A 57671-nucleotide genomic window follows, 5' to 3' on the forward strand; every position below is an offset into this window, starting at 1 on the left:
AACATCGCGTTCCCCGTCGAGGTGCGCTTCGCGCCCGGCGACGACGTGTGGATGTCGACCGCGAACGGTCGGGACAGCGCGTACATCGCGGTGCACCAGTACCACCGGCGCGATCACCGCGAGTACTTCGACGCCGTCGAGGCCATCGCGCGCGCCGTCGACGGCCGCCCGCACTGGGGCAAGATGCACGGCCGCACCGCAGAGGATCTGCGTCCCACGTACGCACGGTTCGACGACTTCTGCACGGTGCGCGACAAGCACGACCCGTCGCGCACGTTCGACAACGAGTACCTCCGCCAGGTTCTCGCCTGACACCCACCCGATCGACCGAATTACCGGTCGGCACATCGCTAGTCTGAGCGATGTGCCGACCGGACCGGAGCGACCGCGACTCGATCGTCGCGCCTTCCTGCGAGCGAGCGCCCTGGCCGTGGTTACCGGCGGGGCCACACTGGCGGCGGGTTGCGGGGACGGGCTGAAGGACCCGGGTGTTCCGCCACTGCCCGGAGGAAACGTCGTCCCCGACGACAAGTCGATCTGGCGGGTCGTGGGTGATCCACTCGTTTCCGCAACCGGTTCCGGCCCTGCGAACGGGCTACGCGTCGCCGTCACCGACCTCTTCGCGATCGAGGGACAACGCGTCGGCGCCGGCAACCCGGCCTGGCTGGGGCAGGCGACGACGGAGACCGCGACGGCCGACAGCGTGGCCCGCCTGCTCGCGCTGGGCGCCACCGTCACCGGGATCGCCCAGACCGTCGGCTTCGGCTTCGGCCACTCGGGCATCAACACGTCCTACGGGACGCCGCCCAACCCGGCTGCCTCGGGACGCGTTCCCGGCGGCGCGACCTCGGGAGCGTCCACCGCGGTCGCCCGCCGCACCGCGACCGTCGGACTGGGCCCGGACACGACGGGGTCGATCCGAATCCCCGCCGGATACCAGGGGCTGTACGGGTTCGGCCCCACGCACGGTGCGGTCTCGACGTCCGGATTGATGCCGCTCTCACGCACGTTCGACACCGTCGGCTGGGTGTGCGCCGACGCCGCCACGCTCACGGCCGTCGGCGATGCCCTCCTTCCGACCGCACCCGAGGTCCAGTTCGACGCGGCGGTCACCTCGCCGGGACTGCTCGCGATCGCCGACGCCGACGTCCAACCCGCGGTCCGCGCCGCACTCGCGCAGTGGAAGCGTTCGGGCCTGCCACCGCTCGCGGAGGAGGATCTCGACATCGCCGCACTGCCCGACTGGTACGACGCGGTCGTCGCGGTGCAGGGCTACGAGGCGTGGCAACAGTACGGCGGCTGGGTGTCCACCGCGACGGGTTCGGTCAGCGACGAGGCGCGAGTGAACTTCCTTGCCGCGTCCAAGGTTTCGCAGCCCACATACGAGCGGAGCCTGGCCGAGGTGCGCGCCGCCGCGCAGATCGTCCGCGAGTTCCTCGGTTCCCGGGTGCTGCTGCTGCCGACGACCGGATCGGCCGCGCCGTCGACCGCCGACGATCCCGGAAGCGTCCACCTCGCCGCCACGCTGCGCACCACCGGACTGCTGATCACGGCGGCGACGGTCGCCGGCCTGCCGGTGGCCACCGTCCCGGTGCGGTCCGACGGCGGCCTCCCGGTGGGGCTGTCGGTGATCGGCCCGGCCGGGCGGGACCGGGACGTGCTCGCACTGGTCGGCCGGATCGTCCGGGCCGGCGTCGCGGCCTGACGGCGCGGCGATACCGACGGCCGGCTATCAGCACATTTCTTCAACTGATTACACTCGATCCACTTACCTTCGGAGAGAGTGAGGCGACATGCGTGACGCAGTAATCGTCGAGGCAGTACGTACCCCCATCGGCAAGCGCAAGGGCTCGCTTGCGGACGTGCACGCAGTGGAGCTGTCCGCCCACGTGCTCCGCTCGATCGCCCAGCGCACCGGCATCGATCCCGCGATCGTCGACGACGTCTACTGGGGCAACGTCAACAGCGTCGGCATGCAGACCGGCAACATCGGCCGCATGGCCGTCCTCGGCGCCGGTTGGCCCGAGTCGGTTCCGGGCCTGACCGTCGACCGCCAGTGCGGCTCGTCGCAGCAGACCATCTCGATGGCCGCCGCGTCGGTCATCTCGGGCCAGGCCGACGTCATCGTCGCCGGTGGTGTCGAGATGATGACCGCGGTCCCGCTCGGCTCCTCGAACGTCCCGGGCACCGGCGATTCCGCCGGCCCCGCGCGTGAGCGCTACGCCACGCAGCTCGAGGCGCCCGGGTTCAACGGCCGCTTCAACCAGGGCGTCGGCTCCGAGCTGATCGCGCAGCAGTGGAACATCTCCCGCGCGCAGCTCGACGAGTACTCGGTGGCCTCGCACGAGCGTGCCGCCGCCGCCCAGGACGCGGGCGCCTTCGACGCCGAGATCGCGCCCTTCATGCTCGCCGACGGCACCGTGTTCTCCGCCGACGAGGGCATCCGCCGCGGCTCCACCACCGAGAAGCTCGGCCAGCTGAAGTCGCCGTTCCTCGAGGGTGGCGTCATCACCGCCGGCAGCGCATCGCAGATCTCCGACGGCGCCGCCGCGGTGCTCGTGATGACCTCGGAGAAGGCGAAGGCACTGGGCCTGACGCCGCTCGCCCGCATCCACACCGCCGTCGTCGCCGGCGACGACCCGGTCAAGATGCTGACCGGCCCGATCCCGGCGACCGCACTGGCGCTGAAGAAGTCGGGCCTGTCGATCGACGACATCGACGCATTCGAGGTCAACGAGGCGTTCGCCTCGGTGCCGATGGCGTGGCAGCTCGAGACCGGCGCGTCGATGGAGAAGATGAACCCGCTGGGCGGCGCGATCGCCCTCGGCCACCCGCTGGGCGGCTCGGGAGCGCGTCTGGCCGCGACGCTGGTGCACCACCTGCAGCGCACCGGCGGCCGCTACGGCCTGCAGACCATGTGTGAGGGCGGCGGCACCGCGAACGCCACCATCTACGAGCGCATCTGACGCACGTCACGAACGGCGAAGGCGGCCGGTCCCGTTCGGGGTCGGCCGCCTTCGGCGTTTCTCAGGTCCGGCGCGCGTGCAGGGCCAGCGCCGGGACGATGAGCAGCGAGATCAGCCCGCCGAGGATCGCCAACCAGCCGTAACTCGCGGCGCCGACGACCAAGCCCGACGTCAATCCGCCACCGGCGCCGGCGATCGCGATCGTGAGATCGACGGTGCCCTGGGTGCGAGCGCGGGTGGCGATCGGCAGCGCGTCGGTGATGATCGCCGTCCCACTGATCAGCCCGAAGTTCCAGCCCAGGCCGAGGAGCGCGAGGGCGACCGCGAGCGCGGCGGCCGACTCCCCCGGCGCCGTCGCGGCGGTGACACCGGCGGCGAGCATCGTCAGCGCGGCCGCGCCCGCGACCGGACGTGGTCCGAATCGGTCCGCGAGCCGTCCCGACAGCGGCGACGGCAGATACATCGCGGCGACGTGGATCGCGATGACCAGTCCCGCGGCGCCCGTGCCGTGACCGTGGTGCAGCATGTGGATCGGGGTCATGGTCATCACCGCGACCATGACGAGTTGAGTGAGGACCATGACCGTCGCGCCGAGGGTCACCGACGGGTTCCAGGTCCGGGCCGACGAGTCCACCTCCACGCCGAGCGAGGCGCCGGATTCGCCTCCCGTGGCATCGATGTCGCGGGCGAGTAGCAGCGGGTCCGGCCGCAGCATCGACCACAGCACCGTGCCCGCGGCCGCGTAGGCGACGGCTGCCAGGATGAACGGTCCTGCGAGCGCCGGGATTCCGAGGCCGTCGGCGACGCTGCCCATCACCGTCACCAGATTGGGGCCCACGACGGCACCGAGCGTCGTCGCGACGAGCACGGTACTCACGGCCCGGCCGCGATGTGCGGGCTCGGCCAGGTCGGCGCCCGCGTAACGCGCCTGCAGGTTGGTGGCCGTCCCGGCCCCGTAGACGAACAGCGAGATCAGCAGCAACACGACGCTGTCGACCGCGGCGGCGGCGACCACGCCGAGGCTGCCGAGCGCGCCCACCGCGTATCCCGCCGCGAGGCCGGGCCGCCGGCCGAGGCGCTGCGAGATCCGGCCGACGGTCACCGCGGCCGCCGCGGAACCGATCGTGAACAGCGCGCTGGGAACGCCCGCGAGTCCGGTGCCGCCCAGCATGTCCTGGGCCAGCAGCGCGCCGACCGTGATGCCGGCTGCGAGACCGGCACCGCTGAGGATCTGCGCGGTCACCAGGACGGCCAGCACCCTGCGCTGCGCACCCGCGACATCGGGCGTCGTCGTCACATTCTCCGAGGTCACGACACGAGATCCTAGCGAGGGCGGTCAGCGCAGATCTGCGACGGCGGCCTCCGCGTCGGTGACCCGCCGATCCGCGCGATCGACGGCGTCGCGCGCGGTGGCGAGCGCGTCGACGGCCGCAGCCTCGGATCTCGCCAGGAACTCCGCACGCTCCTCGAGGTGCGCGAGTTCGCGCTGTAGTTCCCTCCGGCGTTCCTCCCCCTCGGTCGCCTCCGAACGGATCCCCTCCAACTCGATTTCGGCCGCCGACAGCGCCTCGCGCGCGGCCTCCGCGTCCGCCCGAGCCTCGCGCACTTCGTCCCGCGCCCGTTCGCGTTCGCCTCCGCGGTCCGGAGCAGGAGATTCCGGGCGCTCCTCGACGGATTCGAGCCCGGGCGGACCGAACCCGCTGTAGCTGGCCGCCCCCAGGACTCGGCCCCGGCGCACCACCTCGGCCAACTCCGGATCCGCCATCGCCGCGTGCAAGGTCTGCGAAACCTCCCGCAGCGCAGTCTCGTTCAGTACGCGCCCACGATCACGCACGAGGGTCTGTGCCCGCGCCGTGAGCGAACGGACCAGCCGCTGCCGCTGGTCGGTGAGCGCGCGCAGGGTCTCGGCATCGAGGCGGCGCTGCGCCTTATGCAGTGCGTCGCCCAGAGACAGGACTGCATCGACCTCGTCCGGCAGTTCCCGCGCCAGGAGGTTGACGGCCCACCCGACGACGGTCGGCTTCTTCAAGCGGGCGATCGCGGTGGCCGCGTCGCGGTCCTTCTGCGCCTTCGCCTCCGAGACCCAGGCGGTCCGGGAAGCGACGAAACCGGATGGATCGAGCGCGTACAACTCGTCGGCCACTTCGTCGACATCCATCACCCGTCGATCCTGACACCGCGCCGCGCTGTCGACCAGGACCCGAAACACCCCACTCCACCTGCGGCAATTTATCTGCCATGCAAGACATAGATTTTGTAGTACCGTTGGGAGCGACAACATCGCTTCACCGGCGAAGAGTTCGTATCCGGCAACTCGGATGCGTGAATCTCACGGCGAAGGGGAACACCTGGAGAGGACGAAAGGACAGACGATGACGAACTTCACCGTTCCGGGACTGACCGCCGAACAGGGATCCAAGGTCGCCGACACTCTGCAGAACCGACTCAGCGCCTACAACGACCTGCATCTCACGCTCAAGCACATCCACTGGAACGTGGTGGGTCCGAACTTCATCGGCGTGCACGAGATGATCGATCCCCAGGTCGACCTGGTGCGCGGATACGCCGACGCGGTCGCGGAACGCATCGCGGCGCTCGGCGTTTCCCCCAAGGGCACGCCGGGCGCGATCGAGAAGGACCGCTCGTGGGACGACTACTCCGTCGGCCGCGACAGCGCGCAGGCCCACCTCGCGGCACTCGACCTGGTCTACACCGGCCTCATCGAGGACAACCGCGAGTCGATCAGCACCGTCGGCGAGATCGATCCGATCACCGAGGACATGCTGATCGGCCAGACCGCCGAACTCGAGAAGTTCCAGTGGTTCGTCCGCGCCCATCTCGAGAACTCGGGCGGGCACCTCGCGAACGAGGGCGAACCCACCGAGCAGAAGGCGGCCGCCGCCGTCCGCTGATCCACCCCACCGACACCGAGCTCCTCCAGGAAAGGACATCGCGATGACCGACAAGGGTGGACCCGCCGAAGCCGTCGAGGGCGTCGTCGAAGGCATCAAGGGCAAGGTGAAGGAAGTCGCCGGCGCGGTGACGGGGCAGGACTCGCTGCGCCGCGAGGGCGAAGCCCAGCAGGACAAGGCAGAGGCGCAGCGCGAGGTCGCGCAGAAGGAAGCCGAGGCCGAGAAGGCCCGCGCCGAGGCCGCCGCGCAGGAGGCGCGCCAGCGCGCCGAGCAGGAGTAGCCGCTCGAGCTCCGAAACCCGGTCCGGGCACCCGTCGGGGGCGCCCGGACCGCCCTCCATCTCGAAAGGACCGCCATGCTCTCTCTCGGAATCATCGGTTGGATCATCATCGGCGGTCTCGCCGGCTGGATCGGCAGCAAGATCATGAAGACCGACGAACAGATGGGCATCATCCTCAACGTCGTCGTCGGCATCGTCGGCGGTCTCATCGGCGGCTTCATTCTCAGCGCTTTCCTCGACGTCGAGGGCGGCGGGCTGATCTTCAGCTTCCTCACGTGCCTGTTCGGCGCGATCATCTTGCTGTTCCTGGTCAAGCTGGTCACCGGTCGACGCTGACGCCGCGATCGCAGAGGGCCCGGTCACCATCGGTGACCGGGCCCTCCTCCGTCCTCTGTCACAGCGCGAGCAGTTCGGCCTTGCGCGCGTCGCTCGCGAACGACGCCTCGATGGAGTTGCGGGCCAGTGTCTCCACCTCGGCATCGGTCAGCCCGATGCCGCTGCGCAGTTGCGCGAAGTTCTCCCCGACGTCCCCACCGAAGTAGGCGGGGTCGTCGGAGTTCACGGTGACACGCAGACCCGCCTGCAGCATCGTCCGGAGCGGGTGGTCCGCGATCGAATCCACTACGCGCAGGCGGACGTTCGAGAGCGGGCACACCGTCAGCGGGATCTCCTCGTCCACCAGGCGCGTCACGAGCGCCGGATCCTCGAGGCACCGCACGCCGTGGTCGATCCGCTCGGCACCGAGCAGGTCGAGCGCCTGCCAGATGTACTCGGGCGGACCCTCCTCGCCGGCGTGCGCCACCACGTGCAGCCCCTCGGCCCGGGCCCGAGCGAACACGTCCTCGAACAGCGTCGGCGGATAGCCGACCTCCGCCGAGTCCAGCCCGACACCCAGCAGGGGCGCCCGCAGACGGAGCAGTTCACCGAGCACCTCCTCGGCGTCGTGCACCGGCTGGTCGCGGAGGAACGCCGCGAGCAGACCGCTGCTCACCCCGAACTCGCGCTCGCTCGCATCGAGCGCGTCGAGGATTCCGTCGAGCACCTCCTGCAGCGGGACGCCGCGGGTGATGTGGGCCTGTGGATCGAAGAAGATCTCCACGTGCCGCACCCCCGCCGCCGCGGCGCGGCGCAGGTAGTCGCGGGTGAGGTCGGCGAAGTCCTCCGCGGTCCGCAGCACTGCCATGTTGGCGTAGTACAGATCGAGGAACGACTGCAGATCGGTGAACTCGTAGCGCGACTCGAGGTCGGCGAGCCCGCTGTACGGAAGATGCATGCGATTGCGCTCGGCCAGCGCGAAGATCAACTCCGGCCCCAGCGCACCCTCGATGTGCATGTGCAACTCCGCGAACGGTGTCGCGGCCATGATCGTCAGCGCCCCTTCCACACCGGTGCGCGCTTCTCCGCGAAGGCGGTGGCGCCCTCGCGCGCGTCCTCGGAACCGAAGACCGGCCCGATCACCTCGAACTGCCGGGCGAAGGCCTCGTCGGCCGCCCACTCCCCCGACCGGACGAGTACCTCCTTGGTCTTCGCGACCGCGAGCGGCCCGTTGGCCGTGATCCGGTCCGCCAGCGCGAGGGCGCCGGCCAGCGCACCGCCGGGTTCGGTCAGCGTGTTGACGAACCCGTACGCGGCGGCCTCCTCGGCGGTGAACGGGTCGCCGGTGAGCGCGTACTCCATCGCCTTCTGGTACGGAATTCGCTGGGGCAGACGCAACAACCCGCCCGCGCCCGCGGCCAGCCCGCGCTTGACCTCGGGGATACCGAAGCGGGCCTCCCGCGACGCCACCACCAGATCGGTCGCGAGTACCAGTTCGGTGCCGCCCGCGAGCGCGTAGCCCTCGACGGCGGAGATGATGGGTTTACGTGGCGGCGCCTCGGTGAAACCGAGCCCCTTGCCCGGCACCACTACGCTCTCACCCGCTACGAACGCCTTGAGATCCATACCGGCGCAGAAGTTTCCGCCCGCACCGGTGAGAATCGCCAGCGACAGGCCGTCGTCCTCGTCCAATTCGTCGACGGCCGCCGCCAGACCCCGGCTGACCGCTCCGTTGATCGCGTTGCGGGCCTCCGCGCGGTTGATCGTGATGACCAGCACCCGATCTCGGCGCTCGAGCAGAACCTCATCCGACATCGATGTTTCCCTTCTTCGTGGTACACGAACCTTCCAGCCACGAGCGCACCGACCGGCGATCGACACGTCCCGTCGATCCTCGCGGCAGGTGCTGCACGCTCGCGCACAGCCGCGGCGGCAGACGGTGCCCTAGCGGCCGGTCGAGGTATTCGCGGACCGCATCGAGGTCGAGGGCGATGCCCGTCGCCGGCACCAGCGCGACCCCGAGATCGGGCCCCCGCGGCGTCGATACACCTACCACGACGGCCTCCTCGACGCCCGGGAAGTCGAGCAGCACGTCCTCGATCTCGCGGCTGTAGACCACACCGCGCGGGATCTCGACGGCGTCCGCCGCGCGGCCGACGAACCGCACGTCACCGGCGCGGCCGATCCGCACGACGTCGCCCGTGTGCAGCCACCCACCCGCGATCGTGCGCGCGGTCGCCGCGGGGTCACCCCAGTACCCGCGCATCACGCTCGGCCCCCGGCACCACAGCTCGCCCACGCCTGCCTCGGGCGCCGAGACCGCGAACTCCATTCCCCCGTGCGGTGATTCGGGGCGATCGCAGCCCGAACCCATCCGCAGGACGAGGCCCGCACCACCGGTCTCCGTCATTCCCCACCCAGAGACGACGTCGGCGGCGGGAAACCGCTCACGCAACCGGTGCAGCGTGGACGCCGACAACAGTTCGTCGTCGAGGGCGAGGAACCGGAGCGCCGCGAGCTGCCCGGCGGTCGCGCGCACCACCTGCCGGCACAGCGGTGCGGGTGCCGAAAGCCGTTCGACTCCTTCGGCATCGAGGGTCCGCAGCAGACCGTCGGCATCGAACTCGGGCGCCAGCACGACCGTCCCGCCCGACACCAGCGTCGGGAGCAACTGCGCCACGCACGCCGCCGCGGAACTCAACGGCAACGCCACCGCATGCCGGGCACCGTCCGCCGCGCCGCCCCACGACCCGATCACCGCCGCTACGGTGGACAGGACGTTCTCGTGGCTCAGTTCGACGCCCTTGGGTGTCCCGGTCGTCCCGCCGGTGTAGAACAGCAGGGCCGAATCGCCGGGCGCCGCGCCGTCGTCGATGAACGGGGTTCCGCTCGGGAGTTCGCCGTCGAGCACCAGGAGGCTGCCGCTGTCCTCGAGAATGTGCCGGAGCTGCCCACCGTCGTGGCCGGGGTGCACCGGCACGGGCACACCTCCGGCGAGCAGCACTCCCAGGAACGCCTGCACCCACCGTGCCCCGTTCGGCATCCGGATCGCGACCCGGTCACCGATGCCGACACCCTGCTCGAGCAGACCGCCCGCGACCCGGGACGCCGACGTCCACAACTGCGTGTAACTGAGCCGCGGCCCGCCGCCGACCTCGACGACTGCCTCGCGGCCCGCGAACCGGTGCGCGGAGATGTCGAGCAGCTCGGTGAGGCACGGCGTGAGTCCCGTGTAGTGCAGCAGCCCGTCGGCGCGGCGCACCATGCGGTCGCCGAGCGCCGGGTCCGCCGCGGTCGGGTACTCGAGCAGCGACGCCATAGTCACCTCCACCGAGTCGGGTTGGCCCCGACTATATGACCCCCGTCACAGAAGTGCCGCGCGAACCACGCGGTCGGCGATCCGTCACCGCCCGGTGTACGTCGCGTGCCCGGGCCCGACGTCGAGGAAGCTACGCACCGCGCGCCGCAGATCGTCGGTGCCGAACAGTTCGCCCGACACCTCCGGGGTGACCGAGTCGGCGTGCGTGATGCCGCCCGACCGCCAGGCCGCGACGATTTGCTTGGTCGCGGCGTGCGCGCGGGTGGGGCCGTCGGCGAGCCGCGCGACCAGGGCCCGCGCCTCGGCGTCGACGTCCTCGTGGACGTAGTTGACGACGCCCCACGAGTGCAGGCTCGCCGCGTCGTACAGGTCGGCGGTCATCACCAGTTCGCGAGCCCGCCCCGACCCCGCCCGCTCCGCGAGTCGTTGCGGGCCGCCCATCGACGGGGTGAGGGCGACGACGGTCTCCACCAACCCGAACCTTGCCTTCGGCGAGGCGACGACGATGTCGCACGCCAGCGCGATCTCGAACGCCGCGGTGAGGGTGAGCCCGTGCGCCGCGAACACCACCGGGCACGGCAGCGCCTCGAGCGGGTGGCAGATCCGCGCGAACAGCGACTCCCACAGTTCCGCGCCCTGGTCCGGCGTCAGCCCGTCGAACACGTGGACGTCGACGCCGCCGGAGACCACCTTCCCCTCGGCACGCAGCAACACCGCCCGCGGCGGGTGCGCCGTGAGTTCGGCGATGTCGTCGACGACAGCGTCGAACATGGCCTGGTCGAAGAGATTCAGCGGTCCGTGATCGAGGGTGAGGACGGCGATCTCGGCGCCGGCGGCAGTGGTGATGCGTTCGAGGCGGGTGGGGCGGGAACCGGCCTGCTCGGATGACTCGGTCATCGCCCCAGCGTCGCACAAGCCGTCAGACTGCGGCACCCGTCGGCGACCGCAGGACGCTGCCCATCGCCCGGCCGAAGCCGTCCGGGTCACCGATCAACCAACCGTGACAGCCGGCGACGCGGTGCACCCGCGGCTCACGCAGCGCGGTGCGCAGGGACTCGAAACTCGCGCGGGGAATGAAGGTGTCGCCACTGCTCCACACCATCGTGGTGGGCAGGCCGCGATCGACGATCTGCGCGGCCTCGGTTTGCAGATCCGCGGACCGTGCCAGTTCCCCGATCCGCCACAGCGCGGCCGGATCCCGCACCGCGTTGCGCAGGCTCTCCCCCGCGATGGACGCGATCGCCGACGCCGGGGTCCCGGTCAGGACGGCGTCGGCGATCGCGGACGCTCCCCACCGCCACAGCGGCCGGTGCCGGATCTCGCGGACGGTGCCGCTCGGGGACCACGCACCGCCACCGACCGAGTTGACGAGCACCAGCTCCGACACCCGGTCGCCGAGGGTATGGGCGGACGCCAGCGCCACGCCGCCGCCGAACGAATGACCGACCACCGGGACCGGTTCGTCGATCCCGACCGCGTCGAGGAAGCGCGCGACCCAGTCCGCGTAGCCGGTGAAACCGTGGTCGGACGCCGGCAGAGCGCCGGTACCGCCGAAGCCCGGCAGCGCGGGCGCGTACACCCGCACCCCGGTGGCCGCCAGGCGCTCCAGGGCGCCCGCATAGGTGCGCGGCGCCAGCCCGAAACCGTGCAGGAACAGCACCGGCGCGCCCGAACCCGCGATCCCGTACGGAACGGTGCGCCCGTCGACGGGGACGTCGCGCCAACGAACTCCGCGACGAACCTCGGACACGGGTCCGGCGGACAGGTCGATCGAACGATGAACGGGCGGCTGGTGCTGCACGGCGAGTACCCCGACTTCCGGTATGCGTTGCATCACACGCTGCCGGGAACCCGGAAATCCCGGGACGGTCGATCTACCCGTTTCGGCTACCTGTTTTACGCTCAGGCAGGGTTCTGCTCCGCCACCCACGCCGCGATCTGGGTCCGTGATCCGAAGCCCAGCTTGGCGAGCACGCGCTCGACGTGCCCCTCCGCGGTCCGCTGCGAGATCACCAGGGTCTCGGCGATCTCTCGGTTCGTCATGCCCTTCGCCACGAGATCGGCAACCTGCTGCTCGCGCCGCGTGAGGGCCGGCGACTCCTCCGCCGGCACCACGATCCGCATCGGTGCCGTCGGCGCATCCATCTCTCGCCGGGTGAGACCGGAGGCGTCGCCCCGACCGAGCGCGTAGTCGACGGCATCGGTGAACTCGAGCGCCGCGCCGCGCGCGAGCGCGCCCTCGAAGGCACGGTCACCGAGGAGGCCGCGGCACTGTCGGCGGCACTCTTCGTGGAACCTCGACATGGTCGGTGTCAGCACGGCCGGCACCCCCATCGTCTGCCGGAGTGACTCCGCGGCACCCGAGAGGACTGTGGCCCGCTCACCGTCGCGCGCGTCGGCCGCCGCCCACGCCAGCGACTCGATGCAACCCGCGCCCGCGAAGCGGTCGTCGACCTGGACGGCGAGGCCCAAAGCTTCCGCGAGCCGTGCGCTCGAACGTTCGTGATCGCCCTGCCGCCACAGCGTCAACCCCAGCAGAAACATCGCCCGCGCTCGGTATTCCACCTCGCCACGCGCCCGCGTGATCGCGAGCACCTCCTCGTGGCATGCCACGGCGAGGCCGACATCGCTGTCCATTCCCGCCGCGAGCCCGAGCGCCTGCAACGCCCAGATCAGACGATGCGGATCGGGCAGGCTGCGGAGCTGCGGGACGGCCTGCTCGAACAGTCCGATCGCCTCCGCCAACTCGCCGCGGTACAGCGCCTGGCGGCCGCGGGCGTGCGCGACCAGGGCGTCGACGACCGGGTCGCCGACCTGTGCCGCGAGGTGACCGGCCTCGTCGACCAGTTCGGCGCCCGCCGTGAAGTCCTCCTGCATGCCCGCAAACTGGCTGGCCAGGCACAGTGCCGAGATCCGCGCGCGCCCCGGTCCGGAGTCCGACGCTGCGAGCGCCCTCGCGAACCAGAGCCGTCCCTCGCCGATCATCCCTCGACACAAACAGAACGGGTACAGCGCGTTCACCGTCCGAATCGCGCGCTCGCCCTCGCCGGGCTCGGCGAGGCTGAATTCGAGCGCGTCGCGCAGATTCCCCCACTCACGGGTGAGCCGGGCGATCGTCTCCGGCTGCCGGGGACCGATCCAGTGGGCTTCGGCGTGCTCGGCGAGCCCGAGGTACCAGTCCCGGTGCCGGGACCGGAACTGCCTGCATTCGCCCGCCTCGGCGAGCCGCTCCTGCCCGTAGTCCCGGAGCGTCTCGAGCATTCCGTAGCGCACGCTCGTCGACGTCTTCTCGACAGTGAGGATCGATTTGTCGACCAACGAGGCGACCAGGTCGAGCATGCCGCTCGCCCCCGGCTCGTCTGCGCAGATCCCCTCGACGGCGTCGAGTTCGAATCCGCCCGAGAACACCGCCAGCCGACTCCACAGTCGCTGTTCCTCCTGCGTGCACAGCTCGTAGCTCCAGTCGACGCTGAGCCGAAGGGTCTGCAGCCGGGTGGGTGCCACCCTGCTGCCCGCGGTGAGAATGCGGTACCGGTCCGTCAAGCGGTCGAGGATCTGCTCGAGCGAGAGTGCCCGCAGCCGGGCCGCCGCCAACTCGATCGGGAGCGGCAGCCCGTCGAGACGGTGGCAGATCCGCGCCACCGTCTCCCGATTGTCCTCGGTGACCGCGAAATCCGGGACGGCCGCACGGGCACGTTCCTCGAACATGGTCACCGACTCGTACCGCGGCAGCGCCTCGAGACTCGGCGGCTGGTCGGGGTCCGGAACCGGCAGCGGGGGAACCCGCAGGACGGCCTCGCCGCCGACGCCGAGCGACTCCCTGCTCGTCGCCATGATCCGAACCCTCGGACATTCCCGCAGCAGCTCGTCGACGAGCTTCGCGGCCGCGTCCAGAAGGTGCTCGCAGTTGTCGAGGACCAGGAGCACGTTCCGTCCGGCCAGGTGGTCGATCAGCAGGTGCGCCGGAGACTGGGCCGCCTGGTCGTGCAGCCCGAATACCGCCGCGACGGTGTCCGGCACCAGGCCCGGATCGTGCAGGTCCGCGAGTTCGACGAACCACACGCCGTCCGGGAAGTCCCGTCGCACGTCCTCCGCCACCCGCAGCGCGAGGCGGGTCTTGCCGACCCCACCGATCCCGATGAGCGTCACGAGCCGGGACTCGGCGAGCAACCGCTTGGCGCCGGTGACTTCGCGTCGCCGACCGACGAACGTCGTCAACGTGGAGGGCAGGTTTCCCAGTCTCTTGTTACCTGCGGTGGGCGACATGAGCACTCACGCTCCCTCGATCCGCTTGCTGATTCGACGGTACGCCGATCGACGCCGGATCAGCGTGCCCCGGGCACGCACTACCGTTGACCGCGTGGACGGCCATCAGATCGACATCATCCGGCTGGCGTGGGCACGGGAACTGGGCCTTCCCGACCGCGCTCTCAGCGACCCCGGCACCCGTCATGTGAGGGTCGACGAGACGACCGACCGGATCCGATTCGTGACGATCTCCGGCGCGAGCGCCCTCGTCGGCCCGGGCTGGGCAGTGGAACGGTCACAGCTGCACGACGACGACGAGCTGGTCCACGGGGGCGCGCTGCTCGCGCTCGCGAAGGACCATGCCGGGCGCTGTTCGGGCCCGGTGGAACTGGGCTGGGCGGCCGACTTCGGCAAGAGCATCGCGGTCGAGGAACCACTCGTCTCCCACGAACGCGAACACGTCGTCGCGCTCCAGGCTCTGTGCCCACCCGACGACGTCGCCGAGGCCGACCTCACCGGCAGGTCCACGTGGTACACGATCGTCGACGACGATCACCGGCCCCTCGCGTCCGCCGGCTACGTCGAATGGCAGGGCATCGTCGCCGACATGGGCGCGCTGACCGCACCGTTCGCGCGACGCCGGGGCCTGGGTGTGACGGCGGCGCAGCTGGCCACCAACGACGCCCTCGACGCCGGTCTGATCCCGCAGTGGCGCGCCCATCGGGACAACGTCGCGTCGCGCCGGCTGGCCGCCCGGCTGGGCTACGAGGAACTCGGAACCCACCTGTCGATCGCGGTGACGCCCAGTACCGTGTGAGAAGGATCGACACACGGAGCTGATGTGCGATGAGCAACGACGGCGGCGACCACACCGACCAGACGTCCGAGATGGGCGCCGATTTCGTGGAGCCCGGCAAGGAATTCACCCGCGACACCCGCTACATCACCACCCGGATCACCGCCGACGGCCGGGACGGGTATCCGGTGGAGCCCGGGCGGTACCGGCTGATCGTCGCGCGGGCGTGCCCGTGGGCCAACCGGGCGATCATCGTCCGGCGACTGCTGGGGCTGGAAGGCGTTCTGTCGATGGGCATCTGCGGTCCCACGCACGACGAACGCAGCTGGACGTTCGACCTCGATCCGGGCGGCGTCGATCCGGTGCTGCGGATCCCTCGACTGCAGGACGCCTACTTCGCCCGCTTCCCCGACTACCCGCGCGGCATCACCGTGCCGGCGATGGTGGAGATCGCCACCGGACAGGTGGTCACCAACGACTTCGCCCAGATCACGCTCGACCTGTCGACCGAGTGGAAGGAGTTCCACCGCGAGGGCGCCCCCGATCTGTATCCGGAGGACCTGCGCGCCGAGATCGACGAGGTCGCGGATCTGGTGTTCCACGACGTCAACAACGGCGTGTACCGCTGCGGTTTCGCCGGATCACAGGACGCCTACGACGCCGCCTACGACCGACTGTTCGACCGGCTCGACTGGCTGACCGAGCGCCTGTCGACGCAGCGCTTCCTGGTGGGCGACACCATCACCGAGGCCGACGTCCGGCTGTTTACGACACTCGCGCGCTTCGACGCGGTGTACCACGGTCATTTCAAGTGCAATCGCAGCAAGCTCTCGGAGATGCCGGTGCTGTGGAACTACGCGCGAGATCTGTTCCAGACGCCCGGATTCGGGGACACCATCGACTTCACCCAGATCAAGCAGCACTACTACGTCGTCCATCGCGACATCAATCCGACGCAGATCGTGCCGAAGGGCCCGGACCTGTCGCACTGGCTCGAACCCCACGGCAGGGAGTCGCTCGGCGGGCGCCCCTTCGGCAGCGGCACCGCACCGCACCCACCGCATCCGGAAGAGGTTGTGCCGCTGTCACATTGGGCTACCGCGCAGCGCGACTGACGCGGGTCACTCGCCGGTGTAGGTGCCGAAACTCCAGTACACGCCCTCCGGGTCGCGGCACGTGAATCCGCGCGAACCGTAGTCCTCGTCGCGCAGGCCGTCGACGACGGCGGCACCGGCGTCCACCGCCCGCAGGTAGAGCCCGTCCGGGTCGTCCGTCACCAGGTACACCGCACCGACACCCGTGGGCAGATCGGTGAGCACGGAATCCTCCCGCGGCGAGCCGAGCATCACACCGCCGCCACCCGGCCACGCCAGTTCGGCGTGATCGACCCGGTCGCCCTCGCCGTACACCGCCTTCTCCTCGAAACCGAACGCCTCGACGAGGAACACGATCGCCGCGCGGGCGTCCGCATACCGCAGAGCGGGCCAGACCCGTGTCGCGTCGGCCATGTCGACCACCTGCTTTCCGCTCGGCTTCACGGACCGGTCCAGCCTATCCGCGGGCCCGGCCCCTCGGCCGGGGAATTCGGCGGTCGCCTCGCCCGTTTCCATATAGTCGGTGACAAGTAACCGGACCGCCGACACCGGACACCGAGGTGAGGACCGACGATGCCCCAGAAGCAGAGCCGAGTGGAGTCGACGATCGTCTCCGTCCTGGACAACGCCAGCCGACTGCAGGCCCCCGCGGTTGCGAAGTACGTCGAACGCGTGCGCCGAGCCCACCCCGACGAGACGCCCGCCCAGATAGTCGAGCGCATGGAGAAGATGTTCCTCACCGCCGTCACCGGTAGCGGCAGCGCGGTCGGGGCGGCCGCCGCGGTACCCGCGGTGGGGACGGTCGCGTCGATCGCCGCGGTGGGCGCCGAGACCGCGTTCTTCATCGAGGCGTCCGCTCTGCTGACCCTCGCGATCGCGTCCGTGCACGGCATCTCCCCCGTCGACCACCAGCAGCGCCGCGCGCTCGTCCTGGCTGTGGCGCTGGGTGAGTCGGGGATGGAGATCGTCGAGCGGGCAACCGGGATCACCGCAACCAACTGGGCGAAGCTCGTGACCGGCCGCATCCCGAGCGGGACGATGAAGGCGATGAACAGTTCCCTGGTCCGCAAGTTCGTGACCAAGTACGCCGCCAAGCGCAGCGCGCTGATCCTCGGCAAGCTTCTGCCGGCCGGCGTCGGCGCGGTCATCGGCGGCGCCGGAAACCGCGCGATCGGCCGCGGCGTGATCGACAATGCACGGGAGGCGTTCGGCCCCGCCCCCGCGCTGTGGCACGACCGAACCGATCTGCGCGGCGCCGCCCGGCTGCACGTGGTCGAACCGTTCGACAGCGAGACCCACATCATCCGGCGCTGAGGCCGAGGGCCGGACCCGAGGAAAGGACGGGCGCCGTGCTCCCCCAGAATCCTGGCCCACCCCATGTCCTGGCCACCGGCGGCGGGGACCGCACCGTGGTGCTCGTCCACGGCTACTCCGATCACGGCGGCACGTGGCAGAAGGTGATCCCGACGCTCGCCGAGCGATACCGGGTCCTGGCGGTGGATCTGCCCGGTTTCGGGCGCAGCGCCGGCTACTGGCGCGAACCGCTCATCGACGGCTACATCGAAGCCCTCGCCGATCTCGTCGCCGACGCACCGGAGCGGGTCAGCGTGATCGGCAACTCGCTCGGGTCCGTGACGGCGCTGGCGTTCGCCTCCCGGCGTCCGGACCTCGTCGCCAACGTCGTGCTGTCGGACATGCCCGGTGTCACCGGGATCCCGCGATCGTGGACGCGTGGCACGCAGCTGCGGCTCGACCGGATCACCCGGCTACTCACCGCGCCACTGCCCGACCGCTACCTGCAGCAGATGATGGGCGCCGTCTACGCGGGCCTGGCGCTGCACCATCCCCTCCGAGCTGACGCCGCCGTCCGGGCCGGGTACATCGAGCACTACGCGACGCGGGAGCAGGTGGCGAACCTGCTCGCGATCGGCACCGTCGTCATCCGCGAGATCGCGCAACTCCCGATCCCCCGGATGCTCGACGAGCTGACCGTGCCGGCGCTGCTGCTCTGGGGCGAGAACGACCTGCTCACCCCCGCCCGGGCGGCCCGCCGGGTGGAGGTCACCGCCGACCGCACCGTCGCCGTCATCCCGAGTTGCGGGCATTGTCCGCAGTTGGACTGCCCCAGCGAGTTTCTCGCCGAGGTGCTGCCCTTTCTTGCCAAGTGACCCACCGTCCCGGTCGGTACAGTTGAACCATGCCCGGCCAGCTTCGAGTGACGTTCGCTCGACTGATGGCCCTGTGCGCGCTGACCCTCGGGGTGCTCGCGATGCACCACGTGACCACGGGGACGCTCGCGGAGCCGGCATCGACGAGCCACCACGGTCCGGGACATCCCGGCAGCCCCGCACCGTCGCCACCCGACGATTCCGGCCACGCGCCCGATCACGGCGCCTTCCATCTGTGCATCGCCGTGCTGGTAGCGGCCACCCTCACACTCGCGATCTGGCTGTTGTTGCGGACCGCTAGCGCCCAACGCGTTCGGCCCCGCCGCGCCACGGGCCCCGGTGGCCGCGCCGGACGCGGACCGCCTTTCGCGCCCACCACGTCGGCGTTCCTGTCGTCTCTGTGCATCCTGCGGGTGTGACAGGGCCACTGCGGCACGGCTTTCCGGCCGTCCCGGCCGCAGTCCGGACCCCGATCACCGAATACGTGAGGAACGAACGAATCATGAACACCAAGCGCATACTCGTCGCCGCCGGATCCGCTGCGGCGGTCGTCGCCCTCGTCGCCGGATGCACCAGCGACGACTCGAACGACACCGCGACCACCAGTGCCGCCACGAGCGCCTCGGCCACCGCGTCCGGCACCGCGGAACAGGGCGGCCCGCACAACCAGGCGGACGTCGAGTACGTCCAGATGATGATCCCGCACCACGAGCAGGCCGTCGAAATGGCCGAGCTCGTCCCGAGCCGCAGCGGGAACCCCGACATCGTCGCCTTGGCCGATCAGATCGAGAAGGCCCAGGGCCCCGAGATCGAACAGATGGAGGGCTGGCTGCAGGCGTGGGGTGTGCCGGAACCGAGCAAGGCCGAGCAGTCGCCCGGTGTCACCACCGGATCCGACCACGACGGCATGGACCACGACGGCATGGACCACGGAACCTCCGTTCCGATGACTCCCGGCGCGACCACGTCGTCCATGCCCGGCATGGAGGGCGGCGGCCACGGCATGATGACCGCCGACCAGATGCAGGCGCTGGAAAGCGCGAAGGGCGCCGAGTTCGACAAGATGTGGCTCGAGCTGATGATCGCGCACCATCAGGGCGCCGTCGCCAGTTCCGAGCAGATCCTGCAGACCGGTGAGAGCGAGCAGGTGCGTCAGCTGGCGCAGCAGATCGTGGCAAGCCAGCAGGCCGAGATCGCACAGATGGAAGCCCTGCTGAACAAGTAGGTCCGCGCCGCCCGGACCGTGGGGGCCCGGTCTCGTCGACCGAGGCCGGGCACTCACGGTCCGGACCGGTCGGTACCCTCGTCGGGATTCGATCGACTTCGATCGACACGAGGGGGGAATTCGTGAGTATGCAGTTCGGCCCGCCCGCCGCGATCGAAGCGCGCGGGCTCACCAAGCAGTTCAAGGCCGTTCGGGCGGTGTCGGACCTGAGTTTCACCGTCCCGCTCGGATCGATCACCGGATTCCTGGGCCCCAACGGTTCGGGGAAGACGACGACCCTCCGGATGCTGCTGGGCCTCATCCGTCCGACCGGCGGCGACTCACGGATCCTCGGGGTTCCGTTCCACACGATCGACGAGCCCGCGCGCGCCGTCGGCGTCGTCCTGGATTCTCGCGGCCTGCACCCCGGGCGCACGGCGCTCGACCATCTCCGGGTGTACGCGTCGGCGATCGGTGTACCGGACGGGCGCGCCGCGCAGGTGCTGCACCTCGTCGGTCTGACCGAGGCCGCCGACCGCAAGGCGGGCACCTTCTCGCTCGGCATGCGGCAACGACTGGCCCTCGCCACGGCCATGCTCGGCGATCCGCAGATCCTCGTCCTCGACGAACCGTCCAACGGCCTCGACCCCGAGGGCATCGCGTGGCTGCGCGACTTCCTGATCGGGTTCGCCCGCTCCGGACGCACCGTGCTGGCGTCCAGCCACCTGCTCCGCGAGGTGGAGCAGATGGTGGACCACGTCGTGATCGTCAGCCGCGGAACCCTCGTCCACCAGGGATCGATGGACGCGCTCCGGACGGCTCACCGGGCGCGGTTGTTGGTCTCGTGCTCGGATCCGGCCCGTCTCGCGACCGCGCTGGCCGCGACCGGCGTCGTCGACATCCAGCACCTCACCGACGGCCGCATCGCGATCGGCGGATCCGATCCCGCCGCGGTGGGCCGCGTCGCCGCCGGAGCGGACGTCACGGTGTTCGGCGCCGCCACCGAACACGTCGACCTCGAGCAGGTCTTCCTGGCCATGACGTCCGGGCAGTACGCCGCACCGGGGTCCGGGTTCGCACCTGGCTACGGACCGCCGCCACCCGGTTACGGCGCGCCTCCCGGCTACAGCGCCCCGCCCGGACAGCCGCAGGCGCAGGTACCGCCACCGATCCAGCCCTGGTTCGGTCCCACGAACGGAGGCGGACCGCGATGAACCGACTGCTGACCGCGGAGTTCCGCAAGATCACCACCCTCCGTCTCTGGTGGGCCCTCGGGCTGGCACCGCTGTTGATCGGCCTGCTGTCCGGCGCGATCGGTCTGCCGTTCGTGTCGGCGCTCGCGGAAGAGTCCGAGTCCGACGAGATCGGCACCGCCGTCGCCGCCATCGGCCTGTTCGTCGCGCTCGGTTCGGTGTTCCTGTTCGCGGCGCTGTTCGGCGCGCTCAACGCAGGCGCCGAGTACCGGCACAACACGTTCGCCGGCACGTTCCTCACCGCCCGGGGACGGGACCGCGTCGTCGCCGCGAAACTCGCCGCGACCGCCGCGGTCGGATTCCTGTACTGCCTGGCCATCGAAATCGTGAGCGTGCCGCTCATGCTCGCCTTCGCGCCCGACGAGTTCCGCGTCGACTCCACGATCCTCGGCGTGCTCCTGATCGGACTGCTCGCGTCCACGCTGTGGACGTTGCTCGGCGCCGGCCTGGCGCTGGCGACGGCGTCGTCGATCGGCAGTGCCATCGGCCTCGTGTCCTGGTACGTGCTCGGGGAGAGCATCGCGCGACTCGTGCTGTCCGGGCTCGGGCTCGACGCAGTCGGCCAGTGGCTGCCCGGATCTGTCACGTTCACCGCTTTCGTCTCGGTTGTCGACGACAGCAGCTCGCCCGGCTGGCCGCAGTGCCTCGTCGCATTGGCGCTGTGGGCGGCCGCGTCGTGCGGGCTCGGGTGGTGGGCCACCCGGCGTCGCGACATCACCTGACCGACACACCCCGATCGCCGGCCCCACCGCCTCGGACGGGGTAGTCGGAGCTGTCGGGGCACCGGACTACCGTTGACCGGGATGGCAACACAGGATGCGACACCGGTCACCGACGAACACCGCGGCTGGATACGACGACTCACGGCGGAGTGCTTCAGCCACCGGAGGACCGCCGTCGGCGCGCTCGCGGTGACGGTGGTGGCGGCGCTCATCGACATCGCGTTCCCGTTGCTCACGAAGGTCGCGGTCGATGCGGCGTCGGGTGGAGAATCCTCCGCCATCCGCGTCATCGCGGGCATCGCCGCGCTCATCGCGCTGCTGGGCTGCGTCCGGTTCGGCTGCCAGTACGGGCGGCGGATGCTGGCGGGACGACTGTCCCTCGACGTGCAGCACGACCTGCGGCTGGGCCTGCTCGGCTCGCTGCAACGGCTCGACGGGCGCGGCCAGGACCAGATCCGCACCGGCCAGGTGGTGTCGCGGTCGATCACCGACCTGCAGCTCGTCCAGGGCCTGCTCGCGATGGTGCCGATGTCGGTGGGCGTGGTGCTGCAGTTCGTCCTGGCGCTGGTGATCATGGCGTGGCTCTCACCGCTGCTGACCGTCGTCGCGCTCGTCGTGGTGCCCGCGGTCGCCCTCGTCGTCTATCTGGTGCGGCCCATGCTGTTCGCGGCGACGTGGTCGGCCCAGCAGCGCGCCGCCGACCTCGCGCAGCACGTCGAGGAGACGGTCACCGGCGTGCGGGTGGTCAAGGGCTTCGGGCAGGAATCCCGGGCCGTCGACCAGCTCGAAGACCTGGGACGGACGCTGTACGCCGAGCGTCTGCGCGCCGCCCGGATCAATGCGCGGTTCGCGCCGTCGATGGCGGCGATCCCCCAGCTCGGGCTCGTCGGCGTCGTGGCGCTGGGCGGCTACCTGGCCCTGCACGACCGGATCACCGTCGGCACGTTCCTCGCGTTCGCCGCGTACGTCGCCACCATGACGGCCGCCACCCGCACCCTGTCCCAGGTCGTGATCATGGCGCAGCTGTCACGGGCCGCGGTGGAGCGCGTGTACGAGGTGATCGACACCGAACCCGAGGTGTCCGATCCGCCGCACCCGATCGACCTCCCGGACGGCCCGCTCGGCGTCCGGCTCCGCGACGTCGGATTCGGGTTCGACGACGACCGCGCGGTCCTGTCCGGGCTCGATCTGACCATTTCCCCCGGCGAATCCGTCGCGGTCGTGGGACCGGCCGGATCCGGCAAGACCGCGCTGTCGCTGCTGCTCCCCCGCTTCTACTCACCGAGCTCCGGCAGCGTCGCGCTCACCGCCGACGGTCGAGAGTTCGACGTCGCCGACGTCCGCGCCGAGCAGCTCCGCGAGGCGGTCGGCCTGGTATTCGACGAACCGTTCCTGTTCTCCGACACCGTCGCGGCCAACATCGCGCTCGGCCGCCCCGATGCCAGCGCCGAGGAGATCCGGGTGGCCGCGGAACTCGCGCAGGCCGACGAGTTCATCACCGCGCTCGCGGACGGATACGACACCGTCGTAGGCGAGCGTGGGCTCACGCTCTCGGGCGGTCAGCGCCAGCGGGTCGCACTTGCCCGCGCGCTGCTCGTCGACCCGCGCGTCCTGATCCTCGACGACGCGACGTCCGCCGTCGACGCCACCACCGAGGCCGTCATCTTCGACGGCATCCGGTCCGGCCGGGACCGGACGACGCTGATCCTGGCGCACCGACGATCCACGCTCACCCTCGCGGACCGCGTCGCCGTCCTCGACGGGGGCCGGATCGTCGACATCGGCACCGTCGACGAACTCGACGAACGCTGTCCGCTGTTCCGCGCCCTGCTCGCGTCGCCGGACCCGTCCGACACCGCCGTCGACTCCGCACCCCTCGTCGTGGCACCCGACCCCACCGAGGCGCAGCTGTGGCCGGACGTCGAGGACGACGACAGCGAGCGCGCATCGGGCGACGGCAGCCCGGCCCGGCCGGGCCACGGGCACGGTGGCGGCGGGCACATGAGCGGCGCACTCGGCGGCGTGGCCGCGACGCCCGAGCTGCGGCGCGCCGTCGACGCGCTGCCCCCGGCCGACGAGGACCCCGAGACCGACACCCGTCGCCTCCGCCGCGACGATTCCGAGTTCCGGCTGAGCCGGCTGCTGCGCCCGGTGCGATGGATCCTCGCCGGCGTCGTCGCGTGCCTGGCCCTGGACTCGCTGATCGGGATCGTGTTCCCGGCGATCGTGCGCTACGCGATCGACCACGGCATCGTGCCGGGCGACTCGGGACCGCTGTGGGCGGCCGCGGCCGTCGGCACGGTACTGGCGCTGGTCGGCTGGCTCGTCGTCGCGATCCTCACGGTGATCACGGCCCGGGCCGGTGAGCGGGTGTTGTTCGGGCTGCGTGTGCGCAGCTATGCCCACCTCCAGCGGCTGGGCCTGGACTACTACGAGCGCGAGCTGTCCGGGCGGATCATGACCCGGATGACGACCGACGTCGACGCGCTGTCGTCGTTCATCCAGACGGGGCTGTCGACCGCAGTGGTGTCGCTGCTCACGCTCGTCGGGATCGCGGTCGCACTGCTCGTCACCGATGTCACCCTCGCCCTCGTGGCGTTGGCGGCGCTCGTGCCGCTGACGATCGCGACCGTCGTCTTCCGCAGTGTCTCCAGCACCGCGTACTCGGTGTCGCGGGAGCGGATCTCCGTGGTCAACGCCGAGTTCCAGGAGAACGTCGCAGGCCTGCGCGCCGCGCAGGCGTACCGCCGCGAGGAGTTCACCGCGCAGCGCTTCGCCGAACGCGCGGACAGCTACCGCCGCAGCCGCATGCGGTCGCAGCAGGCGATCTCGGTGTACTTCCCGTTCATCACACTGCTGTCCGACCTGGCGCTGGCCGCGGTGGTGTTCGTCGGCGCGCAGCGGGTGGCCGACGGGTCCGCGACCGCCGGCACTCTCGTCGCGTTCGTGCTGTACCTCGGGCTGCTGTTCGGTCCGATCCAGCAGTTGTCGCAGGTGTTCGACGGCTACCAGCAGGCCGACGTCGGCCTGCGCCGGATCGGAGATCTGCTCGCGACACCCAGTTCGATCGAGACCGCCGACGCCGAGCGGACCGTCCCCATCACCGGGCACCTGCGCGCCGACGTCTCGTTCGACGACGTCACGTTCCGCTACCAGGGCGCCGAGTCCGACGCCCTCAGCGACGTCTCGCTGCACATCCCGCCCGGCACCACCGTCGCGCTCGTCGGGCGGACCGGGGCCGGAAAGTCGACCGTCGTCAAACTGCTCGCCCGCTTCTACGACCCGACGACCGGTTCGGTCCGGGTCGACGACGAGGATCTGCGCCGCTACCCCCTGCACGACTACCGGCGCCGTCTCGGCGTGGTCCCGCAGGAGGCCCACCTGTTCACCGGCACCGTCGCGAGCAACATCGCGTACGGGCGGCCGGACGCGTCGCGCGCCGAGATCGAAGCCGCCGCGCGGGCGGTGGGCGCCCTGCCGACGATCGCGGCGCTGCGCGCGGGCATGAACCAACCGATCGGCGAACGCGGACAGGGGCTGTCCGCGGGACAGCGTCAGCTGATCGCGCTCGCCCGCGCCGAGATGGTGGATCCGGACCTGCTGCTGCTCGACGAGGCCACCGCGACCCTCGATCCGGCGACCGAACGACTCGTTCTCGAATCGAACCGCATGGTCACCCGGAAACGCACGTCAGTGGTCGTCGCGCACCGGCTCGCGACGGCCGCGCGCGCCGATCTGGTGGTGGTCGTCGACGGCGGCAGGATCGTCGAAAGCGGTGTTCACAGCACCCTTCGACATGCCGGTGGTCACTACTCCCGGCTCTGTGATGCGGCAGCGCGCGAACAGGGGAATAATTCGTCCGCGAGAACCGTCTTCGATGGTGACCCCATCGCAACAGTGTGAGACAGCCAACACGCGGCGGACCGGATGGCCGCGCCCGCCGCGCGGACGCTAGCCTCATGTGTATAGGCGCTCTGATCGGGTACCGAAGAAAGAAACGAGGCGAACACCTGCCGTGAGCAGCAGCTCTACTTCCCAGTTCGGACAGAACCAGTGGTTGGTTGACGAGATGTACCAACGCTTCCAGGATGATCCCTCATCCGTGGACGCGAGTTGGCACGAGTTTCTGACGGATTACTCGCCCGACGCGGCGAATGCCGCCGGGAACGGTGAGGCGCTCAACGGCGCCGGTGATGTCGCCACCAAGGCCGCGAACGGGGCCACCGCCCCGGCACCGGCAGCTGCAGCTCCCGCCGCACCGGCACCCGCTGCTGCTCCCCCGGCTGCACCGGCTCCCCCGGCACCCAAGCCCGCCGCCGCCCCGGCACCCAAGGCAGCAGCGCCGGCACCCAAGCCCGCCGCGGCTGCTCCCGCGGAGAAGTCCACGCAGGACGCCAACCAGGTCCTGCGCGGTGCGGCAGCCACCGTTGCCCGCAACATGTCCGCCTCGCTCAGCATCCCGACGGCCACCAGTGTTCGCGCCATTCCGGCCAAGTTGATGTTCGACAACCGCATCGTCATCAACAACCACCTCGCCCGTACCCGCGGCGGCAAGATCTCCTTCACGCACATCCTCGGTTACGCGATCGTGCAGGCGGTCAAGGCGTTCCCGAACATGAACCGGCACTTCGCCGAGATCGACGGCAAGCCGAACGTCGTCACCCCGGCGAGCACCAACCTGGGTCTGGCCATCGACCTGCCCGGCAAGAACGGCAGCCGCTCGCTGGTCGTCGCCGCCATCAAGGGCACGGAGTCGATGAACTTCGTGCAGTTCTACGGCGCCTACGAGGACATCGTCCGTCGTGCGCGCGACGGCAAGCTCACTGCCGAGGACTTCTCCGGTGTCACGATCTCGCTGACCAACCCGGGCGGCATCGGCACCGTGCACTCCGTGCCGCGTCTGATGTCGGGCCAGGGCGCCATCATCGGCGCCGGCGCGATGGAGTACCCGGCCGAGTTCCAGGGTGCGAGCGACGAGCGCATCGCGGAGATGGGCGTCGGCAAGCTGATGACGCTGACCTCCACCTACGATCACCGGATCATCCAGGGCGCCGAGTCCGGCGACTTCCTGCGCACGATCCACAACCTGCTGATCAGCGACGAGTTCTACGACGAGGTCTTCCACTCGCTGCACATTCCTTACGAGCCGGTCCGCTGGCGCAAGGACGTGGCGGAGGGCGCCGTCGACAAGAGCACCCGCGTGCTCGAGATGATCGCCGCATACCGCAACCGCGGCCACCTCATGGCCGACACGGATCCGCTGCAGTTCGTCAAGGACAAGTTCCGCAGCCATCCCGACCTGGACGTCACGAGCCACGGCCTGACGCTGTGGGACCTCGACCGCGAGTTCAACGTCGGCGGCTTCCACGGCAAGTCGCGGATGAAGCTCCGCGACGTCCTGTCGATCCTGCGTGACGCGTACGCCCGCCACATCGGCGTCGAGTACACCCACATCCTCGAGCCCGAGCAGCAGATGTGGCTGCAGGAGCGCGTCGAGGCCAAGCACGTCAAGCCGACGGTCGCGCAGCAGAAGTACATCCTGAGCAAGCTCAACGCCGCCGAGGCGTTCGAGACGTTCCTGCAGACCAAGTACGTCGGTCAGAAGCGCTTCTCGCTCGAGGGCGCCGAGTCCGTCATCCCGATGATGGACGCGATCATCGACCAGGCCGCCGAGCACAGCCTCGACGAGGTCGTCATCGGCATGCCGCACCGCGGTCGCCTGAACGTCCTGGCGAACATCGTCGGCAAGCCCTACTCGAAGATCTTCACCGAGTTCGAGGGCAACATGAACCCGGCGGCCGCGCACGGCTCCGGCGACGTGAAGTACCACCTGGGCGCCGAGGGCACCTACATCCAGATGTTCGGCGAGAACGACATCAAGGTGTCGCTCACCGCGAACCCGTCGCACCTCGAGGCGGTCGACCCGGTCCTCGAGGGCCTGGTCCGCGCGAAGCAGGACATCCTGGACAAGGGCCAGGACGGCTTCACCGTCATGCCGCTGATGCTGCACGGTGACGCGGCGTTCGCCGGCCAGGGTGTCGTGGCCGAGACCCTGAACCTGGCGCTGCTGCGCGGCTACCGCACCGGCGGCACCGTGCACGTGGTCGTCAACAACCAGGTCGGCTTCACCACCGCCCCGGAGCACTCGCGTTCGTCCGAGTACTGCACCGACGTCGCGAAGATGATCGGCGCGCCGATCTTCCACGTGAACGGCGACGACCCCGAGGCCTGTGTCTGGGTTGCCCAGCTGGCCGTCGACTTCCGCGAGAAGTTCGGCAAGGACGTCGTCATCGACCTCATCTGCTACCGCCGTCGCGGTCACAACGAGGGCGACGACCCGTCGATGACGCAGCCGGCGATGTACGACCTGATCGACACCAAGCGCAGCGTCCGCAAGAGCTACACCGAGGCCCTGATCGGCCGCGGCGACATCTCGCTCAAGGAGGCCGAGGACGCCCTGCGCGACTACCAGGGCCAGCTGGAGCGGGTGTTCAACGAGGTTCGCGAGCTCGAGAAGTTCAAGCCGGAACCGTCGGAGTCGGTCGAGCTCGACCAGACCCCGCCGGCCCGCCTGCAGACCTCGGTCGACGCCGCGACGCTCGCCCGCATCGGTGACGCGTTCGTCAACGTCCCCGAGGGCTTCACGGTGCACCCGCGCGTCAAGCCGGTCATCGAGAAGCGTCGCGAGATGTCCCGCGAGGGCCACATCGACTGGGCGTTCGCCGAGCTGCTCGCGTTCGGTTCGCTGGCCGAGCAGGGCGCCATGGTGCGCTTGGCCGGACAGGACTCGCGCCGCGGCACCTTCACGCAGCGTCACTCCGTGCTGATCGACCGCAAGAACGGCGACGAGTACAGCCCGATCGCCGACCTCGCAACGGCTGCCGACAACGGCGGCAAGTTCATGGTCTACGACTCGGCGCTCACCGAGTTCGCAGGTCTGGGCTTCGAGTACGGCTACTCGGTCGGCAACCCCGACGCCCTGGTGCTGTGGGAAGCGCAGTTCGGTGACTTCGTCAACGGCGCGCAGACCATCATCGACGAGTTCATCTCGTCCGGTGAGGCCAAGTGGGGCCAGCTGTCCGACGTCGTGCTGCTGCTGCCGCACGGCCACGAGGGCCAGGGCCCGGACCACACGTCGGGCCGCATCGAGCGGTTCCTGCAGCTGTGCGCCGAGGGCTCGATGACGGTGTCGATGCCGTCGACCCCGGCCAGCTACTTCCACCTGCTGCGTCGTCACCACCTGGACGGCATCCGCCGCCCGCTCGTGGTGTTCACGCCGAAGTCGATGCTGCGCAACAAGGCTGCCGTCAGCAACCTCGAGGACTTCACGACGGGCAAGTTCCGTTCGGTGTTCGAGGAGCCCTCGTACGAGACCCAGGGCGGCGACCGCACCAAGGTCAAGCGTGTGCTGCTGACCGCGGGCAAGATCTACTGGGAGCTGCTCGCCAAGAAGCAGAAGGAGAACCGCGACGACGTCGCGATCGTCCGCATCGAGCAGCTGTACCCGATCCCGCGCCGCCGCATCGCGGAGACGCTGGACCGCTACCCGAACGTCAACGAGTTCTTCTGGGTCCAGGAAGAGCCGGCGAACCAGGGTGCATGGCCGTTCCTCGGCCTGGCCCTGCCGGAACTGCTCCCCGAGCGTCTCGCGGGCATCAAGCGCGTCTCGCGTCGCGCGATGTCGGCACCGTCGTCCGGCTCGAGCAAGGTCCACGCCGTCGAGCAGCAGGAGATCATCGAGTCCGCGTTCTCGCCGACGAAGTGATGTCCCTGATCGGCTGAGAAGCTGACACACGACACCGGCCCGTCCACTCTTCGGAGTGGGCGGGCCGGTGTCGTTCTTTGCACTCCGCACCGAGCGCGATAAGTGCGCACAACGCGAGGCCGAGCCCCCGATTCCCGCGCTAAGTGCGCAAAACGCGAGACGGAGGGGGCCAGGGTCGCGATAAGTGCGCGAAACGCGGGGCGAGGTCAGCCGCCGAGCAGCGCCGCCGCCATGCCGGAGCTGAGTGCGACCGCGGGCAGCGCGGTGACGAGCAGTTCGATCAGTTCGTCGCGGGGGATCTCGGGCGCCCGCAGCCACGTGATGGTGGCTTCCTCGACGAACGCGATCCAGCCACGCACCGACAGCGCGATGCGGGCGTCGGGTTCGATTCCGAGCATCGGTAGCTGCTCGACGACGCGTCGGGCCATCTCGGCGCGGGTGCTCTCGAACACCTCCCGCATCGCGGGATCGCCGCTCGCGGTGCCCCGCAGCAGAGACACGTAGGTGTCGCGGTTCTCGGACACGTAGTCGACGTACGACGCCATGACGTCCCGCAGGATCTCGATCGGTGCGAGATCGAGGTTCGGCGCGGTGCGGGCGAGCATCTCCGCGCTCGTGTGGCGCACGATCGCGACGTGGAAGTCGTGCTTGGACGCGAAGTAGTGGAACAGCAGCCCGCGCGACACTCCGGCCTGGTCGGCGATGTCCTCGACGGAGATCTGTTCGAGCGGGCGGTCGGCCAGCATGCGGACGCCGAGGTCGATGAGCTGGGCGCGTCGCTCCTCCGGGCTCAGGCGTACACGTTTGACGGCATCCATGCAGCCACCTTACTGAATCGGAGTCAGTAGGCTATTGACTGCTGATCAACAAGCTCCTACGCTCCCCTATATGAGTCTTCCAGTCACAGATACTTCCGCCCGGGCCGCGTCCCCGCGCCAGGTCGACACCCTGATCATCGGCAGCGGCTTCGCGGGTCTGGGCGCTGCTATCAAGCTGGTCCAGGAGGGCAAGCACGACTTCCTGGTGCTCGAGCGCGGCAACGCCGTCGGCGGCACGTGGCGCGACAACACCTATCCCGGGGCAGCGTGCGACGTCCCGTCGCACCTGTACTCGTACTCGTTCGCGCTCAATCCCGAGTGGACGCGGTCGTTCTCGCCGCAGCCGGAGATCCAGAACTACATCTCGTCGGTGGCGCGTAAGTACAACGTGCTCGACAAGCACATCTTCGGATGCGAGGTGCAGTCGGCGCACTGGAACGACGAGGCCGCCCACTGGGAGGTGCAGACGTCGCAGGGCGACTTCGTCGCCAAGATCGTGGTCGCCGCCGTCGGCGCGCTGTGCGAGCCGTCGCTCCCGGACATCGCCGGCATCGAGGGTTTCGAGGGCGAGATCTTCCACTCGGCGCAGTGGAACCACGACGCCGACCTGACCGGCAAGCGGATCGCGGTGATCGGCACCGGGGCGTCGGCCATCCAGATCGTGCCGCAGCTCGCGGCGAAGGCCGCGCAGCTCGACGTCTATCAGCGCACCGCGCCGTGGATCCTGCCGCGCGCCGACCGCGAGTACACCAAGGCCGAGCACCTGGCATTCAAGTACGTCCCCGGCTTCCAGAAGCTGTGCCGCACCGGCATCTACTGGATGCGTGAGACGCAGGTCGTCGGCCTCGCGAAGGCCCCGATCTTCATGAAGCCTCTGCAGTTCACCGCGGAACGGCACCTGCGCCGCCAGATCAAGGACCGGGCGCTGCGCAAGAAGGTCACCCCGAACTTCCGGATCGGCTGCAAGCGCATGCTGATCTCCAACAACTACTACCCCGCGCTCGCGCAGTCGAACGTCGACGTCGTCACCGACGGCATCGCCGAGGTCCGCAAAGACTCGGTCGTCGATCGCACCGGCGTCGAGCGCAAGGTCGACGCGATCGTCGTCGCGACGGGATTCCACGTCACCGACTCCCCCACGTTCGCAGGCATTTTCGGCAAGGACGGGCGCTCGCTCGCGCAGACGTTCGACGAAGGCGGCCAGCAGGGCTACAAGGGTGCGGCGATCGCGAACTTCCCCAACATGTTCTTCCTGGTCGGCCCCAACACCGGGCTCGGCCACAGCTCGATGGTGTTCATGATCGAGTCGCAGCTCAACTACGTCGTCGACGCGATCAAGGTGATCGAGCGCTACGACATCGGAACCATCGAGGTGCGCAAGGACGCCCAGGACGCCTACAACCGCGACCTGCAGGCCAAGCTGACGAAGAGTGTGTGGAACAACGGCGGTTGCGCCAGTTGGTATCTCGACAAGCACGGCAACAACACGACGCTGTGGCCGGGCTTCACGTTCGAATTCCGCAACATGACCAAGCAGTTCGACCTCGGGGCCTACCGTAGCGTGACGACCGGCGATCTACCGGTGCCCGCGATGACGGCGCAGACGCCCGTCGCGGACCCGATCGAAACCGAACTGACCGATCTCGACGACGACAAGGTGGCGGCACAGTGAGCGAGTTCGCAGGAAAGGTCTGCGTCATCACCGGCGCGGGCTCGGGAATCGGCCGGGCCCTGGCCCTGAACCTGGCGGGACAGGGCGCGAAACTAGCCCTGTCCGATATGGATTCGGTGGGGCTGGCCGAGACGGTCCGGCAGGTGGAGGCGCTGGGCTCGGACGTCAAGTCCGATCACCTCGACGTCACGCAGCGGGAGGCGGTGCTCTCCTACGCCGACGCCGTGGTCGCCCACTTCGGCAAGGTGAACCAGGTCTACAACAACGCCGGCATCGCCTTCCATGGCGAGGTGGAGCGCTCGGAGTTCAAGGACATCGAGCGGATCATGGACGTCGACTTCTGGGGCGTCGTCAACGGCACCAAGGCGTTCCTGCCGCACGTCATCGCGTCGGGCGACGGGCACATCGTGAACGTCTCCAGCCTGTTCGGCCTGCTGTCCATTCCGGGGCAGAGCGCCTACAACGCAGCGAAGTTCGCGGTGCGCGGATTCACCGAGTCGCTCCGTCAGGAGATGCTGATCGCGAAGCACCCGGTGAAGGTCACGTGCGTCCATCCCGGCGGCATCAAGACCGCGATCGCCCGCAACGCCACGATGCCCGACGGCGACGACCAGGTGACGTTCGCGCAGTTCTTCGACAAGCGCCTCGCTCGCACGACGCCCGAGGACGCCGCGAAGACGATCACGAACGGTGTCCGCAAGGGCAAGGCACGGGTGCTGATCGGTGCGGACGCGAAGTTCCTCGATGCGTGGGTGCGGATCGTCGGCCCGAGCTATCAGTGGGTGGTCGCGACCGTGACGTCCCGCGTGATGCCGAAGTCCAGGTAGCGAAGGGATCCACGATGCGTTCGGTCCGCCTTCCCCTGCCCCTCGTCGAGGCGAGCGTCAAGCCGTTCTATCGACTCGCGCTCAACGCTCGTCTCCCGTTCCGGGTACAGCGGGCGCTGTTGGACCTCGCCGCACCGATCCAGACGCTGCCCGACGGGACGGTCGTCGAGAGGACCACTCTCGCCGGCCGTCCCGCGGAGCGGATAACCGTCGGAGCCACCGAGCGCCCGCACGCGGTGCTGTACCTGCACGGCGGGGCGTACACCATCGGATCGCTCGCGACACACCGATCCCTCGCGGCACACCTGGCACGCGAATCCGCCGGTGTCGTCTACACCCTCGACTACCGTCTGGCCCCCGAGCATCCGTTCCCGGCCGCCCTCGACGACGCTGTCGCGGCGTTCACCGAGCTGGTCACCGAACACGGATTCACCGCCGATCGCGTTGCAGTCGCCGGTGATTCGGCCGGCGGAGGCCTGGCGCTCGCGACGGCCCGCCGGCTGATCGACACCCACGGGCTGTCTCCGGCCGCGCTCGCGCTCATCTCGCCGTGGGTCGATCCGGGTTCGCGGGACGCACCGTTCGATCGCGACACGGTGGTGAACACCGCGTGGGCCTACGCCTCCGCCGACGCCTACCTGGGCGGTGGCGGTCCCGCCGATCCGGGTTATGCACCGCTGCACGGCGATCCGACGGGTCTACCGCCCGCCGCCGTACACGTGGGCACGGCCGAGGTCCTGTACCCGCAGATCGTCGAACTGGTGTCGCGCCTGCGTGCGGCGGGAAACAACCTCCACTACGTGGAGTACCCGCGCCTGTGGCACGTCGCCCACCTGCAGGCGTCGCTGCTCGGGGAGGCCGCCGACGCCGTCGCCGACCTCGGCGGATTCCTCCGCTCGGCGTTCGCGTCAGGCGTGCTCGCCGAGCCACTCCGCGGCAGCGTCGGCTGACGAGGTCTCGCCGTCGCGCACCCGCGCCGCCATCGCCGTCAGGTCACCAGTGCTCAACTGCAGGATCACGCTGAGGCTCCTGATGTCGTCGGCGGTCAGCACGCCACTGCGGAAGAGCGGCACCACGTTCTGAGCCGTGAACGCGCCCTCGTCGTCGGTGAGCACGACCAACTCGTCCTGCGCAACCACCGGATCGGCGGCGGTGGTCCCGCCGACCGGCGACGCTGCGGCTGCGAGTTCGCGTGCGCCCCCTGACGGCGATTCGACCGGCACGACGGCGGCGAACGTGCACCCGTACCGCGACTGCAACCGGTCGAGAACGCCCGCATCCGAAGCGAAGTCGTCGGACGCGTACAGCGTGAGCGTGGAGCACCGGTCGGCGAGGTCGGCGACCGAACTCGCTCCGAGCGCCTCGGCCTGCCCCTCGGTCAGCACGAGCGCGGACCGGTCGTCGGCAGGCGCGTACTCCGACACCGAAAGCCCCTCCGGCAGAGATCTGCTGAGCGCGTCGTACACCTCCTCGGCCTCGGTGACGTCCGCCGAGGAGTCGAACCGGTGCAGCAGTCGCCCGGTGTGCTCGGGCACGAGCGAGATCCGGTTGCCGTCGAGCGCGGCCAGGCGGTCGGCCTGGTCGCCCAGTCCGAGGACCAGTTCCGTGGACCTGCCGTTCGCGCCGAGCGCGCCCGCGTAGAGGCGGGCGACGAGTTCACTCTCGACCGTGTCGGCCGCACCGATCACCACCGCGGGAGCGGTGGGCCCGCCGGTGCGGCTGCTCGTGTCCACCCCGCACGCCGCGACCGCGGGAATCGCCGCCAGACCTGCCGCGAGACCTGCCGCAAGCCTGAGGATGCGCCCATTTCCTTTCGGTGCCACCGTGTCCCTCTCCGATCGACGTCTCGTGCGACCCCGGCATCTGTGGTGCCGTGCGTTTGTCGTACCTATCGTTACACTGAGTCCGCGCACCATCACGAGCGGTCGAGAGATCCGGCTTGTCGCCGCGCGACGACCGTACTCCGCCGATAACGGGGGCCGGCGTCACGCCGGATCCGATGGAAGGACGACATGAACGTTTCCCGGATTCGCCTGCGCCGCCGCCTCGGCACGGGGCTCATCGCCCTGCTCGCGCTGTCCCTTGCCGCCTGCGGTGGCGATCCACTCGACAGCGGCGGTTCCACCGGCGACAGCGACGCGATCGTCGTCGGGTCGGCGAACTTCCCGGAGTCGGAGACGGTCGCGTTCGTCTACGCCGAGGCGCTGCAGGCCAACGGGTTCGACGTACAGACCAAGATGAACATCGGCTCCCGCGAGGTGTACGTCCCGGCGCTGCGTGACGGGTCGCTCACGCTGATCCCGGACTACACCGGGAATCTGCTCGAGTACCTCGATCCCGCGTCGACGGCCTCCACCGCCGCGGAGATCGACGCCGCACTACCGGCCGCGCTGGCACCGGATCTCGCGATCACGACACCCGCACCGGCCGAGGACAAGGACGCCGTGGTCGTCACCCGGGAGACGGCCGAGAAGTGGAACCTGACGTCCATCGCCGACCTCGCGGCGCATTCCGCCGAGGTGACCTTCGCGGCGCCGGCCGAGTTCCAGGAGCGGTCGGTGGGACTGCCGGGCCTGCGCGAGAACTACGGCCTCGACATCGCGCCCGCCAACTTCGTGCCGATCGGTGACGGCGGCGGCCCGGCGACGGTGAAGGCGCTCACGTCCGGGCAGGTGACGGCCGCGAACATCTTCACCACCTCCCCCGCGATCGAGGCGAACGACCTGGTCGTTCTCACCGATCCGAAGAACAATTTCCCGGCCCAGAACGTCGTCCCGCTGATGCGGGCGTCGGCGAGGACCGACCAGGTGACCCGCATCCTCGATGCGGTCTCGGCCAAGCTCACCACCGAGGAACTCGTGGGCCTCAACGACGCGGTGTCCGGTAGCAGCAAGACCGAGCCGCAGGCCGCCGCGAAGGAGTGGATTGCACGTCAGGGCCTGGACACCCCCGTCTCGTGATCTCCTTCTCCGCTGTCTCCAAGCGTTTTCCGGACGGCACGGTCGCTGTCGACGGGCTCGACCTGAAGATCGACGCCGGATCGTTCACGGTCTTCGTCGGCCCGTCCGGCTGCGGAAAGACCACGTCGATGCGGATGATCAACCGGATGGTGGTGCCCACCGCGGGCACCGTGACCGTCGACGGACGCGACGTCGCGACCACCGATGCCGTCGAACTGCGGCGCTCGATCGGGTACGTCATCCAGGGCGGCGGGCTGCTGCCGCATCGCACCGTCGTCGACAACATCGCGACCGTTCCCGTGCTGCGGGGGCAGTCCCGCCGCGCGGCCCGGCGTGCCGCACTCGACGTGCTCGACCGGGTGGGGCTCGATCCGGTGCTGGCGGGCCGGTATCCGGCGCAGCTGTCGGGCGGCCAGCAGCAGCGGGTGGGCGTGGCGCGGGCACTCGCGGCCGATCCGCCGATCCTGCTGATGGACGAGCCGTTCAGCGCGGTCGACCCGGTGGTGCGGGCCGAGCTGCAGTCCGAGATGCAGCGCCTGCAGGCCGAACTGCGCAAGACCATCGTGTTCGTCACCCACGACATCGACGAGGCCGTCCGGCTCGGCGACCGGCTCGCGGTCTTCGGTCCGCACGGCCGGCTGCAACAGTACGATGCCCCGAACACCGTGCTGGCTTCTCCCGCAACTGATTTCGTCGCGGACTTCGTCGGCCGAGACCGTGGCTACCGCGGGTTGTCGTTCCGCAGCGCCGATTCGGTCCCGCTGCACGACGTCCGCCGCCTCCGCGAATCCGAGATCCCCGCCGCGACACTCGCGCCCGGGGACTGGGCCCTCGTCGTGACCGACTCCGGGCACCCGCAGGGCTGGATCGACGCGGCCGGTCTGGCTGCCGTCCGGACCGGCCGGCCCGTCGCGCAGGCGTCGGCGGCGGGCGGGTCGCTGTTCACGGTGGGCACCGATCTGCGGCAGGCGCTCGACGCGGCGATCTCGTCGCCGTCGGGGATCGGCGTGGCGGTCGATGCGTCGGGTGCGGTGGCCGGCGGCATCGATGCGGCCGACGTCGTGGCGCTGCTCGCCGAGCAGCGACGCACGGAGGATCGCCTCCGGAGCGGACGGTGACGGCGTGCGCTACCTGACCGAGAACTTCTCGTACGTACTCGAACTGACGCGCGAGCACCTGTATCTGGCCCTGCTCCCGCTGCTGCTGGGACTGGTGATCGCGATCCCCCTCGGCACGGCCGTCCGGGGCGTCCCGTGGCTGCGCCGCACGACGCTGGTGGTCGCGAGCATCGCGTTCACGATTCCCTCACTCGCGCTGTTCGTCACGGTCCCCACCGTCTTCGGGCTCGCGATCCTCGATCCGACCAACGTCGTGATCGCATTGACGATCTACTCGACGGCCCTCCTGGTCCGCGCCGTGCCGGAGGCGCTCGACGCGGTACCGGCCGACGTCGTGGACTCGGCGACCGCGATGGGCTTCACGCCGCTGCGGAGGGCGCTGACCGTCGAACTGCCACTGGCCCTTCCGGTCCTCGTCGCGAACATCCGCGTCGTCGCTGTCACCAACATCTCGCTCGTGTCGGTGGGCGCGCTCATCGGCGTCGGCGGACTCGGTGAACTGTTCACGAAGGGCTACCAGCGGGATTATCCCGAACAGATCGTCGCCGGCATCATCGCGATCGTCGCGCTCGCGCTGATCTTCGACGCCGCGCTGTATCTCCTCGGCCGGTACCTGACGCCGTGGCAGCGCGCCGGCACCCGCCGGGTCCGGTCACAGCGTGCGACCGTCACGCTGTCGGAGGGCCCGGCCTGATGTTCACGAGCGCCTGGGACTACCTCGTGGATCCCGCGAACTGGCAGGGCCCGACGGGCATCGGCGCCCGGATCCTCCAGCACCTCTGGTACAGCCTGCTCGCGGTCGCGGGAGCGGCGGTGGTCGCGGTGCCGATCGGGTTGGCGATCGGGCACTTCCGCCGCGGCGAGATCGTCGTCGTCGGTGTGGTGAACGCGCTGCGCTCGCTGCCCACGCTCGGCGTGCTCACGCTGCTGGTGCTACTGCTCGGGCTGGGGTTGATCCCGCCGATACTCGCGCTGGTGCTGCTCGGCATTCCGCCGTTACTGGCGGGCGCGTACGCGGGAGTCGCGAACGTGGACCGGCAAGTGGTCGACGCCGCCGAGGCAATGGGGATGACGCCGCTGCAGGTGCTGCTGCGCGTCGAGGTCCCCAACGCGCTGCCGCTGATTCTCGGCGGACTGCGCAGCGCGACACTGCAGGTGATCGCGACCGCGACGGTGGCCGCGTACGTCAATCTCGGCGGCCTCGGCCGCTACATCTTCGACGGCCTCGCGCTGCGCAGCTACGACCGTGTCCTCGTCGGCGCGATCCTCGTCGCCGCGCTCGCCTTGGTCGTCGACGCGATCCTCGCGGCCGCCGTGTGGGCGTCGGTGCCCGGCACCGGGCGCCTGCGCCGCCGGCTAGCGGTCACACCGTCGCGAGGAACTTCAGAATCAACGCGTTGACCTCACCGGGCTGTTCCAACTGCAGGAAGTGACCCGCGTCCGCGACGACGTGCGCCGCGCTTCCCGGCGGCAGCGCGGACGCCGCGGGCGCCGCGAGACGCGGATCGAGGCACCCGTCCCGGCCGCCGTGCAGGTAGAGCGCCGGGGTGATCGGGGGACGCATCTCCGCACCCACCCACCGTCGATAGCGGGCGGGAGGCCGAGGAAAGGGCCGAGCCATGTTGCGGTAGTAGCCGATCACCGCGCGCCGGTGCTCCTGATCAGCCATCGCCGCCGCCACGGCGGGCAGGTCTTCCGCGGCGTCGTACCCGGGTGACCAGTCCGACCACAGCCGCGGGACCACCCGGTCCGCCCACCGCTCGGGCAGGACCGGCAGTTGGTTGAACAGGATGTACCAACTGTTGCGGAGCTGCCGGGGCAGGGCCGGCAGCACCGCCGGAGTGCGCAGCGTCGGGATCGGCGGCACCGCGAGCGCCGCGACCGCGACGAACGGGTTGTCGGGATGCGCGGCAAGCGCGTTCGCGGTGACCGCACCCCAGTCGTGACCGATCAGCACCGCGTCGGCTCCCCCGCCCATGCGGGTGTGGATCGCCACGGCGTCGTCCATCAACGCCGCCACGTGCCCGCTGCGGTCGTCCGGCACCGCGGAAGGCGCGTAACCGCGCATAAACGGGGCAACCACCCGCCAGCCCGCGTCTGCGAGGACCGGACCGAGGTGCCGCCAGGTGTGGGCCGTGTCCGGGAAACCGTGCAGCAGGACCGCGAGCCGGCCCGTTTCCGGACCCCACGTCAATGCCCGCAGGCGGACCGCATCGAGGTCCAGGGTGATCTCATGCATGCGGACCATCCTGGACGAAACCAAACGAACACGGACCGGATCCGGCGACATGACCCACGCTGAGCAGAAAGGGGCCCCGCCGCAATTGCGACGGGGCCCCGCTCACGCGTTGCGGCGGGTCGTCAGGCGACGCCCTCGTCCTTGGCGGCCTGCGCGACGGCGGCGGCCACGGCCGGCGCGACCCGCGGGTCGAGCGGGCTCGGCACGATCTTGTCGACCGCGAGCTCGTCGCCGAGCACCGACAGGATGGCGTCCGCGGCAGCGAGCTTCATGCCCTCGGTGATCCGGCGCGCACCGGCGTCCAGGGCGCCCTTGAAGACACCCGGGAACGCGAGCACGTTGTTGATCTGGTTCGGGAAGTCGCTACGACCCGTCGCGACGATCGCCGCGTACTTGGCGGCGATGTCCGGGTGGATCTCCGGGTCCGGGTTCGACATCGCGAAGATGATCGACTCGGGCGCCATCGTCGCGATGATCTCCTCGGGCACCGTGCCCGCGGAGACACCCAGGAAAACGTCCGCGCCGTCGAGCGCCTCGACCAGGCCACCGCTGCGGCCGGCCGGGTTGGTGCGGGACGCGAGATCGGCCTTGATCTCGTTGAGGTCCTCGCGGTCGGAGGACACGATGCCCTTCGAGTCGAGGACGGTCACGTCGGCGATGCCCGCGGCGAGCAGGATGTTGGCGCACGCGACACCGGCGGCACCGGCACCGGAGATCACCACGCGCAGCGCGGTGATGTCACGGTCCTGGACCTTCGCGGCGCCACGCAGTGCGGCGAGCGCGACGATCGCGGTGCCGTGCTGGTCGTCGTGCATGACCGGGCAGTCGAGGGCCTCGATGACGCGGCGCTCGATCTCGAAGCAACGCGGCGCCGAGATGTCCTCGAGGTTCACTGCGCCGAAACTCGGGCGCAGTCGAACGAGCGTCTCGACGATCTCGTCGGGGTCCTTGGTGTCCAGAACCAGCGGGATCGAGTTGAGACCCGCGAAGTTCTTGAACAGCGCCGACTTGCCTTCCATGACGGGCAGCGACGCGCGGGGACCGATGTCACCGAGGCCGAGGACCGCGGAGCCGTCGCTCACGACCACGACGAGCCGGTTGGTCCACGTGTAGCGATCGGCCAGCGTCTCGTCGGCGTGGATTGCGCGGCTGACCTGCGCAACACCGGGCGTGTACGCGATCGACAGCGCGCGCTGGGAATCGAGCGGGGCGGTGGTCTCGACCGAGAGCTTGCCACCGATGTGGCCCGCGAAAATTTCCTCGTCGGTTATTTCGACCTTTGGCGTAACGGAAGCTTCAGACACAGGGGACACGATGACACTCCTCTTGAGGCCAGACTCACTCGGGTCCTGGTTACTGAGAAGTAACCGAATCGTGGAGGTGAAAACGATGCGGCACTTGACGAACACAGGATTGATCGGTTGCAGCTACCGGAACGCGCGATCGTTGCACTGCTAGCCGGAGCGTGATGGCGCCGGGCGGGGTGGGCCCTGGCACAAGTTCTGCCACCTGAAGAACTCCGAGAAGGGCGGTAGCACCCACGCGGAGTGCAATGATTTTGCACCATCGGAAGGCAGGAATCAAATCCGCCAGAACGGTCACTCCCTCACGGAAACCGACCTCTACCTGTGAGGATGTAAATCAGCGGGGCGCGCGGGTCAGGACCACCACTGGGTCCACAGCAACAGAGCGGTAATCACGAGAATCGCACCGGAGGCGAGGGCGGACGTCCCACCGCGGCGCCGATCCGAGAACACCTGCAGGCCGACGACGAGCACACTCGCGACGACGTGCGCGGCGATCGACTCCGCGCCGGGCCCGGGAAAGTCGCGATCCGATGCGAGGTACGCCGCGACGAGCACGACCACCGTCAGCACGACGACACCGCCGGCGACCACACCGGACAGTCCACGCAGCGTCCTCGCCACCCACGAATCACGCGGACGACGCCGGACGGACCCGAAGTCCTCGTACGTCATCGACCCGCTCCTCCGGTCGCGGGGAGGTCGACAGCGCCGGCGCCGGTGAGGACCGGGACGCCGCTCGCGCGCGCAACGATCTCCTCGTAAGCCTCCGGCGAGGTCGTGTGCTCGCCGAGGGCGATCGTCTTGTTCGTTCCGTGGTAGTCCGAGGACCCGGTGACGACGAGATCCAGTTCGGAGGCCAGCGAGCGCAGCAGGGCCGCGTCGGCCGCATTGTGGTCGGGGTGATCGACCTCGAGCCCGCCCAGCCCGTGCTCGGCGAGTTCACGGATATGACCGATATCGAGGAGCCGGCCCCGGGTGCGGGCCCGCGCGTGGGCGATCACGCTGACGCCGCCCGCATCGGCGACCATCTCGACGGCCCGCTCGAGCGGGGTGTCGGATTTGTGCACGTAGTAGGGGCTGCGCGTCGACAGCAGGTCGGTGAACGCGTCGCCGACGCTGTCCACAACTCCCGCACGGACGAGCGCCCGCGCCAGGTGCGGACGCCCGACGGCGGGCCCGGCGTCCGCCAGGATCGCGTCCGGATCGATCGGCAGTCCCGCGTCGGCCATCCGGATCGCCATCGCTCGCAGCCGGGTCACTCGCTCGTCGCGCAGTCGCTCACGCTCGACGGCGAACTCCCGCGACTCGGGGTCGAAGAGGTAGGCGAGCAGGTGCACCGCGACGGGGCGGCCGTCCTCGCCGCGGCCCTCGCACGACATCTCCATTCCGCGCACCAGCCGCAGCCCCGCCGGCAGGGCCGCCGCGGCTTCCTTCCACCCCGAAGTGGTGTCGTGATCGGTGATCGCGAGGACGTCCACGCCCGATGCCGCAGCCGCCTGCACCAACTCCGCCGGGGAGTCGGTGCCGTCCGAAGCGGTCGAGTGTGTGTGGAGATCGATGCGCACCGAACCAGTGTGTCAGGTTCGCCCCGGTGACGCCGCGCGCCCGCACCCGTTGCGATCGACACGAGCCGCTTTCGGTTGGCCCGCAATCGAATCGGACATCAGCGCGGCAATACCGGGGCCGTCACAGCGTGGCCGCGCCGCGATCCGGGTCGCGGACGTCGATACCGGCCTCCGCCCACGCCTCGCGCAGCGCGGCGGCGCCCTTCAACCGGACCCATGCCGCCTCGGTCCCGGTGAGGGGCACCACCTCGAGGAACTGCACGGGGTCGAGCGGTTCGGGCAGAACCAGATCCGGAATGTCGCTCTCGCCGAGCAGCACGGCCGTGAACGGCACGCCCTTCCACAGCGGTTCACCGAGGTCGATCAGTCCGTCCGGACGCAACACGACGCCCTCGACGGAGGGCGCGGCCGCGAGCACGGCCAGTGTCCGGTGCACGCCCGACGCGACGCCGGCGCCGCCGATCAGGCTCAGGACGAGTTCCGCGCGCGGTCCGCGCGTCGGGTCGGCGATCATGTCGCTCGGGTCACCCATCGGGTGCCGGGAGCAGCCCAGGCTGGCATACCGGACGGGCGCGTCGCCGTCGCCCGGGTAGCGCAGGACGTCCACGGGTTCGACACCCAGGAAGGTCACCGACGCCGCGGTGGGCTCGGGACCGCCGATGTGCTGGTCGAGATGGGAACGCACGGCCGAGACAACGCTGTCAGTCACACACCCATCTAACACCGGTGTTCGACACGCGCCGTCGACGCATCGAACGGCCCTGCGCGCGAGGTCTTTCGGACCCCTCTCCCGACCACAGGGAAGACGACTGTACTTTGCGGCGCCAACCCACTAGTTAAATGAGATAACCAATTTGCAATTTCTTCCGGCCGACGCACTCGACTGCGACGCACTCGATTCGACTCGGCTCGACTTCGCACGGATTCACCCAGGAGTTCTCTTGTCTCGCCCCGATAGCCCCGCGCCTCGCACCGGCGCACCCGGAACGCTTCTCACCGCGGCCCTCTGCTTCGTCATCCTCGTCGTGTCCGTCCAGCAGACCGTGGTCCTCCCCCTGTCCGGCGTCATCAGCCGCCAACTGGACATCGGCACCACCGCGGTCGGGTGGACGCTCACGTCCGGGTTCCTCGCGGCCGCAGTCATGACACCCATCGCCGGACGCATGGCCGATCTGCGCAGCAAGAAGACGGTGCTGCTCGCGGTGCTCGGCATCGTCCTCGCCGGATCGGTCGTCGCGGCCGTGACCGAATCGCTGCCGCTGCTGATCGTCGCCCGGATCCTGCAGGGCGTGTCGTTCGCGGCGTTCCCGGTGAGCCTGGCGATCGTGCGCGAGGAACTGGCCCCCGGCAAGCTCACGTCCGCGATGGGCCTGCTGTCCGGGACGCTCGGCTTCGGCGGTGCCGTCGGCATGGTCCTGACGGGACTCGTCGTGCCCGACGGCGCGGACTACCGCCATGCCTTCTGGCTCGCGACCGCCCTGACGGTGGTGGCGATCGTCCTGGTCGTCGCCGTCGTTCCCGCTCGCGAGAATCCGGTCAGCGGGCGCGTGGACTGGCTCGGCGCGGCGCTCCTCGGCATCGGACTGGTGCTGATCCTGTTGCCGCTCTCGGAGGGCAACACGTGGGGCTGGGCGTCGGCCCGCACGCTCGGCTGCGCGGTCGCGGGCGTCGTCGTGCTCGTGTCCTGGTTCGCCTTGGAGCGGCGCATCGCCCATCCGTTGGTGCCGACCGAGATGCTGACGCACCGCCCCGTTCTGTTCACCCACCTCGCCGGTCTGCTGGTGGGCGCCGGCATGTTCGTGAACATCACGACACTCACGTACTTCGTCCAGACGTCCCGGGAGAACACGGGATACGGGTTCGGCGCCAACCCGATGGAGTCCGGACTGGTCTACATCCTCCCGGGGGCGACGGTCGGAGTCGTCGCGTCGATCTGCTCGGGGGCCCTCATCACCCGCTTCGGCGCTCGCGCCGTCATGGCGGCGTCGGGGGTGCTGGGCATCCTCGGATTCGGCTCCCTCATCGTCGCGCACGACGCATCGTGGCAGGTCATCGCGGGTTCGATGGTGGCGTCGGCCTTCACCAGCCTGGCGTACGCCGCGATGCCGGCGCTCCTCGTCGCCGAGGTGAGCAGTGACAACACCGGAGTCGCGAACAGCGTCAACTCGATCGCACGCACCGCGGGCAGTTCCGTCGCGAGCGCGCTGCTGGCGACGCTGCTGGCGAGCCTCACGATCGGCGACACCGCGTTCGCCCGGGTCGACGCCTATCTGATCGCGTTCGGGTTCGGCGTGGTGTGCGCGATCGTGTCGACCGTGCTGGTCTACGTCGGCGGCGGCGGCCGACGCACCACGGACGTATGGGACGAGTCCGCTGCGCCGGATCAGAGTGCGAGCTTGGCCAGCATGTCGCGGGCCGACTCCGCCGTCTTGGGGTCGCACAGCACGTCGTAGCGGCCGGCCACCAACTGCATCGTCGACGAGAAGTCGCGCGTGCCACGGGCGGCCGCGTACGGAATGGTCGTCGAGATCAGGCCGAAGACGATGCCGCCGAAGATGCCCACGAGCAACGGCCCCAGGAAGTCGCCGGTGAAGATCCCGAGCAGCAGTCCGAAGAACACACCCAGCCAGGCACCCGAAACGATGCCGCCGCCAATCACTTTGGCCCAGGTGAGTCGTCCGAGCACCCGCTCGACCTGCATGAGGTCGACACCGACGATCGTGACGTCCTCGACCGAGAACTGTTGGTCCGACAGGTAGTCCACCGCGCGCTGTGCCTCGGCATAGGTGGGGTACGAACCGATCGGCCAGCCGGTCGGCGGCGTCGGCAATCCGCGCCCCTGGCGGTTCGGCTGCGAGAGTGGATTCGTCATCGTCTTCGTCTCTCCTGCTCGGCGGCGTGCGATATGTCCGGTTTCTACCGGTAGCCGGTCCTTGATATCAATTGTGCCCGCACCACCGGTCGGACGCCCCCTAGTCGGACGGCGGCGTGAACGACGACGTCCGGGCCATCCCCGCGGCACGCCCCTTCGCCGAGACGACCAAGGCCATCTTGCGACTCGCCTCGTCGATCATCTCGTCACCGAGCATCACGGCTCCGCGGGCGCCGCCCGCGGCCGAGGTGTGGAAGTCGTAGGCGTCGAGGATCAACTCGGCCTGGTCGAAGTCCTGCTGACGCGGGCTGAACACCTCGTTGGCTGCGTCGATCTGGGTGGGGTGCAGCACCCACTTGCCGTCGAAGCCGAGTGCCGCGGTGCGCTGGGCCGACCGCCGGAACGCCTCGACGTCGCGGATCGCGAGGTACGGACCGTCGATCGCCTGCAGGTCGTGTGCCCGGGCGGCCATCAGGATGCTCATGAGGATGTGGTGATAGGCGTCGCCGCGGTCGTAGCCGTCGGGCTGCTCGCCGACGACGAGGGTGCGCATGTTGATGCTGGCCATGAAGTCCGCGGGACCGAAGACGAGGGTCTGCACGCGCGGGCTCGCGGCCGCGATCGCATTGATGTTCGTCAGACCGATCGCATTCTCGATCTGCGGCTCGATCCCGATCCGCCCCACCTCGAGGCCGTTGGCCTTCTCGATCTGGGTGAGCAGGAGATCCAGCGCCTGAACGTGACTGGCGTCCGGCACCTTCGGCAGCAGCACCGCGTCGAGGTTGGCGCCCGCACCGCCGACGACGGTCGCGATGTCGGCGTGGGTCCACTCGGTGGTCCAGTCGTTGACCCGCACCACCTTGAGCTGGTCGCCCCACCCGTCCTCGTTGAGCGCATCCACGATCCGGCCCCGCGCCTCCGCCTTCGCGATCGGCGCCACCGCGTCCTCGAGATCGAGGAAGATCGCATCCGCCGGAAGCCCCTTCGCCTTGTCGATCATCTTGCGACTGGACCCCGGGACAGCGAGAACCGACCGACGCGGCCTGAAGCGAGAAGTCATGACCGGCGGCCTCCGAATTCAGTGGATATCCCAGCGAGGATTTAGCCTTTTCATCATGGCAGCTGTGAACAAGGTATTCGCAGCCAGGCTCGCCGGCCTGGTGGTTCTCGGACCCGACGGCGAGTCGATCGGGCGTGTGCGCGACGTCGTGCTGACGATCCGAATAGGCAGACAGCCGCCCCGAGTACTGGGCCTGGTCATCGAGATGTTCACGCGCAAACGCATTTTCGTTCCCATGCTCCGTGTCACGGCGATCGAGCCGGGTTCGGTCACGCTCCGGACCGGCAACGTGAGTCTGCGCCGGTTCGATCAGCGCCCGACCGAGGTGCTCGCGCTCGCCCAGGTCCTCGATTCGCACGTCACCATCGACGACTCGGAAGTCACCGATCTCATCGGAACCGACGTCGTCGTCGTCGATCTGGGCATCGAACTGACCCGCACCCGGGACTGGGTGGTCTCACGGGTCGCGGTCCGCGCGCACCGCGGCCGGTTGGGGCGCCGCTCGGCCATCCACGTCGTCGACTGGCAGCACGTGCACGGGCTGACGCCGACCGCGCTGTCGATGCCGGGACAGGGCGTCTCGCAGTTGCTGATGCAGTTCGAGGGCATGCGCCCCGCCGACGTCGCGCACGCGATGCGCGAACTTCCCGAGAAGCGCCGGCACGAGGTGGCTCTCGCGTTGGACGACGAGCGTCTCGCGGACGTCGTGCAGGAGTTGCCGGCCGACGACCAGACCGACCTGCTGCTGCACCTCGAGGTGGAACGCGCGGCGGACGTGCTCGAGGCGATGGATCCCGACGACGCCGCCGACCTGCTCGGCGAACTGCCCGAGACCGACGCCGAGTCGCTGCTGCAGTTGATGGATCCCGAGGACTCCGCGCCGGTCCGGCGACTGCTCGAGCACTCCCCCGACACCGCCGGCGGCCTCATGACCCCCGAACCGGTGGTGCTGACGCCGTCGACGACGGTGGCCGAGGCGCTCGCCCGCGCCCGCAACGCCGACCTCACACCGGCCCTCGCGAGCATGGTGTTCGTGGTGCGACCACCCACCGCGACGCCGACCGGCCGCTATCTCGGGTGCGTACACCTGCAACGGCTGCTACGGGAACCACCCGCGAGCCTGGTCGGCGGTGTCCTCGACGACGACCTGCCGCGCCTCGACCCGGAGGACTCTCTCGCGACCGTCACCCGATACTTCGCGACCTACAACCTGGTGTGCGCACCCGTCGTCGACGACGAGCGTCATCTGCTCGGCGCGGTGACCGTCGACGACGTCCTCGACCACCTCCTGCCCGCCGACTGGCGCGAGGAGGACCACGATCATGAGTGAACCGAGCGGACGCCAGCGCCTCGAAACGCCCCGCGGTACCCGGGGCCTGAGATTCCACATCGACGTCGAGGCCGTGGGCCGCGTCAGCGAGAACATCGCCCGCTTCCTCGGCACCGGCCGCTACCTGCTGATCCAGACGGTGATCGTGATCGTCTGGGTCCTCCTCAACGTCTTCGCCGTGACGCTGCAGTGGGACCCCTACCCCTTCATCCTGCTGAATCTGGCGTTCTCGACACAGGCCGCGTACGCCGCACCCCTGATCCTGCTGGCGCAGAACCGGCAGGAGAACCGCGACCGGGTGTCGCTCGAGGAGGACCGGGCCCGTGCCGAGCAGACCAAGGCCGACACCGAGTTCCTGGCCCGCGAACTCGCGGCCCTGCGTCTCGCCGTCGGCGAGGTCGCAACCCGCGACTACCTACGCCGCGAGCTCGACGACATCCGCCAGCTGCTGACGGAACTCGGCGAGCGTGAGTCGGGACCGGTCGACGACGAGCCGAAACAGCCCGGTCCCAAGCCTCGCTCCCGCAAGTAGCGACCCACACCTCCTTTGCCGGACGATCCGAGCACTCGGCCCGGTTCTCCGACACGACCGGTCACCGATATGTAACGTGTGTCACATCGATCGAGATCTACCGGACGGCGGCGCTCGGTCGTGCAACGCGAGTGGATGCGGGTTTCCCGCAAGGAGGGGTCTGAAGAGTGCGTGTGCGTGGAATCCTCGGTACGTCGTCCCTCGTCCTCGCCGGAGTCGTGACCGCAGCGGCATCGCTCGGTGGCGTTTTCGACACCTCGCCCCCGGAGGCCGCCTCCGTGGCCACCGCCGCGTCGTCCTCGGTCGCGACCACCACCGAGGCGCCCGAGGCGCAGGCCGCGCTGGTCCCGACCGTCGGCCTCGTCCCCGCCGCGCCCCGACCGGAACGCCAACTACGCACCGCCAGGCCCGCACCGACTCCGGTGCTCCCCGACGCGACGGCGCTGCTGGCGGGTTCCGCGCCCAGATCCGTGCCGGTCCCGGTCGTCGTCGGACCCCTCGGCATCCCGGAGATCGTGCTCAACGCCTATCGCTCCGCGGAACTGGCGATGGCGGGTGCACAGCCGGGTTGCGGCCTGCAGTGGAACCTCCTCGCCGGCATCGGCAAGATCGAGTCGGGACACGCGGGCGGCGGCCAGACCGATGCCGCGGGCACCACCGTGACACCGATCCTCGGCCCCACGCTCAACGGCCACCTGGCCGGGAACGAGATCATCACCGACACCGACCGCGGCGCGCTCGACGGCGACCCGGTGCACGATCGCGCGGTGGGCCCGATGCAGTTCATCCCGAGCACGTGGGTGCGTTACGCGTCCGACGGCAACGGTGACGGCGTCGCCGACCCCAACAACGTCTTCGACGCGGCCCTGTCGTCCGCGCGGTACCTGTGCGCGGGCGGGCTGAACCTGAACGACCCGTCCCAGCTGACGCGCGCCGTGCTCCGCTACAACAACTCGTCGACGTACATGGCGAACGTGCTGTCGTGGTCGGCCGCGTACCGGACCGGTGGCACGCCCGCGCCCGCCGTTCCGGTCGCCCCGGCCCCGCCCGAGCGGTCCCCGGACACCGAGGCGGTCGCCGAGGCCGCGCCGTCACCCTCCGCTGCGACGCCGACCCCGGCCGCACCGCCGGCCGACCACGCCGCCGACCAGGCCACGGCGCCGGTTCCCGCACCCATGCCGCTGCCCACCATCCCCGGCCTGCCGCCACTGCCCTGCCTGGTCTTCTGCCCACCACCGGCACCGGCTCCGGCACCGGGACCGGCCGCATAGGCGGCGCCCCCGACAAGTCCGGCATCGCGCCGCCTAACATGGGGGGCATGGCAGCCCTGACCGAGACCGCCGTCCGCACCGCATTGTCGAAGGTGCAGGACCCCGAAATCCGTAAACCCATCACGGAACTCGGCATGGTCAAGAGCATCGACATCGGCGACGACGGCAGCGTCGACGTCGGCATCTACCTGACCACGGCGGGATGCCCCCTGCGCACCGAGATCACCGAACGGGTCACCAAGGCCATCGCGGACGTCGAGGGCGCCGGCGCGGTCCGGGTCGAACTCGACGTCATGGACGACGAGCAGCGCACCGAACTGCGGCGTTCGCTGCGGGGCGACTCCACCGAACCCGTGATCCCGTTCGCCCAGCCCGGATCGCTGACCCGCGTGTACGCCGTCGCGTCCGGCAAGGGTGGTGTCGGAAAGTCCAGCGTCACAGTCAACCTCGCGGCCGCGATGGCTGCGAAGGGCCTCTCGGTGGGCGTGCTCGACGCCGACATCTACGGCCACTCGGTCCCCCGCATGCTCGGCACCGACGCCAAGCCCACCCAGGTCGAGCGGATGATCATGCCGCCGCAGGCGCACGACGTGAAGCTGATCTCCATCGCCCAGTTCACGCAGGGCAACACCCCGGTCGTGTGGCGCGGGCCGATGCTGCACCGCGCGCTGCAGCAGTTCCTGGCCGACGTCTTCTGGGGCGATCTCGACGTGCTGCTGCTGGACCTGCCGCCCGGCACCGGCGACGTCGCGATCTCGGTCGCCCAGCTCATCCCGGGTGCGGAGATCCTCGTCGTGACGACGCCGCAGCAGGCGGCCGCCGAGGTGGCCGAGCGCGCCGGCGCGATCGCCCTGCAGACCCGTCAGCGCATCGCCGGCGTCGTCGAGAACATGTCCTGGATGGAACTGCCCGACGGCACCCGCATGGAGGTGTTCGGCTCGGGCGGCGGACAGGCCGTCGCCGACCGGCTCACCAAGGCCGTCGGCGCCAAGGTGCCGCTGCTGGGTCAGATCCCGCTCGAGCAGGAGGTCCGGGAGGGCGGTGATGCCGGCGTCCCGATCGTCCTCGGCGCCCCCGACTCCCCCGCCGGCACCGTGCTGCGCGACATCGCGGACAAGTTGTCGGTCCGCTCGCGCGGCCTGGCGGGCATGTCGCTCGGGATCGACACCGTCCGGCACCTCTGACCCGCAACCCGGGGCTACTCGTAGCCGAAGGGCCGGTTCGCATCGATGGATGCGAACCGGCCCTTCGGTCGTTTCGAGGTGTGGATCAGGTGGCGTCGGGATCGACCGGAGGTCGCTCGCCGGCCGCGAGCGGCTTCTGCTCCGGCGCAGCGCCCACGGCGCCCGAGCCGTTGGAGCCGCCGATGCCCTTGTCGAACGGCTTGCCGTCGAACGTTCCCTTGAGGAGCGAGTCGTCACCATCGAGCAGGTGCTTGGTGATGACGGCGCGCGGCGTCATGCCACGCAGTTCGTTGAGGTCGGCGAGCGGCTTGCGGAGGTCGTCGAACTCCGGCCCCAGCTCGTCCTTCAGCTGTTGGCTGGCGCCGCTGGCGTAGTCGCGGACCTGCCGGAGCGACTTGGTCACCCAGCTGACGGCGCCGGGGAGCCGCTCGGGACCGAGGATGACGAGCGCTGCGATGAGGAGCACCATGAACTCGCCCCAGCCGATGTTGCCAAACACGGGTTCAGAGTACGTGTCCGCATGCGGACTCGCTCGTGCGATACGAAAATTTCACATACGCGACGCGCGACGTCAGTCCGATGTGGGGGTCACTTCGACGTCCACGGACCGCCCCGAGCGGAACAACTGCACGGTGACCGGCTTCCCGACCTGCTGATCGTGGACCGCGACGATCAGTTCGTCGGCACTGGACACGGACCGGTCCCCGACCTTGACGATCACGTCGCCCTCGACGATGCCGGCTTTCTGCGCCGGGCTGTCTGCCTGCACGTTCGCCACCTCGGCACCGCTGGTCGCGTCGTTGATGACGGTCCGGGCGTTGACGCCGATCTCGGGGTGGTGGACGACGCCGTTGCGGATCAGTTCCTGCGCGACCGCCGTGACGTCGTCGATCGGAATCGCGAAACCGAGGCCCACCGACCCGCCGCTCTCCGAGCGGATCGCGGAGTTGATCCCGATGACCCGTCCGTCCATGTCGATGAGCGGGCCACCCGAATTGCCGGGGTTGATCGCGGCATCGGTCTGCACGGCGTCGATCACCGCATCGGTGTCGGTGCCCGCACCGTTGAGTCGGACGGGGCGGTTGAGCGCACTGACGATGCCCCGGGTCACGGTCTTGTTCAGACCCAGCGGTGACCCGACGGCCACGACGTCCTGGCCGACCTGCACATCGGAGGACTTGCCGAGATCCGCGACCGTGAGGTTGCTCGCGTCGGTCTTGAGAACGGCGAGGTCGGTCTTGATGTCGCGGCCGACGATCTGCGCAGGCACCTTGGTTCCGTCGGAGAAGGTCACCCGGATCGTCGCCCCTTCCGGGGCGGTCGCGGCCATCGAGATCACGTGGTTGTTGGTGACGATGTAGCCGGCGCCGTCGACGACGACGCCCGACCCGGTTCCGGACTGCTCGCCCTGCGCGACCTGGATGGAGACGACCGACGGCAGCACGGCGTCGGCGACCGCGGCGATCTGCCCCACCGGTTCGTCGCCGTCGTCGCCGGACTGGGACAGTGTCACGCTCCGGCTGGTGAGGCTGTCGCGATCCGACGTCGCCGCGATTCCGATGAGCCCGCCGACGAGTCCGATCGCGAGCGCGAGGGCCGCCAGTCCGGCGAGCGCCTTGCCCTCGACGTGATCGCCGAGCAGGACGTCGCGGATGCCCAGCTTGGGAGCGTCGGGCATCCGGGCCGGAACGGTCGACGCCTCGGCGGGCGCGCCCAGGCGGACGGGGGCGTCGGGATCGCGCCACGGATCGGCCGGATCGGCGTCTGCGACGACGTCGACGACGGACTCGGGGGCACGCTGGATCGAATCGGCCTCACCGTCGGGGCGGCCGAACGCCTCGGCCAGCACGGGATCGGGTCGCCCGACCCGGATCGGGGACGGCCCGCCGGCCCGAGGATCGGAGGCACGGACGAACGAACCGGCGACGTCCGCCGGACGACCGAACGCGTGGGTGGCGGCCGGATCCACCTCGGGGCGGTACACCGGACGCGGGGCCAGGCGTGGCCGTTCGGGTCGATCCGATCCGGCGTCCGCCGCTCCGGGCGTCCTCGAGTCAGCCGTCACGCGCGTGTGTCCCCCTCGTGTGCGTCGATCACGGATGCCAGTATCGCCGATTCGGGCGACCGCGCGGGTCGCGGCACGTCAGCGGCGACGGCGGAAGGGCCAGCGCCTGGCGATGTCGCTGTCACGCTCGAAGGAGATGATCCCGGACACCGAGTCCTGACGGGGCGTGGGATCGGGTTCGACCGGGTGGCAGCGCGGAATCTGGCTGAGGAGGCCGAGCAGGGAACTCGGCATCGACACGTCCGAGGCGGCGCGGCGCAACGCGATGCGCGCCTGCTGCTGCGCCTCGACCTCGGCCGCGCAGTCCGGGCACAGCGCCAGGTGCTGCGACGCGCGGAGGTAGGCGTTCATGCGCAGTTCGCCGTCGACGTACGACGCGATCGCCTCGCTCGCAAGGTGCTCGGTAGAGCCGAACTGACGAGGTCTGCGCGCCTGCGTCATCAAACCCTCCTGCATTGCCTATCCGACACCGATCTGGTCGGCATCAACCTTTCCATTCGCGGCGAGGTGCTCACGCAGCGCCTGTCGTCCACGATGGATCCTGCTGCGAACAGTACCCAGCTTGACGCCCAGTGTCGCACCGATCTCCTCGTACGACAGGCCTTCGATGTCACACAGGACCACAGCGGCGCGGAACTCCGGGGCGAGCGAGTCGAGCGCGGACTGCAGGTCGGGGGCCAGGCGGGCGTCGTGGTAGATCTGCTCCGGGTTGGGCGAGTCGGAGGGGACCCGGTCGTAGTCCTCGGGCAGGGCTTCCATGCGGATGCGGTTGCGGCGCCGGACCATGTCCAGGAACAGGTTCGTGGTGATGCGGTGCAGCCAGCCCTCGAACGTGCCGGGCTGGTAGTTCTGCAGCGATCGGAACACCCGGATGAAGGTGTCCTGGGTGAGGTCCTCGGCGTCCTGCGCGTTGCCGGAGAGACGGTAGGCCAGCCGGTAGACCCGGTCGCCGTGTTCGCGAACGAGCTCGTCCCACGACGGCATCGCGGACTTGTCGCCCGTCGCGTCGAATGCGGCCGTGCCGGTCGGTTCGGTCAGTCCTGAGTCGATGCCGAGCGCGGACACACCTGAATCTGTGCCCGCCGCGAGCGTAAGGTCGGCGGTGTCGGTGAGGGTGCGTTCGGCATTGATCATGTGGATGGGTGGATCCTCCTACTCAGGACCGCTGATCACGAGACACGGGATTCTGCCGGTTCAACTCCCCGGAACGAGGAATTGTTCCCGCCGATCCTCCGTCGCGCGATCTTCACGCCGTGCGGTCTAGTCGTCCGGCGATGGGATCACCCTCTCGCACCTCGATATGTGCCGAGTATGAGCAACCTGAGCGGGGCCTGAGAATCTTGCCGAGCAGGGGCGCGAGCGAGCCTCGGCACCACGCCGGGGCGGCCCGGCTAGCCTCTATTGCGTGCTCACCAACGCCGAACGAATTCTCACTCACACCGAGGACGCGATCCTCGAGGACGAGATGCTCGCCACCGCGCGCGACCGCGCCGTGGAACTCGGCGCTGCGCCCGTGCCCCCGCCCGTCGGTGCGGCCCTCGCGCTCTTCACCAAGATGCTCGACGCGAAGACGGTTGTCGAGGTCGGGACGGGCGCCGGCGTGAGCGGACTGTGGCTGCTGAGGGGCATGCGCGAGGACGGCGTCCTCACCACGATCGACAGTGAGCCCGAGCACCAGCGCGCCGCCAAGCAGACCTTCCGGGTCGCGGGCATCGCCCCGTCGCGCACCCGCCTGATCAACGGCCGCGCGCTCGACGTCCTGCCGCGGCTCGCGGATTCCGCGTACGACCTCGTGTTCGTGGACAACGCACCGGCGGATCACCCGCACTTCGTTCGCGAGGGCGTGCGCCTGCTGCGCCCGGGCGGCGTCATCGTGCTGCACAATGCGCTGCTCGGTGGCCGGGTGGCCGATCCCGGCCAGCGCGACGCTGCGACGATCGCGGTCCGCGAGGCTGCGCGCGCGATCGCGGACGACGAACGCCTCACCCGCGTGCTGTTCCCCATCGGCGACGGACTGCTCTGCGCCGCCCGCCTCTGACTACTGGATCCGGACCGACTGCTAGATCCAGACGCCCTTTCCGATCGTCACGACGCCGCCGTTGCTGACGGCGAAACGCTGACGGTCGCGTTCGAGGTCGACGCCGATGATCTCGCCCTCCCCCACGACGACGTTCTTGTCGAGGATGGCGCGACGCACCACGGCGCCCTTGCCGACCCGGACGCCCGGCATCAGGACGCTGCCCTCGACGGTGGCCCCGTCCTCGACCATCACGTTGGAACTGAGCACCGAGTTTCGGACCGTCGCCGCGGACAGGATCGAGCCGGCGCCCACGACGGATTCCTGAGCGAGTCCGCCCTTGACGAACTTGGCCGGCGCGAGGTTCTCGGCGCCGCCGCGGATGGGCCAGCGCCGGTTGTAGAGGTTGAACACCGGGTGTACCGACACCAGGTCCATGTGCGCTTCGTAGAACGCGTCTATGGTCCCGACGTCGCGCCAGTACCCGCGATCCCGGTCCGTCGCGCCCGGCACCACGTTGTTCTTGAAGTCGTAGACCGACGCCAGGCCGGCGTCGACGAGCGCGGGGATGATGTCGCCGCCCATGTCGTGGTCGGAGTCCGAGTTCTCGGAGTCGGCGCGGATCGCGTCGACGAGAACCTTCGTGGTGAACACGTAGTTGCCCATCGACGCGAACGTGACGTTGGGGTCGTCCGGGGTGCCGGGCGGATGCGCGGGCTTCTCCAGGAACTGGGTGATGCGGCCGGACTCGTCGCTGTCGATGCAGCCGAACGCGTACGCCTCGCTGCGCGGCACCCGGATGCCGGCAACGGTGACGCCGGCACCGGAGTCGATGTGGTGCTGAACCATCTGCTCGGGGTCCATCCGGTACACGTGGTCGGCACCGAACACGACGATGTACTCGGGGTCCTCGTCGTACACGAGGTTGAGTGACTGGAAGATCGCGTCGGCGCTGCCGGTGTACCAGCGCGGCCCGAGTCGCTGCTGCGCCGGGACCGGGGTGATGTACTCGCCCGCGAACCCGGACAGCCGCCAGGTCTGCGAGATGTGCCGGTCCAGCGAGTGCGACTTGTACTGGGTGAGCACGCAGATCCGCAGGTAGCCGGCGTTGACGAGGTTACTGAGCACGAAGTCGATGAGCCGATACGCACCGCCGAACGGGACAGCGGGCTTGGCCCGGTCAGCCGTGAGCGGGTACAGGCGCTTACCCTCGCCACCGGCGAGCACGATCCCGAGCACATGGGGCTGACTCCTCACACCAGTCAACCTATCGGGCGGCCCCCGGCCGCCGCCAGCGTTGCAGGGAACACGCCCGGCGTCGCTGGCAGGAAACGGGTTCCGGCGGTTACGTTTAGCCGGTGCGGGTGGCGATGATGACGAAGGAATACCCCCCTGAGATCTACGGCGGTGCGGGTGTCCACGTGACCGAACTGGTCTCGCACCTGCGCACGCTGTGCGACGTGGACGTCCACTGCATGGGTGCACCGCGCGACGGCGCCTTCGTCCACGGCCCGGACGCCGAGCTGTCCGCCGCCAATCCGGCCCTGCGCACCCTGTCGGCCGAACTGCGGATGGCGAACGCCGCGGGCGGCGCCGACGTCGCGCACTCGCACACGTGGTACGCCGGCCTCGCCGGGCACCTGGCGGGCTCTCTCTACGACATCCCGCACGTCGTCACGGCGCACTCTCTGGAGCCGCGACGGCCGTGGAAGGCCGAGCAACTGGGCGGCGGGTACCGGATCTCCTCGTGGTCCGAACGCAACGCGATGGAGCACGCCGACGCGATCATCGCGGTCAGCGCGGGCATGCGGGCCGACGTCCTCGACACGTACCCGGCGATCGATCCAGCGCGAGTGCACGTGGTGCACAACGGGATCGACACGGGCGTCTGGTACCCCGGCCCGGCCGACCCCGGCGCCCCTTCGGTGCTCGCCGCGCACGGCATCGCCCCCGACCACCCGATCGCGGTCTTCGTCGGACGCATCACGCGGCAGAAGGGACTCGCGCACCTCGTCGCCGCCGCGCACCGGTTCGATCCGTCGATCCAGTTGGTGCTGTGCGCGGGCGCGCCGGACACCGCGGAACTCGCGGAGGAGACGGAGCGGGAGGTTGCCCGCCTCGCCTCGGCACGACGCGGGGTGTTCTGGATCCGGGACATGCTGCCCGCCGCCCAGGTTCGCGAGATACTTTCCGCCGCGACGGTTTTCGTGTGCCCCTCGGTCTACGAGCCGCTGGGGATCGTGAATCTCGAGGCGATGGCTTGCGCGACGGCGGTGGTCGCCTCGGACGTCGGCGGCATCCCGGAGGTGGTGCAGGACGGGGTCACCGGCCGCCTGGTGCACTACAACTCGTACGAGGCCGAGGCCTATGAGCACGCGCTCGCCGACGCCGTCAACGCCGTGGCTGCGGACGCGGACGTCGCCGCGGCGATGGGCCGGGCGGGACGAGTACGCGCGACTGCGGAGTTCTCGTGGGCCCGGGTGGCGCAGCAGACGTTGGACGTCTACCGGGACGTGCTCGCGCGCCGGTAGGTGGAAACCACTACGGACGCGGTCACCGGGAACGGTTCGGGCAGTGCGGCGATCGCTTCCGCCCGGCGGGCGGGCGGCAGGTGCCGGGCGGACGGCCCCATCCCGACGAGGTGGTCGACGTCGCGATGCGAGAGCGGCATGGAGATCTCCACGGGTGTGCGGTGGACCCGTTCGAAGTGCCCCGCCATCGTCTCGCCGAGGCGCTCGACCTTGCGGTCGTCGACCCGCACCATGCCGAGCAGGTCGACCAGCTCGTGCAGGTGCCGATCGGTGGGGGTGAGGACGACGAGGGTCCCGTCGTCGCCGAGAACCCGGTCGATCTCGGCGGCGTTGCGCGGCGCGAAGATCGACAGCACGTGGGTGAGGACGCCGTCCCGGACCGGCAGTTGCCGCCACACGTCGGCGACGACCGCGGCGGCACGCGGGTGGGACCGGGCCAGCCGACGCGCCGCCGGCTTGGAGACGTCCAGTCCGATGCCCTGTGCGGCCGGCGCCGCGTCGAGCACGCGGGCCAGATAGTGACCGGTTCCGGCGCCCACCTCGAGAATCCGGGGATCGACGCCGTCGGGGGTGGACTGCACGACCGCGTCGGCCACGGCAGTCATGAGCGGGTCGAAGTGACCGGCGTCGAGGAATTCGCAGCGGTCCGCGACCATCTCGGGGCTGTCACCGGTGAACTTGGTGGCCGCGCCGGTCAGCAGGGTCACGTAGCCCTGCCGAGCCACGTCGAAACTGTGCCCTCGCGGGCAGACCAGGGTTCGATCGACGGGATCGAGCCCGTCACCACACTGTGGGCACGCGAGAAGTGCGCTCACATCAGCCAGCACCGGTACCGCCGTGCCCTTTCCGTGGGATCCGTCGTTCGAGTGGCCGCGCGGCGATCAGCACACAGGCATCGGCCGGGTTGCCTCACACAAATCGTGAGCCGACCCGGCCGAGACACCGCGGAGGGATGCACCGATCAGCTGGTGACACCCTTGAGTTCGTCCCCCAGCGCCGCAGCCTCTTCCGGGGTGAGTTCGACGACCAGACGTCCACCGCCCTCGAGTGGAACCCTCATGACGATTCCTCGTCCCTCTTTGGTTGCCTCGAGGGGACCGTCCCCGGTCCGGGGCTTCATGGCCGCCATCCTCTGCTCCCTCCAAATCTGCGCTGGACTCCGCTAGCGCCTCGGGTTACCGTTTGCCCCGCCAGCTCTTAGCGAGGCTCGTAGTCCATTCTTCCTTATCGAGCGGGTTGCCGGGTAGCTGAGGCGGAAAAC

The 57671-nt window shown here is 69.8% G+C and carries 55 protein-coding genes (1 of these 55 only partly in view); 30 read left to right on the top strand and 25 right to left on the bottom strand.

What is annotated here, in order from left to right:
• The 3 genes from LCL87_RS00260 to LCL87_RS00270 all read left to right on the top strand — a co-directional run.
• On the top strand, positions 1–312 hold the 3' end of the coding sequence (locus LCL87_RS00260; RefSeq protein WP_225015379.1) for a D-arabinono-1,4-lactone oxidase. It extends 999 nt beyond the left edge of the window; 312 of the gene's 1311 nt are visible here — the last part of the coding sequence; the start codon falls outside the window, past its left edge; it ends in the stop codon at positions 310–312.
• Positions 313–364: 52 nt separating this feature from the next.
• Complete coding sequence (locus LCL87_RS00265; RefSeq protein ID WP_225015381.1) at positions 365–1705, top strand: amidase family protein; 1341 nt, start codon at positions 365–367, stop codon at positions 1703–1705.
• Between the two features lie 88 nt (positions 1706–1793).
• Positions 1794–2966, top strand: a complete 1173-nt coding sequence (locus LCL87_RS00270; RefSeq protein ID WP_225015383.1) for an acetyl-CoA C-acyltransferase — start codon at positions 1794–1796, stop codon at positions 2964–2966.
• Between the two features lie 61 nt (positions 2967–3027).
• Here LCL87_RS00270 and LCL87_RS00275 read toward each other — a convergent pair whose 3' ends face one another.
• Positions 3028–4278 (bottom strand): MFS transporter, encoded by a 1251-nt coding sequence (locus tag LCL87_RS00275; RefSeq protein WP_225015384.1) that lies wholly within the window; start codon positions 4276–4278, stop codon positions 3028–3030.
• A gap of 24 nt (positions 4279–4302) precedes the next feature.
• Positions 4303–5124 carry a hypothetical protein gene (locus LCL87_RS00280; RefSeq protein WP_225015386.1) on the bottom strand — a complete coding sequence of 274 codons (822 nt, stop codon included), beginning with the start codon at positions 5122–5124 and terminating at the stop codon, positions 4303–4305.
• A 214-nt stretch (positions 5125–5338) separates the two neighbouring features.
• Between LCL87_RS00280 and LCL87_RS00285 the strand changes: the two genes are divergently transcribed.
• From LCL87_RS00285 to LCL87_RS00295, 3 genes are all read left to right on the top strand, one after another.
• Positions 5339–5878, top strand: coding sequence for a Dps family protein (locus tag LCL87_RS00285; protein WP_225015388.1), 540 nt, complete (start codon positions 5339–5341; stop codon positions 5876–5878).
• A 43-nt stretch (positions 5879–5921) separates the two neighbouring features.
• Positions 5922–6158, top strand: coding sequence for a microaggregate-binding protein 1 (gene mbp1, locus LCL87_RS00290; RefSeq protein ID WP_225015389.1), 237 nt, complete (start codon positions 5922–5924; stop codon positions 6156–6158).
• Between the two features lie 75 nt (positions 6159–6233).
• Complete coding sequence (locus tag LCL87_RS00295) at positions 6234–6494, top strand: GlsB/YeaQ/YmgE family stress response membrane protein (RefSeq protein ID WP_225015391.1); 261 nt, start codon at positions 6234–6236, stop codon at positions 6492–6494.
• Positions 6495–6552: 58 nt separating this feature from the next.
• On the opposite strand, the gene LCL87_RS00300 is transcribed toward LCL87_RS00295, so the two are convergent.
• The 6 genes from LCL87_RS00300 to LCL87_RS00325 all read right to left on the bottom strand — a co-directional run bounded on the left by LCL87_RS00300 (position 6553) and on the right by LCL87_RS00325 (position 14058).
• Positions 6553–7521 carry an adenosine deaminase gene (locus LCL87_RS00300; protein ID WP_225015393.1) on the bottom strand — a complete coding sequence of 323 codons (969 nt, stop codon included), beginning with the start codon at positions 7519–7521 and terminating at the stop codon, positions 6553–6555.
• A gap of 5 nt (positions 7522–7526) precedes the next feature.
• Positions 7527–8288, bottom strand: coding sequence for a crotonase/enoyl-CoA hydratase family protein (locus LCL87_RS00305; RefSeq protein WP_225015395.1), 762 nt, complete (start codon positions 8286–8288; stop codon positions 7527–7529).
• Positions 8278–9792: a class I adenylate-forming enzyme family protein gene (locus LCL87_RS00310; protein ID WP_225015397.1), complete on the bottom strand. Its 1515-nt coding sequence runs from the start codon at positions 9790–9792 to the stop codon at positions 8278–8280. The genes LCL87_RS00305 and LCL87_RS00310 overlap by 11 nt, the downstream gene beginning before the upstream one ends.
• Positions 9793–9876: 84 nt before the next feature.
• The gene (locus LCL87_RS00315) at positions 9877–10689 is read right to left on the bottom strand and encodes an enoyl-CoA hydratase/isomerase family protein (RefSeq protein ID WP_225015399.1); all 813 of its coding nucleotides are present in this window, start codon (positions 10687–10689) and stop codon (positions 9877–9879) included.
• 22 nt (positions 10690–10711) lie between these two features.
• Positions 10712–11542, bottom strand: a complete 831-nt coding sequence (locus LCL87_RS00320; protein ID WP_225015401.1) for an alpha/beta fold hydrolase — start codon at positions 11540–11542, stop codon at positions 10712–10714.
• 152 nt (positions 11543–11694) lie between these two features.
• Entirely contained in the window at positions 11695–14058 is a 2364-nt protein-coding gene (locus LCL87_RS00325) for a LuxR C-terminal-related transcriptional regulator (protein ID WP_225015403.1), read from the bottom strand.
• Positions 14059–14152: 94 nt separating this feature from the next.
• Here LCL87_RS00325 and LCL87_RS00330 point away from each other — a divergent pair, with 94 nt between their 5' ends.
• The gene (locus LCL87_RS00330) at positions 14153–14857 is read left to right on the top strand and encodes a GNAT family N-acetyltransferase (protein WP_225015404.1); all 705 of its coding nucleotides are present in this window, start codon (positions 14153–14155) and stop codon (positions 14855–14857) included.
• 71 nt (positions 14858–14928) lie between these two features.
• The gene (locus LCL87_RS00335) at positions 14929–15951 is read left to right on the top strand and encodes a glutathione S-transferase C-terminal domain-containing protein (protein WP_225015568.1); all 1023 of its coding nucleotides are present in this window, start codon (positions 14929–14931) and stop codon (positions 15949–15951) included.
• 6 nt (positions 15952–15957) lie between these two features.
• Here LCL87_RS00335 and LCL87_RS00340 read toward each other — a convergent pair whose 3' ends face one another.
• Positions 15958–16344: a VOC family protein gene (locus LCL87_RS00340; protein WP_225015570.1), complete on the bottom strand. Its 387-nt coding sequence runs from the start codon at positions 16342–16344 to the stop codon at positions 15958–15960.
• A gap of 159 nt (positions 16345–16503) precedes the next feature.
• On the opposite strand from LCL87_RS00340, the gene LCL87_RS00345 reads away from it, so the two are divergent.
• The 8 genes from LCL87_RS00345 (at position 16504) to LCL87_RS00380 (ending at position 29042) form a co-directional block, all read left to right on the top strand.
• Entirely contained in the window at positions 16504–17244 is a 741-nt protein-coding gene (locus LCL87_RS00345; RefSeq protein ID WP_225015406.1) for a hypothetical protein, read from the top strand.
• 35 nt (positions 17245–17279) lie between these two features.
• On the top strand, positions 17280–18098 hold the full coding sequence (locus LCL87_RS00350) for an alpha/beta fold hydrolase (protein WP_225015408.1): 819 nt from the start codon (positions 17280–17282) through the stop codon (positions 18096–18098).
• A gap of 29 nt (positions 18099–18127) precedes the next feature.
• Complete coding sequence (locus tag LCL87_RS00355; RefSeq protein WP_225015409.1) at positions 18128–18517, top strand: DUF6153 family protein; 390 nt, start codon at positions 18128–18130, stop codon at positions 18515–18517.
• 83 nt (positions 18518–18600) lie between these two features.
• Positions 18601–19323: a DUF305 domain-containing protein gene (locus tag LCL87_RS00360; RefSeq protein ID WP_225015411.1), complete on the top strand. Its 723-nt coding sequence runs from the start codon at positions 18601–18603 to the stop codon at positions 19321–19323.
• 128 nt (positions 19324–19451) lie between these two features.
• Positions 19452–20516, top strand: a complete 1065-nt coding sequence (locus LCL87_RS00365) for an ABC transporter ATP-binding protein (RefSeq protein WP_225015572.1) — start codon at positions 19452–19454, stop codon at positions 20514–20516.
• Entirely contained in the window at positions 20513–21277 is a 765-nt protein-coding gene (locus LCL87_RS00370) for an ABC transporter permease (RefSeq protein ID WP_225015413.1), read from the top strand. The genes LCL87_RS00365 and LCL87_RS00370 overlap by 4 nt, the downstream gene beginning before the upstream one ends.
• Before the next feature lie 81 nt (positions 21278–21358).
• On the top strand, positions 21359–25180 hold the full coding sequence (locus tag LCL87_RS00375; RefSeq protein WP_225015415.1) for an ABC transporter ATP-binding protein: 3822 nt from the start codon (positions 21359–21361) through the stop codon (positions 25178–25180).
• A gap of 112 nt (positions 25181–25292) precedes the next feature.
• Positions 25293–29042 (top strand): multifunctional oxoglutarate decarboxylase/oxoglutarate dehydrogenase thiamine pyrophosphate-binding subunit/dihydrolipoyllysine-residue succinyltransferase subunit, encoded by a 3750-nt coding sequence (locus LCL87_RS00380; RefSeq protein WP_225015417.1) that lies wholly within the window; start codon positions 25293–25295, stop codon positions 29040–29042.
• A gap of 206 nt (positions 29043–29248) precedes the next feature.
• Here the strand turns inward: LCL87_RS00380 and LCL87_RS00385 are convergent, their stop codons facing one another.
• On the bottom strand, positions 29249–29860 hold the full coding sequence (locus tag LCL87_RS00385) for a TetR/AcrR family transcriptional regulator (RefSeq protein ID WP_225015419.1): 612 nt from the start codon (positions 29858–29860) through the stop codon (positions 29249–29251).
• A 70-nt stretch (positions 29861–29930) separates the two neighbouring features.
• On the opposite strand from LCL87_RS00385, the gene LCL87_RS00390 reads away from it, so the two are divergent.
• From LCL87_RS00390 to LCL87_RS00400, 3 genes are read left to right on the top strand one after another with little or no spacing between them, the layout of a single operon-like run.
• A complete protein-coding gene (locus LCL87_RS00390) occupies positions 29931–31532 on the top strand; it encodes a flavin-containing monooxygenase (protein ID WP_225015421.1) in 1602 nt (533 codons plus the stop codon).
• Positions 31529–32359 carry an SDR family NAD(P)-dependent oxidoreductase gene (locus LCL87_RS00395; protein ID WP_225015422.1) on the top strand — a complete coding sequence of 277 codons (831 nt, stop codon included), beginning with the start codon at positions 31529–31531 and terminating at the stop codon, positions 32357–32359. Before LCL87_RS00390 ends, LCL87_RS00395 begins: the two co-directional genes overlap by 4 nt.
• Positions 32360–32373: 14 nt before the next feature.
• Positions 32374–33309 carry an alpha/beta hydrolase gene (locus LCL87_RS00400; protein WP_225015424.1) on the top strand — a complete coding sequence of 312 codons (936 nt, stop codon included), beginning with the start codon at positions 32374–32376 and terminating at the stop codon, positions 33307–33309.
• Here the strand turns inward: LCL87_RS00400 and LCL87_RS00405 are convergent.
• Positions 33268–34182 (bottom strand): ABC transporter substrate-binding protein, encoded by a 915-nt coding sequence (locus LCL87_RS00405; protein ID WP_225015426.1) that lies wholly within the window; start codon positions 34180–34182, stop codon positions 33268–33270. The genes LCL87_RS00400 and LCL87_RS00405 overlap by 42 nt on opposite strands.
• Positions 34183–34371: 189 nt before the next feature.
• On the opposite strand from LCL87_RS00405, the gene LCL87_RS00410 reads away from it, so the two are divergent.
• From LCL87_RS00410 to LCL87_RS00425, 4 genes are read left to right on the top strand one after another with little or no spacing between them, the layout of a single operon-like run.
• The gene (locus tag LCL87_RS00410) at positions 34372–35319 is read left to right on the top strand and encodes an ABC transporter substrate-binding protein (RefSeq protein WP_225015428.1); all 948 of its coding nucleotides are present in this window, start codon (positions 34372–34374) and stop codon (positions 35317–35319) included.
• Positions 35316–36437: an ATP-binding cassette domain-containing protein gene (locus tag LCL87_RS00415; protein WP_225015429.1), complete on the top strand. Its 1122-nt coding sequence runs from the start codon at positions 35316–35318 to the stop codon at positions 36435–36437. Before LCL87_RS00410 ends, LCL87_RS00415 begins: the two co-directional genes overlap by 4 nt.
• A gap of 4 nt (positions 36438–36441) precedes the next feature.
• The gene (locus tag LCL87_RS00420; protein ID WP_225015431.1) at positions 36442–37131 is read left to right on the top strand and encodes an ABC transporter permease; all 690 of its coding nucleotides are present in this window, start codon (positions 36442–36444) and stop codon (positions 37129–37131) included.
• Complete coding sequence (locus tag LCL87_RS00425; protein ID WP_225015432.1) at positions 37131–37838, top strand: ABC transporter permease; 708 nt, start codon at positions 37131–37133, stop codon at positions 37836–37838. The genes LCL87_RS00420 and LCL87_RS00425 overlap by 1 nt, the downstream gene beginning before the upstream one ends.
• On the opposite strand, the gene LCL87_RS00430 is transcribed toward LCL87_RS00425, so the two are convergent.
• From LCL87_RS00430 to LCL87_RS00450, 5 genes are all read right to left on the bottom strand, one after another.
• Entirely contained in the window at positions 37801–38676 is an 876-nt protein-coding gene (locus tag LCL87_RS00430; RefSeq protein ID WP_225015434.1) for an alpha/beta fold hydrolase, read from the bottom strand. The two genes, LCL87_RS00425 and LCL87_RS00430, sit on opposite strands and share 38 nt — an antisense overlap.
• A 122-nt stretch (positions 38677–38798) precedes the next feature.
• Positions 38799–39989, bottom strand: coding sequence for an NAD(P)-dependent malic enzyme (locus LCL87_RS00435; protein WP_225015436.1), 1191 nt, complete (start codon positions 39987–39989; stop codon positions 38799–38801).
• Between the two features lie 345 nt (positions 39990–40334).
• Positions 40335–40655, bottom strand: coding sequence for a hypothetical protein (locus tag LCL87_RS00440; protein ID WP_225015438.1), 321 nt, complete (start codon positions 40653–40655; stop codon positions 40335–40337).
• Positions 40652–41548: a PHP domain-containing protein gene (locus tag LCL87_RS00445; RefSeq protein WP_225015440.1), complete on the bottom strand. Its 897-nt coding sequence runs from the start codon at positions 41546–41548 to the stop codon at positions 40652–40654. The genes LCL87_RS00440 and LCL87_RS00445 overlap by 4 nt, the downstream gene beginning before the upstream one ends.
• Positions 41549–41669: 121 nt before the next feature.
• Positions 41670–42257 carry a suppressor of fused domain protein gene (locus tag LCL87_RS00450; RefSeq protein ID WP_225015441.1) on the bottom strand — a complete coding sequence of 196 codons (588 nt, stop codon included), beginning with the start codon at positions 42255–42257 and terminating at the stop codon, positions 41670–41672.
• 232 nt (positions 42258–42489) lie between these two features.
• Between LCL87_RS00450 and LCL87_RS00455 the strand changes: the two genes are divergently transcribed.
• Entirely contained in the window at positions 42490–44001 is a 1512-nt protein-coding gene (locus LCL87_RS00455) for an MFS transporter (RefSeq protein ID WP_225015443.1), read from the top strand.
• Here LCL87_RS00455 and LCL87_RS00460 read toward each other — a convergent pair.
• Together LCL87_RS00460 and LCL87_RS00465 are read right to left on the bottom strand one after the other, a co-directional pair.
• The gene (locus LCL87_RS00460) at positions 43932–44420 is read right to left on the bottom strand and encodes a general stress protein (RefSeq protein ID WP_225015445.1); all 489 of its coding nucleotides are present in this window, start codon (positions 44418–44420) and stop codon (positions 43932–43934) included. The two genes, LCL87_RS00455 and LCL87_RS00460, sit on opposite strands and share 70 nt — an antisense overlap.
• Before the next feature lie 100 nt (positions 44421–44520).
• The gene (locus tag LCL87_RS00465; RefSeq protein ID WP_225015447.1) at positions 44521–45480 is read right to left on the bottom strand and encodes an HpcH/HpaI aldolase/citrate lyase family protein; all 960 of its coding nucleotides are present in this window, start codon (positions 45478–45480) and stop codon (positions 44521–44523) included.
• A gap of 55 nt (positions 45481–45535) precedes the next feature.
• Here LCL87_RS00465 and LCL87_RS00470 point away from each other — a divergent pair, with 55 nt between their 5' ends.
• The 4 genes from LCL87_RS00470 (at position 45536) to LCL87_RS00485 (ending at position 49797) form a co-directional block, all read left to right on the top strand.
• Positions 45536–46810 carry a magnesium transporter MgtE N-terminal domain-containing protein gene (locus LCL87_RS00470; protein WP_225015449.1) on the top strand — a complete coding sequence of 425 codons (1275 nt, stop codon included), beginning with the start codon at positions 45536–45538 and terminating at the stop codon, positions 46808–46810.
• On the top strand, positions 46803–47342 hold the full coding sequence (locus LCL87_RS00475; RefSeq protein ID WP_225015451.1) for a DUF1003 domain-containing protein: 540 nt from the start codon (positions 46803–46805) through the stop codon (positions 47340–47342). Before LCL87_RS00470 ends, LCL87_RS00475 begins: the two co-directional genes overlap by 8 nt.
• A 167-nt stretch (positions 47343–47509) precedes the next feature.
• Positions 47510–48613 carry a lytic murein transglycosylase gene (locus LCL87_RS00480; protein ID WP_225015453.1) on the top strand — a complete coding sequence of 368 codons (1104 nt, stop codon included), beginning with the start codon at positions 47510–47512 and terminating at the stop codon, positions 48611–48613.
• 47 nt (positions 48614–48660) lie between these two features.
• Positions 48661–49797: an Mrp/NBP35 family ATP-binding protein gene (locus LCL87_RS00485; RefSeq protein WP_225015455.1), complete on the top strand. Its 1137-nt coding sequence runs from the start codon at positions 48661–48663 to the stop codon at positions 49795–49797.
• Positions 49798–49882: 85 nt separating this feature from the next.
• On the opposite strand, the gene tatB is transcribed toward LCL87_RS00485, so the two are convergent.
• From tatB to sigE, 4 genes are all read right to left on the bottom strand, one after another.
• A complete protein-coding gene (tatB, locus tag LCL87_RS00490) occupies positions 49883–50296 on the bottom strand; it encodes a Sec-independent protein translocase protein TatB (RefSeq protein ID WP_225015457.1) in 414 nt (137 codons plus the stop codon).
• Between the two features lie 72 nt (positions 50297–50368).
• A complete protein-coding gene (locus LCL87_RS00495) occupies positions 50369–51862 on the bottom strand; it encodes a S1C family serine protease (RefSeq protein ID WP_510850669.1) in 1494 nt (497 codons plus the stop codon).
• A 78-nt stretch (positions 51863–51940) separates the two neighbouring features.
• Entirely contained in the window at positions 51941–52303 is a 363-nt protein-coding gene (locus LCL87_RS00500; protein ID WP_225015459.1) for a cupin domain-containing protein, read from the bottom strand.
• A gap of 18 nt (positions 52304–52321) precedes the next feature.
• Complete coding sequence (gene sigE / locus LCL87_RS00505; RefSeq protein ID WP_225015461.1) at positions 52322–52996, bottom strand: RNA polymerase sigma factor SigE; 675 nt, start codon at positions 52994–52996, stop codon at positions 52322–52324.
• A gap of 271 nt (positions 52997–53267) precedes the next feature.
• On the opposite strand from sigE, the gene LCL87_RS00510 reads away from it, so the two are divergent.
• A complete protein-coding gene (locus LCL87_RS00510) occupies positions 53268–53900 on the top strand; it encodes an O-methyltransferase (RefSeq protein WP_510850670.1) in 633 nt (210 codons plus the stop codon).
• Between the two features lie 21 nt (positions 53901–53921).
• Here the strand turns inward: LCL87_RS00510 and glgC are convergent, their stop codons facing one another.
• Entirely contained in the window at positions 53922–55136 is a 1215-nt protein-coding gene (gene glgC / locus LCL87_RS00515; protein ID WP_225015464.1) for a glucose-1-phosphate adenylyltransferase, read from the bottom strand.
• Positions 55137–55237: 101 nt separating this feature from the next.
• On the opposite strand from glgC, the gene glgA reads away from it, so the two are divergent.
• Positions 55238–56410 carry a glycogen synthase gene (glgA, locus tag LCL87_RS00520; protein ID WP_225015466.1) on the top strand — a complete coding sequence of 391 codons (1173 nt, stop codon included), beginning with the start codon at positions 55238–55240 and terminating at the stop codon, positions 56408–56410.
• Here the strand turns inward: glgA and LCL87_RS00525 are convergent.
• Together LCL87_RS00525 and LCL87_RS00530 are read right to left on the bottom strand one after the other, a co-directional pair.
• Positions 56383–57237: a putative RNA methyltransferase gene (locus LCL87_RS00525; protein ID WP_225015467.1), complete on the bottom strand. Its 855-nt coding sequence runs from the start codon at positions 57235–57237 to the stop codon at positions 56383–56385. The two genes, glgA and LCL87_RS00525, sit on opposite strands and share 28 nt — an antisense overlap.
• A gap of 134 nt (positions 57238–57371) precedes the next feature.
• Positions 57372–57539, bottom strand: a complete 168-nt coding sequence (locus LCL87_RS00530; RefSeq protein WP_003931055.1) for a DUF3117 domain-containing protein — start codon at positions 57537–57539, stop codon at positions 57372–57374.
• Between the last annotated feature and the right edge of the window lie 132 nt (positions 57540–57671).

The organism is Prescottella equi (assembly GCF_020171745.1).
Classification (GTDB): domain Bacteria; phylum Actinomycetota; class Actinomycetes; order Mycobacteriales; family Mycobacteriaceae; genus Prescottella; species Prescottella equi_A.

Excerpts from the sequence above, each read along its gene's own strand:
- LCL87_RS00270 (WP_225015383.1), top strand. The coding sequence starts at position 1,794 with ATGCGTGACGCAGTAATCGTCGAGGCAGTACGTACCCCCATCGGCAAG.
- LCL87_RS00280 (WP_225015386.1), bottom strand. The coding sequence starts at position 5,124 with ATGGATGTCGACGAAGTGGCCGACGAGTTGTACGCGCTCGATCCATCC.
- LCL87_RS00285 (WP_225015388.1), top strand. The coding sequence starts at position 5,339 with ATGACGAACTTCACCGTTCCGGGACTGACCGCCGAACAGGGATCCAAG.
- mbp1 (WP_225015389.1), top strand. The coding sequence starts at position 5,922 with ATGACCGACAAGGGTGGACCCGCCGAAGCCGTCGAGGGCGTCGTCGAA.
- LCL87_RS00295 (WP_225015391.1), top strand. The coding sequence starts at position 6,234 with ATGCTCTCTCTCGGAATCATCGGTTGGATCATCATCGGCGGTCTCGCC.
- LCL87_RS00300 (WP_225015393.1), bottom strand. The coding sequence starts at position 7,521 with ATGGCCGCGACACCGTTCGCGGAGTTGCACATGCACATCGAGGGTGCG.
- LCL87_RS00305 (WP_225015395.1), bottom strand. The coding sequence starts at position 8,288 with ATGTCGGATGAGGTTCTGCTCGAGCGCCGAGATCGGGTGCTGGTCATC.
- LCL87_RS00310 (WP_225015397.1), bottom strand. The coding sequence starts at position 9,792 with ATGGCGTCGCTGCTCGAGTACCCGACCGCGGCGGACCCGGCGCTCGGC.
- LCL87_RS00315 (WP_225015399.1), bottom strand. The coding sequence starts at position 10,689 with ATGACCGAGTCATCCGAGCAGGCCGGTTCCCGCCCCACCCGCCTCGAA.
- LCL87_RS00325 (WP_225015403.1), bottom strand. The coding sequence starts at position 14,058 with ATGTCGCCCACCGCAGGTAACAAGAGACTGGGAAACCTGCCCTCCACG.
- LCL87_RS00335 (WP_225015568.1), top strand. The coding sequence starts at position 14,929 with ATGGGCGCCGATTTCGTGGAGCCCGGCAAGGAATTCACCCGCGACACC.
- LCL87_RS00340 (WP_225015570.1), bottom strand. The coding sequence starts at position 16,344 with ATGGCCGACGCGACACGGGTCTGGCCCGCTCTGCGGTATGCGGACGCC.
- LCL87_RS00345 (WP_225015406.1), top strand. The coding sequence starts at position 16,504 with ATGCCCCAGAAGCAGAGCCGAGTGGAGTCGACGATCGTCTCCGTCCTG.
- LCL87_RS00355 (WP_225015409.1), top strand. The coding sequence starts at position 18,128 with ATGCCCGGCCAGCTTCGAGTGACGTTCGCTCGACTGATGGCCCTGTGC.
- LCL87_RS00360 (WP_225015411.1), top strand. The coding sequence starts at position 18,601 with ATGAACACCAAGCGCATACTCGTCGCCGCCGGATCCGCTGCGGCGGTC.
- LCL87_RS00365 (WP_225015572.1), top strand. The coding sequence starts at position 19,452 with ATGCAGTTCGGCCCGCCCGCCGCGATCGAAGCGCGCGGGCTCACCAAG.
- LCL87_RS00370 (WP_225015413.1), top strand. The coding sequence starts at position 20,513 with ATGAACCGACTGCTGACCGCGGAGTTCCGCAAGATCACCACCCTCCGT.
- LCL87_RS00375 (WP_225015415.1), top strand. The coding sequence starts at position 21,359 with ATGGCAACACAGGATGCGACACCGGTCACCGACGAACACCGCGGCTGG.
- LCL87_RS00385 (WP_225015419.1), bottom strand. The coding sequence starts at position 29,860 with ATGGATGCCGTCAAACGTGTACGCCTGAGCCCGGAGGAGCGACGCGCC.
- LCL87_RS00390 (WP_225015421.1), top strand. The coding sequence starts at position 29,931 with ATGAGTCTTCCAGTCACAGATACTTCCGCCCGGGCCGCGTCCCCGCGC.
- LCL87_RS00400 (WP_225015424.1), top strand. The coding sequence starts at position 32,374 with ATGCGTTCGGTCCGCCTTCCCCTGCCCCTCGTCGAGGCGAGCGTCAAG.
- LCL87_RS00410 (WP_225015428.1), top strand. The coding sequence starts at position 34,372 with ATGAACGTTTCCCGGATTCGCCTGCGCCGCCGCCTCGGCACGGGGCTC.
- LCL87_RS00425 (WP_225015432.1), top strand. The coding sequence starts at position 37,131 with ATGTTCACGAGCGCCTGGGACTACCTCGTGGATCCCGCGAACTGGCAG.
- LCL87_RS00430 (WP_225015434.1), bottom strand. The coding sequence starts at position 38,676 with ATGCATGAGATCACCCTGGACCTCGATGCGGTCCGCCTGCGGGCATTG.
- LCL87_RS00440 (WP_225015438.1), bottom strand. The coding sequence starts at position 40,655 with ATGACGTACGAGGACTTCGGGTCCGTCCGGCGTCGTCCGCGTGATTCG.
- LCL87_RS00460 (WP_225015445.1), bottom strand. The coding sequence starts at position 44,420 with ATGACGAATCCACTCTCGCAGCCGAACCGCCAGGGGCGCGGATTGCCG.
- LCL87_RS00465 (WP_225015447.1), bottom strand. The coding sequence starts at position 45,480 with ATGACTTCTCGCTTCAGGCCGCGTCGGTCGGTTCTCGCTGTCCCGGGG.
- LCL87_RS00470 (WP_225015449.1), top strand. The coding sequence starts at position 45,536 with ATGGCAGCTGTGAACAAGGTATTCGCAGCCAGGCTCGCCGGCCTGGTG.
- LCL87_RS00475 (WP_225015451.1), top strand. The coding sequence starts at position 46,803 with ATGAGTGAACCGAGCGGACGCCAGCGCCTCGAAACGCCCCGCGGTACC.
- LCL87_RS00485 (WP_225015455.1), top strand. The coding sequence starts at position 48,661 with ATGGCAGCCCTGACCGAGACCGCCGTCCGCACCGCATTGTCGAAGGTG.
- LCL87_RS00500 (WP_225015459.1), bottom strand. The coding sequence starts at position 52,303 with ATGACGCAGGCGCGCAGACCTCGTCAGTTCGGCTCTACCGAGCACCTT.
- sigE (WP_225015461.1), bottom strand. The coding sequence starts at position 52,996 with ATGATCAATGCCGAACGCACCCTCACCGACACCGCCGACCTTACGCTC.
- LCL87_RS00530 (WP_003931055.1), bottom strand. The coding sequence starts at position 57,539 with ATGGCGGCCATGAAGCCCCGGACCGGGGACGGTCCCCTCGAGGCAACC.